Raw genomic sequence first — 54,755 nt, 5'->3', positions numbered from 1 at the left:
GATGTAACGGATGTAACGGATGTAACGGATGTAACGGATGTAACGGATGTAACGGATGTAACGGATGTAACGGATGTAACGGATGTCGGGAAGAGGGAAGACCCAGCAGGAGAGAGGGAAGAGGAGAAAAAGAAGAGGCAAGGAAAAGTTTTTCTTGCCTCTTCCGATATTCATTAGTCATTGTTAATCATAATAGATGATGAATCAAGGACAGGCAAATTAAGGATTAAGAAAAATGCTTGCTAGGGTTTGGAGTGCATCGATCGTTGGAATTGACGCGGTAAAGGTGGGTGTTGAGGCTGATGTGTCGGGGGGGCTACCGAAAATTGTGGTTGTGGGATTGCCAGATTCTGCGGTGCAAGAAGCTAAGGAAAGGGTTAGGGCTACGCTGAAAAATTCGGGCTATGCTTTTCCGATGCGGAGTATTGTGATTAATTTGACTCCGGCGGATTTGCGAAAGGAGGGGCCGAGTTTTGATTTGCCGATCGCCATTGGCATTTTAGCAGCATCGGAACAAGTCAGCGCTGAACTTTTGGGAGATCATTTGTTTTTAGGGGAACTCTCTTTAGATGGGAGTTTGCGGGCTGTGGCTGGGGTTTTGCCGATCGCCGCTGCTGCTCAAAAAATGGGTATTTCGGGCTTGGTTGTACCGGCTGGTAACGCGCAGGAAGCGGCTTTGGTGCACGGAATATCTGTTTATGGTTTTGAGAATATTTTTGCAGTTACTGATTTTTTAAACAATCCTAATGTGTATTCGCCTGTAGAAGTAAACGGTCGAGAACAGTTAGCAAAAACGCGGTTTCCGGGTTTAGATTTAAAGGATGTAAAGGGGCAAATTCACGCGCGGCGGGCTTTGGAAATTGCGGCGGCGGGGGGACACAATTTAATTTTTGTGGGGCCGCCTGGAAGCGGTAAAACTATGTTAGCGAGGCGTTTGCCGGGTATTTTGCCGCCGCTGACTTTTGAAGAAGCTTTGGATGTGACTCAAATTCATTCGGTGGCTGGGTTGTTGAAGGATAAGGGAAGCTTGGTGGGCGATCGACCTTTTCGCAGTCCTCACCATTCAGCATCGGGGCCGTCTTTGGTAGGTGGCGGCAGTTTTCCGCGTCCGGGTGAAATTTCTTTAGCACATCGTGGCATTCTTTTTTTGGATGAATTAACGGAGTTTAAAAGAGATGTTTTGGAGTTTTTGCGACAACCGCTGGAAGATGGTTATGTGACGATTTCTCGGACTAGACAATCGGTGATGTTTCCGGCTCAATTCACTTTAGTTGCAAGTACGAATCCTTGCGCTTGCGGTTATTACGGCGATTCAATCCAACAGTGTACTTGTTCGCCGCAAAAGAGGGAGCAATATTGGGCAAAACTTTCGGGGCCTTTGATGGATCGGATTGATTTGCAAGTGGCGGTGAATCGTTTGAAACCGGAGGAGATTACGCGACAGCCGACGGGGGAGGAGTCGGAACCGGTGCGGGTGAGGGTTCAGCGGGCACGGGATCTCGCAACTAACCGTTTTAAGTCGGAAACTAGCTTGAGGTGCAATGCGGAAATGCAAAGCAGTCACATTAACAGATGGTGTCAGTTGGATGATGCTTCTCGGAATTTATTGGAGATGGCGATTCGGAAGTTGGGGCTTTCGGCGCGGGCTAGCGATCGAATTTTGAAGGTTGCTAGAACTATTGCTGATTTGTCGGGGGATGAAAGCTTGAAAACAAATCATGTGGGGGAGGCGGTGCAGTATCGGACGATCGATCGGATGCAGTAAGTCAGCAACGGCTCAAAAGACACAATACCCCGATCCCCGACTTCTTAAAGAATTTGGGGCTCTAACAGTTGATTCGGCGATTTAAATCGCTTCTAAACATACGAAGTCCCAGCAGAGAGGGACTAAGGGATTAAGGGGGTATTTAAGCTCGATTCATGTTGTCCAATTATTTAATTCAGCCACTGAAATGCCCCGATGTTCCCCTGTTTATTGTCTGATTTTGTGCTGCATGGTGCCAGGGTATCACTTGTGACAGTTGCGTAAGTTCTGTTAGTGTTAGATTGGGGGAAGCGACAGCAAACCAAGGCAGCAGTTAAAGTGGCGATCGCGGAAGCTTTAGACCAACTGCCCGAAAGCTAATCAACTGAAGTGTATCAGTGCAAATATCAAGAGGTTTATCAGCACGTCTACGAATCTTATTCTGAGGCCACACGCAGTATTTATACCACCGCAGTTTGAAGCTGGTGTCAATGCCACCCACCCACAGCTTTTGTCAAAAATTCCTCATAATTTCATCAAAAATTCATCAAGTTTTTACCCACTTTTTGTCATTTTTACTGTAATTTATGATACCGATCGCCCAAGTTACCCGAATCTCCACAACGGCCGAATTTTTAATATTTAATTTCTCGCTCTCCCTCTCCCTCGCTCTCCCTCTCTCTTCCCCTCTCTTCCTCTTTCCCTGGCCCCATCTCGCTGTTTCACCCTAAAATTTAAAATTTTTGAGTAACAAATCATGGCACGATCGCAGCGCGTTTTGATACCATGCAATCAAGCGCAAGACAATCAGGGAATGCACTGGAGGTGTGTAAATGGAGCTTTTGGCAGAACAAAAACGGTGCTTAGATTGCTTGGTAAGCTCGATCGAGCAATTGGGAGGTCGAGTAGACATTCCCAAGCTGGAGCAGATAGCTGAGCTAATCATTCAAACGATGAGAGGGCCTTGGCGCTACTTTCACACGTCGGAACACATTTTTGAGGTCGGGGGGTCAGTCGATCCGATCGAGGTGCTGGCTGCCCTGTTTCACGACCTCGTGTACGTGCAAGTCGATCACGGCGTGAGTTTCAATATTAGCAGCGCCCTTTGCCCTTTTGTCAAAGAGGTGCGATCTCAGTTAGTTATTAGAGATGAAACCGAACTGCCCGACGATGCCATGTATCAGCTAGTTATTAGAGATGAAACCGAACTGCCCGACGATGCCATGTATCAGCTAGTGGCCTCAGTATTTGGGTTTATTTCCGGCAAGACTCTCTCTCCGTTTGGCGGCCAAAACGAATTTTTGAGTGCCGTTATTGCTGCCAAATCTTTGGAGCCTTTTTTGCCAGCTAGTACGATCGCTGAGATAACAGCTTGCATCGAAGCTACTATCCCTTTTCGTCCCGTTTCGCCCAGCGGTTTGAGCGCGATCGAACTTTTGCACGAGCGTTTGGTAAGTGCGAACCGCGATTTTAACTTGGCATGGAGCCATGCAGAAATTGTAGAAATTGTCAAGCGTGCTGTCAGGTTAGCAAATAGAGATGTCGAGAATTTTGCCTCTCGAAATCCCTCTAATTTCTTAGACAATACCTGGAATTTGATGCCAGAAACCAACCACGAATTGAGCAATGTTAATTCCTATACTGTTGCCGGATATCGCAGATCTCTGCAAAAAATGGAAGGATTTTTAAACTTCCTCAAACCAGAACTGGTTTTTCAGCAGTTTATGCAAGAGCCGGACGATGAAACCTACGCTAACCTGATTGCCCGAACTCGCAAAAATATCGAAGTTGCTAAACTTTATCTGGGGGTCAAGCTAATTACCATCGCCATTTTAGAAGCTCTTTCCTACCGTTTGGGACGCGATATTCCGCTTTCAACGATGATGGGAGAATTGCGCGCACCAGGATTTAAAACCTCGGTTTTGGAGGATTACTTGCCCAACAAACAGATCGCCTACCCATTAGAAACTCAGTTGGAAAAAGAGGTTTTAAATTTGTTAGCAATAGGACGAAATCAAGAATCTCCCTATGATATTAAAAACTCTCCCGTAGCTACGTTTATTATCAAATCTATCGGCTTTTCTGAAACCGAAAACTTTTTGAAGAAAGCTCAAGAGTTTTTTGCCGGTCATATTTCCTCGGAAGAGTTTCTCTCTTACTGCGCTCCCGATGTCATCGAGACCATCTCCTCCGGCGTGATGAAACTCTTTGACAGCAGGAAGAAGGCTTTAGGGAAAGTTAAATTAGTTCACCAAACTGTTTCTTAGGATAGGTTGGCACAATCTTAAAACGTTTTCCATCGCAGAAACCAGGTTTCTTGAGTTCAGCCACAATGTCCGGTTAGTCTGAGATGTTGCACCATTCTCGCTTAACAGGCTTTCGGGCCTCTTCCACAAAGAATGAGTTTTCTTGTGGCGAGTAGGGGTTGGGCAGGAGATCCCGCCCATAGCAGGCTTATTGACAATGGTGCAAGATCTCAGTTTAAACCATAAAAAAAAGTCCTCTTTAAAGGACTTCAGCTATGAGTCAGGGGTTTGAACCCCTGGCGGACTAGACTAATTCGACATCCAACTTCTATTGCGGTGAACCAGCCGCACCCTCTGCGCCGGAGTTGCTATCAGGTACAGCCGTATCCGTAGGATTAGAATCGCTCTGGCTTTCCCTATTAGTTTCGCCGCTCGTACCTGCTCCAGGAGCGCCCTCATCTTGAGTTGAAGATGGAGTAGCGGAACTCTCAGGTGCTATAGTTGGCGGAGTGGAAGCTGGCTCATTCTGCGGAGTCGGAATCGTAGTATTAGTATTATTTGACGACGAAGATGGAGACGGCGCTGCTTCCTGAGCGGGTGCATCTTGCTGCTGTGAATTTGGAATTGTAATATTGATATTGGGAGCCGGACTTGCTTGAGGAGCCGGATTTGCCTGTTGAGCTGGACTTGGTTGAGGAGCCGGAGTTGCGTTTTGAGCTGGACTTGGTTGAACCGGAACCGGAACAATCTTTTGAATGATCGTTTTTTCTCTCTCTATAGTCCTCGTCGGAGCTGGTGCTGCTGAAGGCTGATTCGCTTTCGGTACAACAATCACAGGAGCAGCAGTAGGAGTAGGAGCCTCCTCTGCCCGATTGAAGTAATATACACTGCCCAGAACTAAGCCTGTCAAAGAAGCAAGAAGAATCCCTAACAGTAACCCGCGACCAGCATTCTGATTATCACGGACTTCTTGGACTCCAACTTGGCGGTGGTTTTCGGCAATTTCACCCTGTACATAACCTTGGTGATGAGCTGCTTCTTTAGAAGCCTTCGCCGTTGTACTCGGAACATTTGTAGTGGTTCGCGTTGTACTGACGTGACCGTTAGTTGCATCGGTGTGAACTTCTTGATGAATTTCACGGCTAGAGCTATTTTCTTCGTTAGGATTCATAATTATCTTCGCCACAACTCTTCAAAAAATATTTGTCTGTAGGAGATGCTCTGGTTTGAAAACTTGAGCTAAGCTGTTGAGCATTTAAATCACTTATTTCGATTTACTGTCAAGATTCAAGTGTAAGCGTTGGGTGTTTGGCTAATGCCCAGTTTAAATGCTTAACAGCTTTCTGCTTAGGGAGTTTCGAGAACTTTTGGTTTTTCCTTCATTTGTATCCAATCTAACTGGTTAAGGTATTAACCAGGCTCTACCCCCAGAGTGATTGCCCCAGTCCCCAAAGGAATAGAATTAGCCGGACTTCAACAAAGAATATCGGCTAAATAAGTTATTTATAATGCTTGCTGTGCAAGCATATAGCAATCTTTAATGAGTCGTAAATTTTTGAGCCCACCCCAACCCTCTCCGAACCCGCTCTGAGGGAGTAAGAAATTCACAAATGATGCGAGGATTGCTATATAGCAATCTTTAATGAGTCGTAAATTTTTGAGCCCACCCCAACCCTCGCCTTATCAAGGGGAGGGATTCAGTTGACAGTTGACAGTTGACAGTTGACAGATGACAGATGAGTGCGACCTCTACCTAGAAAGAAGAAAATTGAAGTAATGAATCGTCTTCTTTTAATTTCTCGCCTTTAACAATACTCCGGACAGTTTTTGAGGCCGAGGCTGAAACCCTCATTCTACCGTTAGCATTTGACCTCACTGAGAAGGCTGAAACCCGCATTCTGCCGTTAGTGATTGAAAACTGTCCGGACTATTGCTTTAAGGGAGAGGCTTTAAACCAATTTTTTCTGGTAATAAATTCACAAATGATTTAGGATGGCTATAGATGATTCATGGCACTCTTAAAAGTGGCAACTTTACGGCAGGAGTGGGAAGGCAATACATCAGAGAAATGGGGGGAAAAGAGATGGGAGTAGTAACAGTTACTAGCCATCTATTTATAAAGAAAGTTTGTGCTTGAAATTTGTTTAAGTCCGGTTAAATAACCACAATTAAGTTTTTAGTAATCAAGGAAAGTTTTTTCTCATCCATCAAGAGAGGATGGTCGTACTCACTACCAACAAGCTTGATTACGGGATATTAACCGGACAGGAACATTACTAACAACTGAGTTTCTGTTATTCTGTTCTTTCAATGATAATGGTCATGTGAGCTACTAATGCACCTATCGCTCCTACTGCTGCAATGACTGGAAACAATGCCGCACCGATGACTCCACCGACTACTCCCACTGTCAGAGGAACTTCTACCAAAATCCGTCCCTCTTCATTTTTGATAATGATGCGGCGGATATTTCCTTCGTGAATCAGTTCTTTTACTTTAGCAACCAAATCGTCGCCGTTAATTTTCACCTCCTCGACGCTAACTTTTTGCTGAGTATAAGCAGGGGTTTCTAAAGGAGTCGTTTCAAAGTTGACCTCAGTAACTTTTTGGGCAGAAACTTTTTCAGATACAGGTATTGATTCGAGTTCTCTTGTCCCGACTGGTTCTTGTGCGCGATCTGTAGGTGTGTCCATTTTTTGTTCTCCTTTTAGGTAAAAGTATTTTTGTATATAATTATTTAGAAAGATAACACGCCACTTTTTTTGAATCAATCATTCTTTTGGGTGATATTGCTGCTGCTGTCGTGATTTTCTGAAGGTATGATGAAAATTCTCTCACTCTCTCGCTTCTGGGCTGATCCCATCTGTCCCTGTCTCCTTGTGCCGTTTAGTTAACTGTCTGCTTCTGGTTCTCGCACCGCCCCACCCTTGAAAAACTTCCAATCCAGACAACGAAAGGATGAGAGCGACTTTCACACTCTCAGAGACTCAGACTCAACAGGTGTAAAGGTTGAAATACTGACATTGTACTGAAAGTACGATCGCCCCGCCGTGTATACAGTTACCACCTCTAGTTCGGAAAACCGCACATGGAAACCGTCGCTTACTTTCCTCAAATGTCATTTCAATTTAGCTCAGTGCGATCGCCCAACCACACCCGACCCCCCGAGGTTCCTCAAATCAACATCTTAGAGTTTCTAATGAGAATTGCCTAAAATCAAGGGGGAGGAGAAGTAATAATGATCGAAAGATTATCGCAACCAAACCAACTTCCTCAAATTGAAGTGGAGGTTGGAGAAAAGTCGGGTAAAATACAATTATTTTCTTCTGCTTCCTCTTGATTCTCCGTCTCGGATTTTCCAGCGACAGAATTTAAATATCAAGTTGGCAGCCCGACGGTACTTTTCTGCAAATTTTTAAGGAACATCAAGCGGATGTGTGGAATGTGAGTTTTAGTGGCGATCGCACAACTTTAGCATCTGCAGGGAAAAATTTCGTCGGTGAAGCTTTGGAGTGTCGATGCGGCTAAAGTATAAGCTGCCGAACTTGACAAATTGCTCGCCGTCGGCTGTCCCTGGCTGGAAGACTACCTACATTACAATCCTCGGGTTGAGTGCGATCGGCATTTGTGTAAAAAAGCTGACAATTGAGATTTCTTGGCAATTGCCGGAAACCTGTTTTGCCTGAATTTTAAAATCGGGCGATCGGCTGCCGAGTTGTCGCTATTCTTGTCTTATTGTAATATAATTTTACGCAAGGGGTAATACGAAATGTACTGCCACAGGTCGCAGATGTCTATCCATCTGAACCAAATTAATGTCATCAAACATTAAAAATAGTTATGACTGTTATATTCGGATTAGTGAAATCTTGGATATATAAAATTCAATACATAGTCAGGTTTCAAAGGGGTGTCTGCTGTTAAATCAATCTAACCTGCAATATCGTTTCGGGGGACACCAGCACGATTTAAGGCAAAAAATAATCCTGCTGAATTAACTGGATTCGAGGGAGCAGAGAAAAGTTGATGACTAAGCTATAAAAAGAGTTGAAAAGGCAGTCTAAATAGCAGGCAAGACTCTAGCAGCCAACCGCAACTGCCAATTACAAAAGGAGGGAGCAGTGTATGAAACTGACGGGTTGAGTCCCCTAAAATCGCCGCTTGGTTTGCGATCGACTCTACAGGAATTAACCCTGTACGACTTTCTCCTAGAATCTGAGTGTCTGGGGGACGAAGTTGCTAAAATTTTTCAAGCAAACCCTTTAGTTCCCGGCATCATCATCACTCAGCAAGGAAAGTTTATAGGGATGATTTCGCGGCGGCGTTATTTTGAACACATGAGCCGCCCCTACAGCTTGGAGTTATTTTCTCAACAGCCTTTGTTCATACTCTACCGCTTTACTAAAACTGATATGTTGGTTCTCGATCGCGAAACCTCAATTATGACGGCAGTGCGGCAGTCTTTGGAGCGATCGCCGGAACTAATCCACGAACCAATTGTAGTACAAGTAGAACCGGAAACTTACAAACTTTTAGACGTACACCAACTGCTGCTTTCTCAGTTGCAAATTCACGAGTTATCAACCGTGGCGATGCGAGAGTCACAAGCGCAATTGAGACATCAAGCCCAACAGCTCGAACTTGCCATACTGGAACTTCAGCGCACTCAAACTCAACTAATTCAAACAGAGAAAATGTCTTCTTTGGGGCAGTTAGTAGCAGGAGTAGCTCACGAAATCAACAATCCGATCGGCTTTATTTACAGCAATTTGCACCACGCTAAAGAGTACACGCAAGGTTTAATGCGGATGCTCGACATCTATAGGCAGCAGTGTCCCGAATTTATACCGGAAATTGCAGCGGAAGCCGAAAAAATCGAACTCGATTATTTGCTAGAAGACTTGCCGAAAGTGTTAAATTCCATGCAGCAAGGTGCAGAAAGAGTGCGCGACATCGTTTTGTCGCTGCGGAATTTTTGCAGATTAGACGAAGCTCAAATGAAGCAGGTCAACATTCACGACGGTATCAACAACACGATTATGCTTTTGCAAAGCCAGCTTAAAGGGAAACCGGGGCAGGAGGCGATCGAAATTTACAAAGAATACAGCGACTTGCCGCTGGTGCAGTGCTATCCCGGACAGCTCAATCAGGTATTTATGAATATTTTAGTTAATGCAATTTACGCTCTGGTGGAGTCTAATAAATACGAAAATGTAGATAAAAAAAACTCTAAAAAGTCGCACTTAGGCAACCAAAAGCAGTCTTGTACAACGGCTCAATCATCATTTTCTAAGTCTACTCGCCTGATTCCTACTATTCAGATTCGCACTGAGTTAATTGAGAAAAAAAAGGTAATAATTAAAATTTTTGACAACGGCCCTGGGATGACAGAAGATGTTCGGAAGCGGTTGTTTGACCCTTTCTTTACTACTAAGCCGGTCGGCCAAGGAACCGGTTTGGGACTCTCGATTAGCTATGAAATTGTTGTCAACCAACACGGCGGCGAATTGAAGTGCTTTTCGGAACCGGGAAAAGGAGCAGAATTTGCGATCGAGATTCCACTTCAACAGTCTCCCCCAGCACAGATTTTGCCTCGCTTTGCGTGATACAACAGAAGGAAGAAGGAAGAAGGAAGTTCGGCAACTGATTATTTAACGGATGTAACGGATGTAACGGATGTCAGGCAGAAGGCAGTTCGGCAACTGATTATTTAACGGATGTAACGGATGTAACGGATGTAACGGATGTCAGGAAGAAGGAAGAAGGCAGAAGGAAGAAGGCAGAAGCAATAAAAGTTAGGGACTCGGCCGTTGAAACCGCTTTTTGTCAAACTTTCGTTCCTCTCGCTTGAGACTAAAGAATAAAGCCCGTCGGCTAATGCGAACCTTTGCAAACCCACTTCCACAAAGGATGACTCGGCCCCTGTTGGCGAATGCGGCGAACTTGTTGTTCCAAACCCTGTTTTTCCCGCAGGGGTAATCCTCGCACCATATTGCGACTTTGCCAAGTTAGCACAGCTAAAGTCATTCCCAAGCACAAGCCCAAACCGAGAGTCGGCCAGCGATGAAAAGATAAACCGTAGCGCACCGCCGCCCAAGTGAAGTGTTCTAACCACAAAGCGATTTCGCGGCGCAAACCCCAAATGCTCAAAGAACCGACGCTAATCCACAGCAATATCACAGTTAACCAGCGGCCGTAAACTGTTAGTTTGTGAAGTCTTTTGAGTTCAATTTGAAAAATTTCGTCATTTGTCATTTGTTATTTGTCATTTGTCATTTGTCATTTGTCATTTGTCATTTGTCATTGGTTATTGGTTATTGGTTATTGGTTAGTCAACAGTTAACCATCAACAGTTAACCGTCAACAGTCAATTAAACTTCCTCTGACTGGTTGATTCCTTCTGCGGGGACGGGGATGGAGTGGCCGGTGCGACTGCGCCACCAAGCTAGTAGCGTACTGGCAACGAAAATACTCGAATACGCACCCGCAATAAAGCCGACAATCAATGCTAAAGCAAAGTATTTGAGGGTTTCGCCGCCAAACAAAAAGATTGAAAACAACGTCAGCAGCGTGGTAAACGTCGTGTTAATTGACCTTCCCAGCGTCTGCATGACAGCATCATCGACAATTTGATCGATCGACTGTCCCGGATTTAGCTTGATTACTTCCCGGACGCGATCGTAAATTACTACTGTATCGTTAACAGAAAAACCGATAATTGTCAAGAGAGCGACCACAAATAAACTGTCAACTTCCACTCCTTGAACTAAACCCAAAATTGAGAAAATGCCAAGCGTAACCAACACGTCGTGGAAGAGAGCCACAAAAGCAAAAAAGGCGTAATCCAACTGAAATCGGAACGTTAGATAAGTAGTAATTCCCGCAAAAGAAACCAACAAAGCCAGCAAACCAGAAGTAAACAACTGTTTGCCGAGGGTAGGCCCAACCGTATCTATTTGAATAGATTGAGGAGCAAAAGCGCCTATTTTCTCGCTCAATGCTGTTTGCAACTTAGTCCGCTGTTCGACATCCAAAGTTTTTGTTCGCAGCGACAAACCGCGCTGTTCTTTGCCGATAACTTGAATGCTGCTGCCAGCTAAACCTTGGGTGTCCATGATTTCGCGGACAGCAGCAAGATCGATTGGTTTACAATTTTCCGGTTTCGTGCAGTCGAGTTCAAATTGCAGGCGAGTGCCGCCGATAAAATCTAAACTGGGGCGCAGCGGTGCGCGGATGTCGGGACGAGTCCAAGAAATCGCCATCGACACTATACCTGCGAGGATTATAGCGGCGGAAATACTCCACCAGAGCGATCGCTGTTTGATAACACTGAATTTCATAATTTGAAGGAAGAAGGAAGTTCGGCAACGGATTGTGTAACGGATGTAACGGAATGTAAAAAGGAAGGAAGAAGTTAACAGTCAACTGTCAACTGTCAACTGTCAACTGTCAACTGTTAACTGTTAACTGTTAGCAGTTTTCGACAAATTAGGACAAAACAACTGAGGTTTCCGCAATGCTGGAAAGCTCAATACTACGAACAGCAGAGTGCGGCTGCAAGTGAGCGCAGTAAACATACTCACTAATACGCCCAATGCCAGAGTTACAGCAAACCCTTTAACTAAACCAGCACCCAACCAGAACAAAGCAGCACAAGCAATAACTGTTGTGACGTTTCCGTCTAAAATGCTGGAAAAAGCGCGGTAAAAACCCGATTCTACCGATCGATAAAGCGATTTCCCCGCCCGCAACTCTTCCCGCGTGCGCTCAAAAATCAGCACGTTAGCATCCACAGCCATACCGATGCTGAGCACAAAACCAGCAATTCCCGGCAGCGTTAAAGTTACTCCCAATAGCACGAAGGCTGCCCAAGTTAACAAAGCATAAATTAACAGAGCAATATTGGCAATTACGCCGGGGAGTCGATAGTAACCAACCATGAAAATCAAGACCAAAATTAAGCCGCCGATACCTGCGTTAATACTGCTTTGAATGCTGTCTTTACCCAAGCTAGCGCCGACAGTGCGGTTTTCTACAATTTCGACTGGCACCGGCAAAGCGCCGCCCCGCAATTGCACTGCCAAATCGTTGGCTTCTTGGGTTGTAAAGTTGCCTTGAATTACGGCACTCCCACCACTAATTCCTGTTTGGGCAAATTCAACGCCGACGACTGGGGAACTGATCATTCTTTCGTCTAGGAAAATACCGATACTGCGTCCGGTGCCGGCTAAATTTTTAGTGAGTTGGGCAAATAGTTCGCCTCCTTGGGTATCGAAAACAAGAGCAACGTTCCAGTTGTTCCCAGAGGCCAAGGGTTGAGGTTGAGCGTCTTTGAGGTTTTCGCCACCGAGTCCGCTGCTTTTGAAGAGTTTGGCGATCGCCTCATTGCTTCTTTTCAAAGCAGCCTGATTTTCTTTAATAGCCGCCTCATTCGGGGTAGCTCTCAATTCTGTTTGTTTGAGCAGCAATTCCTGCTGCAACTGCCTCTCAATGCCTAATTGTGCTTCTGTTCCTGGCAGTTGTTCCAGAAATTCTAGCTTGGCGGTGCCGCCCAAGACTCGTTCTGCTTGCTGCGGGTCATTTACTCCGGGCAACTGCACGAGAATTTGGTCTTCTCCTACTGTTTGGACTAATGCTTCGGAAACACCCAAACCGTTGACGCGGTTTTCGACTATCCGCCGCACTGCTTCTAACATTCCCGGCTCAATTTTGGGAATTGTGGGGGTAGTTTTTACCTGAATCGTGAGTTGCGACCCTCCTTGCAAGTCTAATCCCAGCCGCGTCGGAATTGTTACTATTACAGTAATAGCGGCGATGATTAAAACAAAAATTAGGGCTAATATTGAACGTTGTTTTTGCATACTTATAGTAGTTGACAGTTGATAGTTGACAGTTGACAGTTGGTGAGACTGTGGATTCCTGCACGGTTGGGGTAGTTGGCAGTTTACCTGTGACAGTAATTAGTTGGCAGTGGTAATTGGTAATTGGTAATTGGTAATTGGTAATTGGTAATTGGTAATGGCAGCTATCAACTGTCAACTGTCAACTAACAACTGACAACTGACAACTGACAACTGACAACTGACTATTTATACTCGCAAAGCTACCATTTTTTGGACTGCCTCGACAATTTGGTTGGGCTGGACAATTGTCAGTCTTTCCAAATTACCGTTGTAAGGTGTGGGAATATCTTGTGAAGACAGGCGCAAAACCGGTGCGTCGAGTTCGTCAAAAAATCGATCGCTAATCGAAGCAATTAATTCGGCACCGATGCCTCCTGTTTTCATGCACTCCTCTACAATAATTACTTTGTGGGTTTTGCGAATTGATTCGCCGATCGTCTCCATATCGAGGGGTTTGAGAGAAATTAGGTCGATTACTTCGGGATCGTAACCTTCTTTTAGCAGTGCGGGCAGGGCTTGCAGGACGTGGTGCCGCATTCTGGAATATGTCAAGATGGTGACATCTTTGCCTGATCGCACAATTTCCGCTTTGTCTAAGGGCACTAAATATTCTGTTTCTGGCAAGTTTTCTTTGAGGTTGTACAGAAGGACGTGCTCGAAGAACAGAACGGGGTTATCGTCGCGAATGGCTGATTTTAAGAGTCCTTTGGCGTTGTAGGGAGTCGAACAGGCGACTATTTTCAAACCCGGTACTGCTTGGAAATATGCTTCTAACCGCTGGGAGTGTTCGGCGCCGAGTTGCCGGCCCACGCCGCCGGGGCCGCGAATCACCATCGGCATTTTGAAGTTGCCGCCGGAGGTGTAGCGCAGCATTCCGGCGTTGTTGGATATTTGGTTGAAGGCCAGCAGCAAAAAGCCCATGTTCATGCCTTCGATGATCGGCCGCAATCCCGTCATTGCCGCGCCTACTGCCATACCTGTAAAGCTATTTTCGGCGATCGGGGTGTCGAGCACTCTAAGTTCGCCGTATTTGTTGTAGAGGTCTTTGGTGACTTTATAGGAACCACCGTATTGGCCTACGTCTTCGCCGAGTACGAATACAGAGGAGTCGCGGGCCATTTCTTCGTCTAACGCCTCGCGGAGGGCGTTGAACAATAGGGTTTCTGCCATAGGACGTGAAGCAATGATTGCAGGAGGGTCAGATTAGAATCTTAACCTTTTGGGGTGCGGATGAGGATGCGATCGTACATTTGGCACTTGAACCGTGCATAATTGGCCAGACTAATATCATAACTATTTAATTTTGTCAAGCTCCTGCATTATTTATATTTCAGCAAAATGTTTTTGCAACAAATCGTGAATAAATCGATAGCGCCGATCGCCCGTTTTTTGCAGCAACAGTCGATCGCCCGCAGCATCCAGAAAACGCTGGTAATCCCAAGGAATATAGCCGCTAGACCACAGCACGAGGCGCAACATAAAACTTTCAATCCCCGGAATTCCCGGCAACAAAGCACTAATTACCGCAGCCGCAGCACCCGCAATCAATCCCCAAATCGACCCGGAGACTAGGGTGAAAATTAATCCCAAAATCACCCAAATCAGCCCGCCAACCAGCTTAACTCCAAACTGATACTTGCGCTGTTCTTCGTCTGTTTGCAGCCAGCTAGATGGTATGCGATCGAGGTAAAATTCTTGAATTCCTTGCTGTTCCATCCTTCTCGCCAACCATCCCAGCCAGTGGCGAATTTGTTCCGGCCGCAGTTCCCTACCTCTGGGATACTGCTTGACTTGCCCGGTCATTTGGTGGCGAATATAAGCAGTTAACAGATATTTGCGCTGTTCTTCTGCAGAAGTTATGCGCTTCCAAGCTTCAATTAAAATATCGTCGTAAGCCAAAGCCATCATGCTCAAAAGCAAGGGAGCTTTTGCCAATTTCAACAACTCCGGCTCGTGTTCAATGCTGTACCAAAGTTCGCGGCTTCTGGCTTCTAGCAGATAATTTTGAATTTGAGTTTCTGTTAAAGGTTTCAATAAAACTGCTGCTTGCAGGCGAAATCTAGTGGGGCAGTTTTTGTAAGCTTCAAAACTGCTGCAAGCTACTAAATGTTTGGGTTTAAATTCGCTTTCCACAAACTGATTGATTGCTTGAATGCAGCTATTTTGGCGGTGGGTTTCTACTTCGTCTAAGCCGTCGAGGAGAGGCAGCAATTGTTGTTCGGCAAGCCATTTTTTGCCCACTGCAGGAGAGATGCCGTATTTGAACTGAAGTTGAGCAATTAACCAATCGGCGATCGCCCCGGATTCTGCTTTCCATGATCCGAGTTCAAACAGCACTGGTACTGGCAAGCTAGCATCTTTTTGGGCGCGGGAAACTAACACGCGAGCTAATTCTAGCAGCGTCGTAGTTTTGCCTGCACCCGTGGCTCCCAAAATTACCAATTTGCCGCCGGCGCGATCGAACACTTTAGCAATGCTTGCTTTGGGAGGAAGCCGAAAACTCGGACGGTTGCCCGCTTTCACTTCCACATCCCAACAGCGGTTAACACCAACAGGCGACGAGTCTTGAGCAAGGTTAGCCAGCACAGCAGCGTGCAAAGACTGCGCGAGGCCGGCTTGGACTTCCTGCTTCACCTCCTCCAACAATCGATCGCGAGGCGGTTGTAATCTCAGAGGAATCAATTTTGACATTTTATGTACATCGCGCTGAACGCTTACTTTCGCAAATTTGCGCGCAAATAACCCAGAGCAAGATTACCATCAGTATAGGCGTCCAGTATATATTGACTCAAATTATTGCGGCAATTATGGATCTGAAATTTTATCTACAAATCCTGACCCTGTGGCCCGCACTAGGTATTTCCACTATAAATTAACTGGCGATCGCCCCAACTCCGAAACAAAAATTATTAGTATAGATAGAGAGAGAGTTTTTTATGTCATTTACCAACATTCAAATCATCACAGTCAGCTTAGCAGGACTAGCAACAGCAGTGGGAGTGGCTGTTGCAACTATACAGTCGGGTGCGATGAAACAATCCCATCTTCCCCTTGCAGAATCACCGGCCTCCACCAGAAACCAGATTGCAGGGCCCACGAACAACCCTGAATCTCGGCAACCAAAACCTCTGCAAGCACAAACCCAAGCTGCGGAATCTCCGAAATCCCAACCCCAACCTGCAAAAACCCCCGCACTTCAACCCTCGCTAGTTGCAGGAGTCCCTCCGCAAAAAGTTGAGCCCGTAGTTGTTACACCGCCAAATTCGGGTTGTAAAATCACCCAGGCTGTAGTCAGCGATCCGAATCCACCGCTAAATGTGCGATCGATCCCGCAAGTAAGGGGCAGCAACATAGTAGGAAAACTTAAAAATAATACCTTTGTTTCAGTCGCCGAAGAACAAAACGGTTGGCTGCGAATTACCGATCCGCCCGGTTGGATTGCCAAAAACCGCACCGAAAGCAGTTGTTCTAACGTCAACCAGCAGATTAATTTTCTGCCAGGAGGAGATGAGGCGATCGTCAAAGGTCGAATTATCGGCGGCGGCAGCCACTCTTACCGGATTCGCGCCCGAAAAGGTCAAACAATGACTGTTAGGAATCGGAAAGATGTTTTCCCGCAAATTATAACTCCTCGTGGCAAACTTTTAGCAGGAAATCCTTATGAAGGCAATGAAACAGAGTGGACGGGAAAAGTGCCACTTACTGGCAATTATACATTTGAACTAGACTCAAATTTCCGCGGCTATGAATACGAATTTTATGTGCGAGTGCGATAAATGTGCAGGTTCGTAGTAAGGACTTTAGTCCAGATTCTTAACATTAACTATTATTAATTTTTTTTAATAATAAGTCAGAGACCAAGGAGCTAAGCTTTTTCAAAACTATGCTGCTGATACAGACAATGATGAAATAAACAAAGAAAGTCACCGCAAAATCCACTCCTGAGATGAGCTTGAATAAACTCAGCAATGTACCATGAACTAGATATAGTTCAAAAGAATTTTCGCCTAAAAAGTTTAGAAAAATAGAGCGAATTTTGAATTTCCCTAATAAAATTATTAACCCAATTATCAAAATAGCGAAGGAAATACCTATAATATCGTGAGCAATAATATTAATTATAGGAGAATAAATGTTGGCATTAGCACTGGGGGATTTCATCCATACCCATAAATGTAAACATACAATACCAAAGGATAGATATAAAGTAAAAGTTTCAATATAATGATTGAGGTGGTTTTTTACATGAGCAAAAATACTAGATAATTTTGGCTTGTTCCCTGCGAGTAAATTTTCCAACTTTTCAATAATTATTTTGGAGTTTGCTGCTATCCAACAACCAAACGGAAAACTAAAAGAATTATTAACCCAGGTGTCCGGTACTGGTGAAATACCGACAAGTATTGCCGTTAAAAATAAATAAGATGTTTTAGATTTATTCAATTTATTAAGACTAAAAATTACATAAGTAATGCAATACCAAAAAAGAATATATACTATAAACCACATATTCATATCCAAAGTTGAGGGAGCCAAAAATATATTGAGTAAAGAATTCCCAACACCACTTCTTTTATTTAATATAAAATAATCAAATATTAGAATTTTATAAGTCATGGCTAAGATAAATGGTATGTAAACTCTCATTACTCTTTTGGAAAAAAAGTTATTTAATCCTTTTTTTTCAATAGATAGAAAAATTCCATATCCCGAAAGTACCAAAAAAATAGATACACTGGGAAAACCTAGGTGATGAAGAAGAGATAAATAACCCGGATTGCCCAGAGCAAGAGCTACATGATGAACAATGATGATCAGGATGGCAATTCCTTTCATTTGATTAGTCTGTAAAATTGATAACGGTTGCTCTTTTACACTTTTTCTTAAGCTAATTAAAATTAATATAGACAAAATAGTAAATGTAGTTAATATACTCCTATTTTCTACTGCATTATTAACTACCAAAGCTAGTAGATTTTGATTAAAAAACAAATAATTAAACATAAAATGCTCCTGTGGATTTTTAGATTAAGTAGGTAGGCGGAAATAAACTTTGCCTGCTCGTCACAGAATGTAAAGCTATGATAACTGCAAGCGATTGCTTTCTTTCAGATAGCTGTACAGGAAAAGAAACAGAAACTGCTTATAGTATCTACCCTCACGGCAAAAGCGTTTACTATAATCAAGGAATCTCGGAAAGCGAGATATCAAGAATCGCAAATTTCTGCCAATCTTCCGAATCAAAGTGCCACCATTCTGTTGTTATACCAATAAATCCCTGTTTTTTCATCGCATCCTTAAGCACTTGACGATTTTTCCGAGATTGCGCGCTGCCGCCTTGATAATCTCCGTGAGCTTTTTCGGTAAAATCGTCATAGGGCGTTGGCATTTCTAATTCTTTGCCCGTGCGATCGACTAAAGTTAAATCTACAGCAGCACCGCGATTGTGCCGCGAACCCCTAGCAGGATTAGCAACATAGCGCGGATCGGGCATAACTTTCCACATTTGCTCAGTCACAGAAAAAGGCCTGTAGCAATCGTAAACTTTCAAACCCAATCCAATTTTTTCTAAATCTGTTTGAACTAGCGCTAATTTTTGAGCGACAGAACTTCTCAAAGCGCATTTGGCTTGAGAGTAAAGCTTTCGTTTTAAGAAATTGTTCGCAGTGGCGTAGCGGATATCGAGGCGAATGTTGGGATTTACTTTGCGGATGTCAACAAGGCGCGCCCAACTGGGAAGTTGACTCATGAAAATGCTTTCAGGTACTACTGGGTTTGGTTCTGGTTGGGTAATTTGCACTTGTGGCGGCTCCTGGGCGCGGACAAATATTGTATAATTGAGTGCGGTTGTAGATAGTAATGTTATAGCGAATACAATTAAATATTTGGTAAATCGGTTTAATTTCATAACTCGGTTCAGTGCATATTTAATAGAGTTTTTACATTTTATATTTTGGGGAATTTTCACGCTTTTCGTGTTATTTTCCTGCCCGCCAGACCGACAGGGGTTGAAACCCCCGGCGGAATCTTCGACTGTCAGACTATCCGACAAGCGCGAGAACGATCGCTCTCTTGTAGTTGTTAATTATCCTCAAATTCCCAAGCGCTGATACACTAAATCTAAATGCCTCAATTGATACTGCGGATCGAAGCAATCATCAATTTCTTTGCTTGTCATTTTAGCTGTTACGCGATCGTCCTTAGCAATCAAATTGTAGAAATCGCCCCCTGGCTTGTTCCAAGCTTCGTGAGCGCAAGATTGGACAATTGTGTATGCGTCTTCGCGACTCGTGCCTTTTTCTACTAAGGCTAACATCACCCGCTGGCTGAAGATTACCCCGCCGTAAAGGTTCATGTTGCGCTTCATGTTTTCGGGATAGACTAGCAGGTGTTTTACTAAGTCTGTGGCTTCGACTAACATGAAGTGAGTTACTGTAGAACTGTCGGGCAAAATCATCCGTTCTACGGAACTGTGAGAGATGTCTCTTTCGTGCCAAAGCGCCACGTTTTCTAAGGCTGCGACGGCGTTGGCGCGGACAATTCTTGCCATCCCCGTGAGTCTTTCGGAGCGAATTGGGTTGCGTTTGTGGGGCATGGCGGATGAGCCTTTTTGCCCTTTGGAAAAGAATTCTTCGACTTCGAGCACGTCGGTGCGTTGGAGGTTGCGGATTTCTACTGCAAAACGCTCGATCGATGCGGCTAACAGTGCTAGGGTTTGGACGTATTCGGCGTGTCGATCGCGCGAAATGACTTGAGTCGATGCACAATCGGGTTCGAGTCCGAGGTTTTGACAGGCTATGGCTTCTATTCGCGGATCGATATTAGCATAGGTTCCGACTGCGCCGGAGATTTTGCCGACTGCAATGGACGATCGCAAATTCACCAATCGGGCGCGGTTGCGAAACACTTCGGCCAGCCATCCTGCTAGTTTAAAGCCAAAGGTGATGGGTTCGGCGTGAATTCCGTGCGATCGGCCAACCATCACAGTATTGCGGTGTTGTTGGGCCTGATAGCGAATAGCTTGACTCAAATCTTCGACACGTTCTAACAAAATATCGACACTAGCGACTAATTGCAGCGCCAAAGCAGTATCGAGCACATCGGAACTGGTTAAGCCGAGGTGAATGTAGCGGCCGGCATCGCCCACATATTCGTTGACATTTGTCAAGAAGGCGATCATGTCGTGGCGGACTTCGGCTTCAATTTCGAGGACTCGTTTGGGGTCAAAATTAGCCTTAGCTTTGATTTCTTCGACTGCGGCGGCGGGGATGTAGCCGAGTTCGGCTTGAGCTTCGCAGACAGCGATTTCTACTTGCAGCCAGGTTTTCAGTTTGGCGGTTTCAGTCCAGATGTTGCCCATTTCGGGCAAAGTGTAGCGCTCTATCACGGTGGGAGTTGGGGAATGCGATCGTCCTATTGTACCTCTGCGCGGCATCCGTCTTCAGTCGGGAGGGGGAATTTCGGGCGATCGAACTATCCCTCTTCTGAATTTGAATATTTCGTTTGTTTCGGATATTGCGTTTATGGCACGGTAAGTGTTATCGTGAAGGAAACAACCAAGTATATGCCGGCCAAATACTTGCAAACCCCTTTCAGCAATGGTCGCACAGGTTTTACCCAATCGCAGCCTCAGTCTGCTGAGCAATGAGCAATAAAAAATGGTTGTGTTAAAATCAGGGGTTTAAACCCCTGATTTTAACACAGACTGACTTTCTGCTTTCGATCGAAAAAAATCAAATCAAAAAAGAAATTCATTATGTTGAGCCAAAAAGCATCGCTTGAGTCCGTTTTGGTTCAAGAACAAGAAAAAGAATCAATAGCTGAATTAGAGCGGATTCTTAACCTCGATCCTTCGCAAGCAAAATTAGTGGGAAGCAACGGAGAAGAGATTCTTATTCCTGAATCTGTATATCGTATGTTGTGTCATATCGTTCATATGATGGCATCAGGTCAGCGCATTTCTATAATGCCTCACAATTGCCAGTTGACAACACAAGAAGCTGCTGAGATTTTGAAGGTATCTAGACCCTTTCTAATCAAGTTACTAGAAACAGGAGAAATTCCCCATATCAAAGTTGGTTCACATCGACGAGTGACTTTCCAAGACGTAATAAATTATCAAGAACAGCGGAAAGTAAAGCGTCGCCAAGGGCTGCAAGAACTAACCCAATTTCTTCAGGATGAGGGGTTCTACGAAGATGGGGTGTGCGATCTAGCTAAGTAAGATGGATGTTTCTTCTGTTGTTCTAGATTCCTGCGTCATCTTCCCTATGCCTTTATGCGATACGCTGCTGCGTGCTGCCGAGGCTGAGTTGTACAGCGTTCACTTTTCACAAGAAATTCTAGATGGTGCTACCCGCAATCTTGTAAAAAAAGGCATAATGACAGATGTCAAAGCAAAATATTTTCAGGAACAGATTAAATACTCCTTTCCTGAAGCAATTGTCAAAGTGCCTGCAAGTTTGGTGGAAGCAATGACAAATCATCCGGGCGATCGTCATGTTGTAGCTGCTGCGATTGTCGCAAATGCTCAAATCATCGTTACAGATAACCTCAAACACTTCCCAAAGGAGGCTTTGGAACCTTATGGCATTGAGGCACAGCACCCGGATGTATTTCTAAGTGAGCTTTTCGATAATAACCCTGAGTCAATCGTTGAAGTAATTCGGCAGCAGGCTGAGGCTCTAAAAAACCCTCCTTGTACTGTTGCCGAAATTATTGAAAAATTAGAAAAAAATAATAGGGTACACGAATTTGCTAGTAAAACTCGTTTCTACGAATACTTTGATTTTGTAACAGAAACTGCGAAACAAGCCTTACGGAAGATTGGAGAAGCTGCACCCGAAGGTGGTCGATGTTATGACGGGGAAAGATATCGACTCTGGATGAAAGGGCCAACTCTAACAATTACGGCTAAAGACGGTAGAGGAGAAGTTATTCGAGTTCAGAATGAGGAAATTGAGTGTAATATTTCATCGGAAGATGTCAAAATATTCCAAATATTTGCTCAACGCTTGGAGCAAGAATTAACAATAAATAGAATTGAGGCTCGACAATCAGATTAAGCAGAAGCTCAAGAAAATAGAAGAATGAATAGCCCTTACAGTCTCATCATCCAGTGGTCAGAAGAAGATCGACTTTTTGTTGTCAGTTGACCGGAGTTTACCGATGTCATGCAGCCTTGCACTCACGGACACACTTACGAAGAAGCGGCAAAACACGGACAAGAATTGTTAGAAACATTGATTGAACTCTATCAAGAAGATGGCAAACCTCTACCAGAACCTCAGACTTTGGGGAAACGATTACAGATTGCGTAAAGTTGTTATACAATTTCTGCTACCATTTACCATAAACACCAACTAAAAACCTATGACTTCTCAAGCCTCCAACCCAAATGTCCAAGACCTGCAAAGACAGGTGATTGCCCTGTTACAAGAAGTTAGCACTCTGATGGGTCGCGCTAGCAAAGAACTTAAGTCTGAGGATAGCTCAGAAAACAAGTACCAGATATATCAACAGGAAATTGAAAAGGAGATTGGTACAGTCACAGACCTAAAACTCAGAATGGCCATTGCCGCACCGATGAATGCTGGCAAATCCAAAATTATTAATGCCATTATTGGTCAAGAACTCCTGCCAAGTTCTGCTACAGCGATGACCACACTGCCAACAGAGATTGTATTAAAAGAAAATGCAGCAGAGCCGATTCTAAAATTGAGTCCTGGAATTTGTGAAGCATTTAAGAAAGCATTGGATGCTATCAGGCTGAAAATTGAGCAGCAAGGGATGGAAGAAGTTCTTAAGCATACTGGTGAATATCCGCATTTAGCAAGTTTACTCCAAGAAATTCACAGTGATACAGATTTTGGGATTTCCGAAGAAATCTATGGCAGTAAGAATATTAACAAGATCCTGACAGAGTTGAATCATATTATCCGTCTTTGCAACATTCTGGCAGTATCCCAAGATCAAGATCCTCTCCAGTTGCTCAATGACAATGACATTCCATCTATCGAAACTCCTTTTTTCATAACACAGCAAAATCAACAACTAGAGAAGCTAGGTAATCTTGTAATCGTTGATACGCCTGGGCCAAGTGAAGCCGGAGTCAGCGAAAAACTAGAAATTGTAGTTTCCAAGCAACTTAAGCGTAGCCAACTTGTGCTGCTTGTCCTGAATTTTACTGAATTGAGGGCTGAAGCAGCCGAAAAAATTAAAGCAGAAGTTCAAAAAGTTATCAGAACAAGCAGTCAAGAAAATTTATATGTTTTAGTTAATAAAATCGATGAGCGTCGTCGAGGTGACATAGATACCGAAATGGTAAAACAATTTGTTGCTAATAACCTCAAACTGGGCGACACAGACCACGTATTTGAAGTTTCGGCTAGGCAAGCATTCTGCGCTAAGGATTTTCTCCGTCAATCATCTCTCAGTAGTCAAGATATTAAAGATCCTGAAGCTGCCGAAGCATTAGCTAGAGAATTCTGGCCTGTTAATTGGGAGGATGAACTGAAGGAGGCAACTGTAGATAAATTACAAAAGATAGCGGTAAAACTTTGGGAAGTATCAAAGTTTGAATCTTTTCTGGAAGAAGCAATTAATGTAATTTTGCTACAAGTTGCCCCCCGCTGCATGGAGTTTGCATTGAATCGTTGTCTTATTCATTTAGATGATTTATGTAATAATGCAAAAAATGATCTGATTTACATTAACAGTAATGCTGAAAAGCTCCAGCAAGCAATTAAGGATCTTAACAAAGAGCTTTCTAGTCTAGCTGCTTGCCGTAAGAGTCTAGATGAAGAGGTTGCCAAAACAAAAAAGCAAATAAACGAAACCGTAAATGCCAACCTAGAAAAACTAAAAAAAGATGGAAAAAAAGAACTTGATATACTCTTGAAAGATTATGTTTGGGACTCTGCTATAACATCTTTTTCTACTGCCTTTAACGACTTTTTAAATAGAGATAAAAATGAGTTTAAAAATAAGGATGAATTTGAATTTAATAATAAGCAAGATGCCAAGTTATTTGCTGAAAAAATAGTAGCCTCAGCAAATAAAATTATTGAGCGTCAATTGAATGTCGCGTCTAAAAAGACGGAAGAACAGACAAAAGACAAGATCCAAGAATTATCCAAGTTACTAGATAGTCGAACTAAACCTATTATTGAAGGCGCTCAAGTTCGCTTAAACAAAGAGTTTGATGTTACTTTTAAGCCAGATACACTCAAGTTAGTTGATATTTACATAGAAGTGAATACCCCTGATCTTGAATTCAGAGGATATGGGTTATCTGATTTACTCGCAGCATTTTTAGAAGAAGCATTTGGTAATTTGTTTGTGCAGTTTGCTGCTGGCTTAGTGGCAATGGTAGCTAACAATCCAATACTGAGCACAATTTATGGTTTCGTTAGCACCGTTTTTGGTTGGTTGTTCCGTGTGGACTTAAACAAACATCTATATAAAGAAAGATATACAGTTAACATAATCCTTTTCCAGGCTGAAGTAGTTAAATTATTTAATAATAAAATCGAAGAAATTCAAAAACAATCTAACCGATTGATTGACCAATCTTTTGATGAACCAATTCAAATGTATTTTGAGGCTCTAGACTCTATTTTAGGTGATTATAGGAAGGATTTGGAGCAATCATTAAAAGCTCAAGCTTTACCTTTAGAAACACTGAAAAAATTAAAGCAAGCGCTTGAATCATTTTCAGTAGGTAATGATAAATTACAGGTGGATAAGTTGAAAGAGAAGGCTAATGAACTTCTGAGTCAGACAAAACCATTAATAGCAAGCTGAGATGCGCTTACGTTTTTTACTAATTTAAGATTTCTGGAACAGGAACTTATTCACTAAACTAGCTTTGTTCACAGCAATATCAGTCAAATATGGAATAAGTGCAAAACCGATACACTCTGCCAATCGAGGCGGCACGGCATTTCCAATTTGCCACATTGCCTTTTTCATAGAACCTTCAAAAATAAATGAATCCGGGAAACTTTGCAATCTAGCCATTTCGCGAGCTGAAATAACGCGGTTGAGATAAGGATGAATATGAGTGCCACCATGATTTTCTTTAACAGTCATACTCGGTTTTCCCGGATACTGTCGCTTGAAAGCATCGGCGTAGCTTTCATACAAAGAACCGCCTGGTGGAACTTTAGCAAGTCTTTCCATGTACTCAACAGAATGACGAGTCCATTCGTGGTTGATTTCTGGTATGGGACTATACTCTGGTAAATCATCAATTGCTGACTCAATCGCTTTGTATTGTTCCGGCAAAAATTGCGGCTTCGGATAGGGATTTTGCATCCCAAATCTATTGGCAATAAAAATTGCTCGCGGCCGGATTTGCGGGACTGCATAGGTTGCGGATTCCAGAACAGCAACGGACATATTGGGATAGCCAATTTCCTGAAAAGCCTCGCAAATGGCTTGCTTAACAGCTCCTTTTTGTATAGTCAATATTCCCGGTACGTTTTCCATGACAACATACCAAGGACGTATTTCAGAGACAACGCGGACAAACTCTCTAAATAAGCGATTTCGAGGGTCGTTGGGGTCGCGTTTTCCGGCTACTGAGAAGCCTTGACATGGTGGCCCGCCTGCAACAACATGAACTTCTGGCGAACCAATTTCAGCGAGCAACTGTTGGGGATTTAAGTTTTTTATATCGTCGCACAAGTGATGGCAATCGGGAAAGTTTTTTGTATGAGTTGCCGAGGCGATGGGATTAATTTCAACACTTGCTACTGGTCGGAAACCTGCTTGCAATAAACCTTGGGTCATGCCGCCCGCACCGCAGAAAATATCGACAAATGTATAGTCTGATTTGGGCAGCGACTGAGATTCAATATCAATGAATATCTTGTAGGGGTCGCAGTCATTTGCTTCGAGTTCGCGTTGGATGCGTTCGTAACGCCCTAATTTTGCTTTCTTCTGCTTTTTGGCAGGAATTGGTTCTTCCTCTTTTAAGAACAAAGACAGTTGTATTGCTTCCATTTTATATTTGTTTACTGCGTTCTATCTGATGTTGCCCACTTGGGGCAGGTGTAGGGATCGATCGCGCTTGGAGTCGGAGAGTGCGATCGTCCTATTGTACATCTGCGCGGGGATGCAAGACTCAGAAACCCTGTTTCTGAAAGCAACCAGGTTTTTGTAGTTTGGGCGATCCGCTACAATATGCTAAACTTCGTTAGCTGGCATTCTTCTCTATTCGCCAATAAATGGTTCCAAATGAATAGCCATTAATATTTTGGTTAGACTTCGCCCTTGAGTGCATTTACTCAAAAAGTATTGCGGTTTTCAGGGTTATTCGCTAGAATAGCCAACCTGTCAAGTAAAAACCTCCCACCAACGAGACAGACATTTCCCACATCCGCTTATGACCATTCCCTATACTCCACCTTGGCTGCTGAACAACGGCTTATTAATGACGTTGTACACCGCATTAAGGGCTAGTCGCCGTTGGGAAAAGACGATCGCTTACCCAGAGCCCCCTTACCGAGAACACATCTTTACTGGTGCCTGTGGAGTCCCGATTTTCGGCTGGGTTGCCATCCCCGAAAATCCTCGATATACCATCGTCGGCACTTACGGCATTACTGGCGATTTGGATAATCAATGGTATCTCAAGCTACTAGGCCGTAAAGCCTATGCCCAAGGCTGTGCAGTGGTATTATTTGACTGGCGAGCTCACGGCAAAACTGCCCAACTCTCTCCCACCCTGACTTCTGATGGCCTATACGAAGGCGAAGATTTCGTTCGGATTGCTGCGGCTGCTAAAGAAATGGGATGTCCCGCGCCTTTTTGGTTCACGGGTTATTCCCTGGGCGGACAATTAGCCTTGTGGGCCGTAAAATCAGCTCAGACGATCGCAGATTGGGGGCCGGACTTAGGGCTCGAAGAGTCAGAACTAGCAGGCGCGGCGGTGATTTGCCCCAGCTTGGACTCCAACCGTTCTCTGTCTTATCTAGTTAAAGATGAGTGGGGGAAATTTTTAGAAAAAGCGATCGCGCGACAGTTAAAAAAACTAGCAAAAAATATCGCCGCATCGCATCCGGGGGCGATCGATCCTGCAGCTATTGAACGCGCCAACAGCATTTGGGGCTTTGACCACGAACTGGTAATTGGCCCGTTAGGTTTCTCCTCTGTGGAAGAATACTATGAGGCTAGCAGCGCTCTACACATTTTGCCTCACCTCAAAAAACCCACTTTCATCCTCTATGCAGCGGATGATCCGATGTTTGATCCAATTCTTGTCTCTGAGTTGCAAGCCATTAGCGCGAACAATCCTGCCTTAGAATTAGTGGTGACAGCCTACGGCGGTCATGTTGGGCATATCAGTAGTAAACGTTGTCAGCATCAATTTGGTGATAGCGATCGGTGGTGGGCATGGAATCGGATTTTACAGTGGTTCGATGCCTTGAGTGTTGATGAAGATTATCAAATAAAACCTTAACACTCCTCGGCAATAGTTGGGGGGAGGAAAGGATTAGGTGGTTTAATCCCTCCAGTCCAGAACGTTAAAACTATTTCCCAAAAACACTAGACATCAGGGCAAAAGCTGAATGGCTTAGTGGGACACAATTGTGCATAATTTGCATAGCCAGTTGACTTAACCTCGATGTGAGGACAGCATAAGGATTAGAAACAATTTTAGTTAAAAACTGGTGAATAAATATCGATTAATTTATTCGTTTTTTTGACGATTGTGTGAGCTATTAACTAGGTAAAACTAAAGCTCCAACTCTCAATCTAATCAAACTGCAAATTGCGATAATTACTCTCTCGTAATTCCTTTTTCTTAACCGAAATTTTTATTGATCCACTCGAAACCAGCATTGTAGTGGGGTGGCATCTTCGCGTTAAATTCCCACGTCCTTGATTGATTCTCTCGTCTTCGGCAACAAACAGCACCGCGTCGTACAAGCTCTTATTTTAGTTTAGAGACGGGGCGATCGTATCAAAACCAAAGAAACCGGGTTTTTTGCCGTTGCTATCGGTGGTAACTCACATCCTGCACCACTTCCAATAACCGCCAGGGGTTGAAACCCCTGTCTCATAGCGAAAGAAAGTCCTCTAAAGAGGACTAAAAGCCTTTTCCTATCAGCTTTTCAGTCCGTTTTAACCGACTTTCGCTGTCAGACGGGGGTTTCAACCCCCGGCGGGTTAAAGAGAATGGCGCAAGATGTCAGTTGCAGGGCTGTATTCTCGTCCAAAACCAGGTTTCTGAGTACCCGGGCGTCAATTTTCAGCTTTTAGAGAGATGTAAAAACTCGCCCGATCGCTACACTATGATTAACTAGGAACTCAGCAATTTTGGAGAAGAGGTGAATTGAAATTCGTTTCCGACCCGCAAATAACAGTCAAAATCCGCAAAATGAAAGAGCGGGTGCGGTGGCAAGAACAGTCGATCGTCGATCGGGGAATCGACCAAACTCGGATGGTTTTGGAATCTCCAACCACCGACTCTCCAGAGTTTTCGTTTTTAGTCGCAGGCGACAGCGGCACGGGCAATCACCGCGGCCACAACCCCCAGCGGCAGGTTGCCGAACTGATGCTGGTCGAGGGGAGAACTTGCCGTTTCGTCCTCCACACGGGCGATGTAGTTTATCTCGTAGGTTCCAGCGAATATTACTTGCAAAACTTTATTCGCCCCTACCGAGAATTTATAGTCGGCGGCGAGCATCCTTCTCGGATTGCTTACGATCGCATGGTGTTTAGCTTTCCCTTTTTGCCCGTACCGGGAAACCACGACTATTACGACTTGCCCATAGTCTACGGCATTCTGTCGGCGACAGCCTTACCGCTGCGCCGACTGTTGGGTTCCAAGTTGGATCTCGATGTCGGCTGGCACGGTTCCGATCGCGGAAATGCCTACGCCAAAGCCTTTCTCGACTACCTGCAAGCTCACAAAATGCCGGGAGAACTCGATCGCCACCTAGACGCCCACTACACCGCCAGCACCAGCACAGGCCGCTGCCTCCGCTACCAACCCGGAAGCTTTACGCGCTTACCCAACCGCTACTACACCTTCTGCAGTGGCGGCATCGACTTCTTCGCCCTCGACTCCAACACCTTCAACGAACCATTACCGATCCCGAAAACCAAACAGGGCGACATTCGCCGCCAGAATTTGGAACTCGATCGCCAGAAATTGGAACAAGAAAAATTGGCAATGCTCGAAATGTGCGATCGGCTGAACCCCGAAATTCCTTCTGAAGCCGAACAGCTAGACGACTTGAGCGCCAAATTAGAGCAACTTGACGAAATGCTCATAGATATTGACAAACAACTGTCGTCCCACAAAACAGCCGCCACCGACGTTGAACAGCTCGAATGGCTGAAAAAAAGGCTGATTGACTCTTGGCGCGATTCCGAGGTGCGGGGGCGGGTAATTTACCTGCACCATCCCCCCTACGTGACAGAGGCGACAAAGTGGAATCAAGCTCAAACTTTGGCGGTGCGGTTGCGATTGCGCGAGGTGCTCGACGCGGTGGCCGATGCAGTTGGGGAAGTAGCGCGGGGGCGTCCGCTAGTAGATTTGGTGCTGACTGGCCACGCTCACTGTTTGGAATACCTGCGGACTGGGAATACCGGACACGGCGACTCTGGGATTAATTGGATTGTCTGCGGGGGAAGCGGCCACAGTCTCCGCCGCCAGCGCCCGGAAGGGCCGATGTTGCAGGAACCATCGAGTCCAGAAGCTTATCGATTGGGGCGTGAGGGCGGGCGATCGCAAAAAGGCGATCGCCCGATAGCGGAATCTTTGCTATTTGTCGGCCGCAGCGGCCAAGGTTCCCACAAACGCCGTCCTTATTCGTGTTTGCGGATTGATGTTCTCGACGGGAGCCCCCCCAAGTTCCGCATCCGACCTTTGGTTGTCGAACGATTTGAGGGGAAATGGCACGAGATCTCGATCGAACCTTTTGTAATTTAACGAATGAAGTTGCCCTCATGATCGGGTTTTGCCGCAGCAAACGGCTTAATTCCTCAGCTTGAAACTCTCAAGATTCTCTCTCAAACCCGGAAATCTTCAATAGACTCGCATTGCATTCATTCGATCGCCATAACAGGAAATTATCTGCGTTAATGGGCGTTAATCTGCCTTGCATCTGCGATCGATCTATCAATCAAAGATTAATGCAATACAAGTCTCATCTTTGCACTCAACTTAATTCAGGAAAAAAACTCAATGATTGCTAACTTAACCGCCACCGGCTGGGAAATTATTTACCACCGCGCCCACGCTTTGCTCGCGGCCCAACTTGGCGGACAGTGGAAGCGCTCGAAATCTCCGGTTCGCCTTTACGAAACCATAGCAGCGATTTCGCATCACGACGATTTGGAGAAAGAATGGGAAGAAAATATTTTGACAGAAGCGGGCGCGCCCTTTGATTTTACCTTGCAGACCGAAACTTCACTGCCTAAAATTAAAGCCATGACGCAGAATGCCCTATATCGCGGTAGGTGGGTAGCAATGCTGATTTCTATGCACATGAGCTTTCTCAATGAAGGAAAGCGGGGAGAGTCGAAGGAACTCGACGAGTTTTTGGACGAACAACTGGAAAATCAAAAAAAATGGCGCAAAGAGTTGAAAATTTCCGAGGAAGATGCTAAGGCAGCTTATGCTTTTTTCCAGTGGTGCGATCGGCTATCATTAATTCTTTGCAGCCGCGAGTTACCCGCCGGAGAACGAGCTTTAGAAATTAGTGTCGGCCCGGACGGCAAGCGCTACGATATTGTACAGAACAGCAACGAACTCGTGACTGTAACTCCTTGGCCTTTTGAAGAAGATAAATTTACGGTGAACGTCGAAGCGTGCCTTTTGGATAAAGTCAAGTTCGACAGCAACCAGGAAATCAAGGAAGCGCTGCACAAAGCTCCGCGCGAAGTCTTAGAGTGGACTTTTGTCAAGTCTTAATTAAACCTCTAGCACAAATACTGCACGTTCTAGGTTTGTAGCGAGAACTTAAGTCCCAGCGAGTTTTATGAAAACTGAAGTTCTCACTACAAACCAATTTGATTGTTGCCGATTGACCGGACATAATATTATCAATGAGCAATTACCAATTACCAATTACCAATTACCAATTACCAAACATGAAACGTTCAGCTTGCCTAATTTTTAATCCCGTCGCCGGTAACAGCGACCCCGACCAAGACTTAGCTAGAATTCAGGAACTTTTAGAGCCTTTTATTGACTTAGATATTCGGCTAACAACCCCAGAATTAGACGCAGATCAAATCGCCCGCGAAGCAGTTGCTAGAGGAGTTGAGGCAATTATTGCTTGCGGGGGCGACGGCACATTATCCGCAGTTGCTGGGGCGATTGTCGGCACAAATATTCCTTTAGGAATTATTTCGCGAGGAACTGCTAATGCTTTTGCTAATGCTTTAGACATTCCAAATACAATTGAAACCGCCTGCGCCACTATTTTGGGAGGGTTGACGCGGGTGGTGGATGCGGCGATTTGCAACGGTGAAATGCCGATGGTTTTATTAGCTGGAGTGGGTTTTGAGGCGGAAACTGTCGAATTAGCCGATCGCGAAATGAAGAATCGCTGGGGAATGCTGGCTTACATTTTGTCTGGAATTAAACAGTTAAACAATTTAGAAAGATTTGAAGCGGAAATCGAAACCGAAGATAGAATTATCAGCCTTACTGCTGTGGCGGTGACAGTGGCGAATGCAGCGCCGCCTACTTCCATTTTAGCTCAAGGCCCGGCGGGGATTGTTTTTGATGACGGCTTGCTGGACGTGACGCTGGTGGCACCTGAGAATAAAGCTGGGGCGATCGCAGCTTCTTATCACTTATTGCAAACAGCTTTGAGTGGCAATCCTAGCGATCGCGACGACATCGGTTATTTGCGGGCCAAAAAAATAAAAATTACTACCGATCCGCCTCAGAAAGTAGTTGTAGACGGTGAAATTTTCGGCATGACTCCGATTACTATTGAGTGCATTCCAGGAGGTTTAACTATTTTTGTACCGCGAGTTGAAGAACCGCCAGTCGTGGAAAAACTCACCGGTTTAGCGGACATCGAAATTACAATTAAATCCTTAATTTAAACTTTTTAGCGACACAAATAATCAGAAAGACCGCAGGGGCGGTCTTTTGTTTTTAGGCTTCTAAAATTTGGCGAATCCGACGCTCCAAAAGTTCGAGATCAAGTCCACCTTCATCGCGGCTAATGCGGCGCACGGTGACGTTAACATTGCTCAAATCTGCCAGCAAATCTTGGAGGATTTCTTGTTGCTGCCGAGCTTGAGTTATTTCGCGCGGTTCCTGCACCAAATCGCGAACGATTGTATCTTCAGCGCGGGAAGCAACGATCGGGTCTGCTTCGCCGTCTACGTGTACGAAAGTGCGCCGACCAGGCCCACGTTCATCTTCAATTGGGATTACTGCTGTTACCCGATCGGAGCGTACATATTTACCAAATCCGAGGTGGACTAGCACTGATGATTGTATTTTCATAGATAGCAAGTTTTATTTGTTAGTTATCTATATTCTAACTTTTATAACCATGAAATAACAACTAATGTTAGAGATAATTTTACTACGATATATGTCGGTTGTTTATCTGTTTTATAGTTGTCAAATTGAGTAAAAAATGCTAATATTTAATATAAGAGCTCAACAGTATCATATCCATTTCGGTTGGATCGGAATTATTTAACCACAGAGAGCGCAGAGAACACAGAGAAAGATCGGAGAGATGAATGATTCCTATGTTGACAGGTTTGATATCATTCAATATCTGGGTTAAATCAAATAACTAAATAAAATATGATTCCACAGTCCTCTTGAGAGAACTTTCGCTATGAGACAGGGGTTGAAACCCCTGTCGGACTATCGGAATATGGCAAATCTCGGACTGTCGGTGCGCGACAGTTGGCTAATGCGTTAACATAGAATGAAAGCAATTTGCGATTTTGAGATTCGAGAATGATTCCCACCGATAAACAGGAAAGCCTAAATCATGCTAATTAGTCTCGACTTAGTTATCAGCCTCGTGACGGCCATTCCCTTCGGCATCGTCAAAGACAAGCTTCAGCGCAACGAAGCTGTAATCAAATTATTAAAAAAATTCAACCTCGACCCCGACGCGCCGCCAGCAGATTTTAGCGGAGTTTATGTTTATACTTTAGTAGAATACGGCGCAGGCAAACCCAAACAAATTTTAGAACTGTTTCGCCAAAAAGAAATTGAATCAGCATTTCGCAAAGCTTTCGAGTCCGATAGCCCAGCCATTTTGATTCAAGCAGGCGAATATTATCTGAACGAGTCTGCTTTGGGCAAGGAAATTCGTGATTTAGGCATTGATCCCAGACGGGAATTCATGGCATTTGCAGCCGTGTTTATGGAAGTAGCAAAGCGGACGCGGACGCTGGGAGATGTGATGGTGGAAAATTCGCTCGCCTCTTTGCAAAAACGCCTATGTATGGTAATGGATCGCATCGAACGCCTTCCCACGCTGGAAGGAATTCGCACCGAATTTGCGCGGTTGGAATCTCAAGATTATCCCGCACTTCCGCCCGCCGAATCAACGAAGATTCAAAAGTCTCAAGCTTTTATTTTATCGCAACAAGTTCGAGGTTGGTTTGAGACATTAAGTTATCGGTTTGAGAAATATGAAATTTGGGAAGATAACTATTTTGAATGGATTATCAATGTTCCCGTCAGACGCAATCGGTACGATCGCATTTTAGTGCGCGGAATTGCCGGAGAAGCCGGACTCAAGGACATTTCGGCCTTGCGCGAGTCGGTGGAAAAACAGCGCACCGATGAAGGATGGTTAGTCACCGCCCGCCGCATCAGTCGCGCCGCGCGGGATGAAGTAGAGAAACCAGAAAATAGTAATTTAGCTTGCTATACCTTCGATGAATTGCTCGACCAAGATGCCGATTTTACCGCTTATCTCGATTGGCTAGAAACGGAAATTACGAGCCGGGAAATTAATACAAAATACGTGCCGCTAGCTTGTACGAAAGAAGAAATCGATCCCGATACTCACCGCAAGATAGGCGTGAGTCATTATGACGGGCGAGATGGCTGGATCGAAGGTTATATTGATTTGTGGTTGAATGACCCAGTAAAAGAACATATTTCAGTTTTAGGAGAATTTGGGACGGGGAAAACTTGGTTTGTGATGCACTATGCTTGGATGGCGCTGCAACGCTACCGAGATGCTCAAAAGCGCGGTTTGGAACGTCCGCGTTTGCCGTTAGTAATTCCGCTGCGAGATTACGCGAAAGCCGTTAGTGTGGAGTCGCTATTTTCCGAGTTTTTCTTTCGGAAACACGAGATACCTTTGGCGGGTTATTCGGCATTTGAACAACTGAATCGCATGGGCAAATTTCTGTTGATTTTCGACGGTTTTGATGAAATGGCCGCTAAGTGCGATCGGCAAGAAACCATTAACAACTTCTGGGAACTAGCAAAAACCGTCGTTCCCGGCGCAAAAGTCATCCTCACTTGCCGTACCGAACACTTTCCTGAAGGCAAGGAAGGACGGGCATTGTTCAATGCAGAACTGCAAGCGTCAACAACCATTTTGACAGGTGAAATTCCCCAATTTGAAGTATTAGAATTAGAGAAATTTAACGACGAGCAAATTGGGCAAGCGCTGTCATTTCAAACAGAAGCCGCGACTGTCGAAAAAGTGATGGGAAACCCGCAGTTATTGGATTTAGCGCGCCGCCCGGTGATGACCGAGTTAATTTTGGAAGCATTGCCGGATATTGAAGCTGGAAAACCAGTCGATATGTCGCGGATATATCTGTATGCGGTGCGGCGGAAGATAGAGAGAGATATCAAAGCTGAACGCACTTTTACTTCCTTAGCAGATAAGCTTTACTTTTTGTGCGAACTGTCTTGGGAAATGCTGTCAACCAACCAAATGAGCCTGAATTATCGCGGTTTTCCCGATCGCATCCGCAGCTTGTTTGGTGCCATCGTGCAAGAGGAAAAAGACTTAGACCACTGGCACTACGACATGATGGGTCAAACGATGCTGATTCGCAATGCTGATGGCGATTATACTCCGGCGCACCGTTCGTTATTAGAGTTTTTTGTCGCTTATAAATTTGCAGCGGAATTGGGAGTTTTGGCGGCAGATTTTACCGAATTAGTTGCGCCTGAACAGTCTTGTGTAAACCCGAATACTGAGGCTCAATTATACACTTGGTCTAATTATTGTCAGCTTCAGGCCCAGAAGAGAAATAACAACGAACTTATCGCCCCCTTGCAGGGATTTGTTGCTGAAAATTTAAGTAAACTTCGTCAGAGTTTCGGACAAGCGCCACTGACGAAAGCTGTGATGGATTTGTTATTGCCAATGGTAGGGGCGGTGCCCCCGTGCCCGCCCGCCCCTGGTTTAGGGGCAACCACCGAAAGAGGGGCAACCACGGGGGGATTGCCCCTACTAGAAATTCTGGAAGCAACGCGGGGTCAAACTGAAAGTGAGGTAGGTTATGTGGGAGGGAATGCGGCGACGCTGTTGGTGAAAAAGGACAATGCTGCTTTGGAAGGAAAAGACCTTTCTCATACCATTATTAAAGGTGCTGATTTTACAAAGGCTAGCTTGCGGCGTGTCAATTTGACTGATGCAAATTTAGCAGAGTCTGTTTTTGCTAAAGCCTTTCGTACAGTTAATTCGGTCTCATTTAGTCCAGATGGCAAACAATTTGCTACAGGTGGTAGTGATGGTGTTGTTCGTTTGTGGGATGCAGTCAGTGCCGAAGAACTTTTAACTTGTCGCGGAGGGAAAAATTCAGTGCATTCAGTTGCTTTCAGTTCGGATGGTGAATGGCTTGCCAGTGACAGTGTTGACAATAGTATCAAGCTTTGGGATAGTCATACAGGAGAATGTTTGCGGACTTTCACCGGACATGAAAATTCAGTGCGTTCTGTTGCTTTTAGTCCCGATGGTGAATGGCTTGCCAGTGGCGGTTATGACAAGACTATCAAGCTTTGGAATAGCCATACAGGAGAGTGTTTGCGGACTTTAAAAGCACATAAAAATTCTATAAGCTCAGTTACCTTTAGTCCCGACGGTGAATGGCTTGCCAGTGGCAGTTTTGATAATACTATCAAGCTTTGGGATAAGCATACTGGAGAATGTTTGCGGACTTTCACCGGACATGAAAATTCGCTTCTTTCAGTTGCTTTCAGTCCCGACGGTCAATGGCTTACCAGTGGCGGTTATGACAAAACTATCAAGCTGTGGGGCAGCCATACCGGAGAGTGTTTGCGGACTTTCACCGGACATGAAAATGGGGTGAGTTCAGTTACCTTTAGCCCCGACGGTGAATGGCTTTCCAGTGGCAGTTTTGACAATACTATCAAGCTTTGGGATAGGCATACTGGAGAGTGTTTGCGGACTTTCACCGGACATGAAAATGGGGTGAGTTCAGTTACCTTTAGCCCCGACGGTGAATGGCTTTCCAGTGGCAGTTTTGACAATACTATTAAGCTTTGGGATAGGCATACCGGAGAGTGTTTGCGGACTTTGACCGGATATGAAAATGCGGTTTTTTCAGTCGCATTCAGTCCCGACGGTGACTGGTTTGCGAGTGGTAGTAGTGACAATACTATCAAGCTTTGGGATAGGCATAGCGGAAAGTGTCTAAAGACTTTCAAGGGACATAAAAATAGAGTGAGTTCAGTCGCATTCAGTCCCGATGGTCAATGGCTTGTCAGTGGCGGTTGGGACAACACAGTTAAACTTTGGAATATCCATACTGGAGAGTGTATTAAGACTTTCACAGAACATAAAAGTTGGATTTATTCAGTCGCTTTTAGTTGTGACGGTAAATGGCTAGTTAGTGGTAGTTATGACAATACTATTAAACTCTGGGATAACCATACCGGAGACTGTTTTTTGACTCTCACCGATCATGAAAATAGGGTTCTTTCAGTCGCATTCAGTCCCGGTGGTGAATGGCTAGTCAGTGGCAGTGGTGACAATGCTATCAAGCTTTGGAACAGTCATACTGGAGAGTGTTTGCGGACTTTCACCGGACACAATGATTGGGTGAATTCAGTCACTTTTAGTTTTGATGGTGAATTGATTGCAAGTGGCAGTGATGACTATACTATCAAACTTTGGGATAGCCATACCGGAGAGTGTTTGCGGACTTTCACCGGACATGAAAATTCGGTTTATTCAATCGCCTTCAGTCCCAACAATCAACAGTTTGCAAGTGGCAGTAATGACAACACTATCAAGCTTTGGGATAGCAATACTGGAGAGTGTTTGCGGACTTTAAGCGGACATGAAAACACCGTTCTTTCAGTCGCATTCAGTCCCAGCGGAGAATGGCTTGCCAGTGGTAGTCGTGACAACACGATTAAACTTTGGGATGTCAATACACGGGAGTGCATCAAGACTCTCACAGACGGACTTTATGAGGAGATGAATATCACGGGTGTTACGGGTTTAACGGAAGTTGAAAAAGCCACGCTCAAAGCTTTAGGTGCTGTGGAAAATTGATCGTCGCAAAGGAGGAATTATGCAGTCAGCAATACGGATTACAACCAAAGTTCTTGCAGGAAATAAACTTGAAATTCAAGTGCCGCCTGGATCGGTGGGCGAAGAGGTTGAAGTTTTTGTGATTATACCAGAAAAGCCTCAAGGCGGGCGGCGTAAGGTGTTGGAATTGCTGACAGAAATCCGCAGCCGTCATGTTTCCAGAACTGTTGAAGAAATCGATCGGGAACTTCAAGAAGAAAGAAACTCATGGGACAACTAAACCTACCATCCTCTGCTACAATTTACTTGGATACACAAGTCATTATTTACACCGTTGAAGCTAACCCGAATTACTATTCGCTGCTTCAACCCTTGTGGCTGAAGTTTCAAACAGGTGAAATTGAACTTATGACCAGTGAATTGACTTTACTGGAAACCTTAGTTTTCCCTCTGAAAAATGCTGACACTATCTTAGTCCGTGACTACGAACAACTGTTATTATCCTCAGAGATACAGCTAGTTCCCATCACTCAATCTGTACTAAGAACAGCAGCTAATTTAAGAGCCAATACCAATCTCAAAACCCCTGATGCTATTCATGCTGCGACAGCTATCAGTGAAGGTTGTACGCTGTTTCTCACCAATGACAATGGATTTCGTAATGTTCCCAATCTATCTGTCGTCATCCTGAGTGATGTTTTGGCATCATAATTATAGGCGATCGCAAAACTTATCCGATCGCAAATTCACTCAATTTTCGCATAATCGGCGGGTCAAACCCAAGTACAATGTCTTCTTTAGGAACTCCCAACTCAACCAGTTCGTTAGCAATACCCACCTCCGTACCATCCTGCTGAATCCAGATTTTATTGTCCATAATATCCAGGTGCAAAACCGGGCCATAAACTCGCCGCTGATTGCGCCATCCCACATAGATTAATTGATAATGGTCGCGCTCGATATCAAAGATAGTTTGAGCCTGAATTCGCTCATCCCACACCAGACTAGCGTGTTGGGAGAGCAGATTTTGGATGTGCTGCCGATAAAGGTTTACATCTGCCATTGTGCGATTGACTCCTGTTCTATATCATAAACAATTAAATGAATTTGATTTTGTTGAACTAAAGACTGAATAAACCCCATTGTGAAAAAACTATCATAAACATTGGTGGGTACTGCTAGGTATAAAATGCGGTCAGTTTCTTGTTTTTGTAAAGCGGCTCGATAACTAATGAATTGTCCTAAAGCTGTGTAAAATAGGGATATTTTGGATGGACCAGTAAAGCTTTTGATTTCAACGGCTATTTTCTGTCCATTTTTTTCGGCTGCAACCACCTTTTCGGCACCCAAGTCGATGTAAAGTTCTAAAGTTCCTGCTTGTAAAGTGTATGGATCGTGAGTAATCTGCCATCCATCTTTCTGGAGAGCGTTTTTAACGACTTCGTGAAAGGCATCTTTAGCAGACATAGCTTTACTGACTCGTTGTATTTAGTATCTTGGATAGTTGTTGTATTTTAATTATATACGATTTGCAGTAAATTCCGCTCGAACTTACGCGCGGGTCATCAGAAACCGGGTTTTTTCGATAATACTTCGTTGAGGCCAGCAGATTCGGCCAAAAACCCGGTTTCTAAGATACCCTACTGACTAAATTGTTGAGCGTAATAACGAGCATAGCGATCGCCCTTTTCCAGCAACTCCTCGTGCGTCCCTGATTCCACAATTCTGCCTTTTTCCAAAACTAAAATCCGATCGGCTCTGCGGACAGTAGCCAAGCGGTGTGCGATAATAAACACCGTGCGATCGCGCATCAATCTTTCCAGCGCTTCCTGCACTAAACCTTCAGATTCCGAATCCAGCGCCGATGTCGCTTCATCCAAAATCAAAATTCTGGGAGCGAGCAAAACTGCACGGGCGATCGCAATTCTTTGTTTTTGTCCGCCAGACAAATTTACACCCCTTTCTCCTACCCAAGTTTGATAACCGTCGGGAAACTCAGTAATGAATTGATGGGCGTTAGCAATTTGCGCCGCTTTTTCAACATCTTTTAGCTCATAATAAGATTGACCAAAAGCAATATTTTGAGCAATTGTACCCGAAAATAAAATCGTTTCTTGCGGTACAATTCCGATTTGCCGGCGCAGAGTATTTAAGGTGACATCTTGAATATCAATACCGTCAATTAAAATCTGTCCCGCTTGCGGATCGTAAAATCTGGGTAACAAGTTTACTAAAGTAGTTTTACCCGCACCGGATGCACCAACAAGGGCGATCATTTCTCCCGGAAGTGCCAGTAAACTCATGTTTTGCAAAATTGGAACCCCCCCTTGCCCCCCCTTATCAAGGGGGGGTTGAGGGGGGTAGGCAAAATTAATGTTGCGATATTCGACTTTACCTGTAACGCGGGGAAGTTCGATCGCCCCTGGCTTTTCGACGACTGCGGGTTGAATAGCTAAAAGTTCAAAAATGCGATCGCTAGAAGCTTCTCCCTGCTTGAAATCACCGTAATTTGCAGTTGTAATCGCGATCGGGTCAATTAAAAGTGCCACCCCTGCGATATAACTGATAAATTGAGTACCTGTGAGATTTCCTTGAGAAATTTGCCAACCTCCCAGGAAAAAGAGCAAAATTACGCTCATCGCTTCCAAAAAGCCAACTACAACGAACTGAAGTGCTTTTATGCGTTCCGACAAATACTTAGCACGGCGGTTTTGTTCAGATTCTTCTGCAAAGCGGGCAATTTCGTAATCTTCAGCCACAAATGCTTTGATTAAACGAATGCCGCTGAATACTTCAGTCAGCAAAGCGGATAAATCAGAAATGCGATTTTGACTTTGCCGCGAGTAACTTAGCAGTTTTTCGCCAAACCAACCAATTAAAATAGCCATCAACGGTGCGATAATTAATGCACCTAAAGTTAATTGCCAGTTGAGATAAATCATATATCCCAGGACGGCAATTAGCTGCAAAACACAAGGAATAAACTGATGAAAAAATTTATTTACGACTTCGCCAATGCGGTCAATATCTTCGGTGAGGCGGTAGGATAAATCTCCGGTTTTGGCAGTTTCAAAGTAGCCGAGATTGAGGTTTTGCAGGTGTGCGTAAACTTTTTTACGGATTTCTAAAGCAATAGTCAAAGCTGCTTTTGCCATCAGCGTATCTTGACCGTACTGGGCCGTACCGCGAATCAGAAATATAATGGCGCTGAGTGCAGCAATTTGACCGAATCCTTGTAAATCTCCTTTTCCTATAAATTTTGCTGTTTCGCCAACCAGCCACGCGATTATCGGCCAAAATATGGTAAATACTACGGTACAAGCTAATGCTTTACCGATGGTTTGTTTTTGGGGACGGAGGTAAGGTAAAATTTGCCAGTATGTCGATCGAGTTTTCAAGATATTTTGCCCTCGCAAATTCTGTTTTTAGAGATATCTGAGCCAGAATATAATATCAGCGATCGGGCAAATCGCCACAATCAATCTAGAGCATCTGCATAAGTCGCCTGCACCTTAGCCCCTGCGACAACTGCGCCCCGAAAGGTAGCGGACTCTCCGGGTGCAATAGTAGCTGGTTGAGCGTCAATAAATCCGTTATCAATTAAATTACCCGACTCGTCCAAAACTTCATAATTGACTTTGACATTTTTGATGATTTTGCAGCCTTGATTCAAAACTTTACCGCTGAAAAAGTTGCCGTCATAATTTGCCTGTGCAATTGAAAGTTTTGCCGCAATGTTGGCACCGGCAATGCAAGTTTGAGAAGTTTCCGAATTGGGTTGTTTTTCGCACAACTTGCCTAGGTCTACTATTCTACCATCGGGAGTTTTTAGGTAGCAAAACGGCTCGTCAATTTGAGAGTTTTGGGCCATGATATCTGTAGAGTATGCAATCAAAGGGCAAGCCGATATCGGTGAAATTAGCAAACTTGATAAAGCTACGGTTAAATGTAAAATTTTCATATTTATTCGGGATTTTCTGAGATTAATTATACAAGATAATTCAAGACGATTCACTTAAGACCGATCCCCCCTAACCCAATACGGTTCACTTAAGACAGATCCCCCCTAACCCCCCTTGAAAAAGGGGGGGACAAGAATGCTCTCAAAGTCCCCCTTGCTTTCGGGGGATTTAGGGGGATCTCCGGCGCATAAATAGTGTTAAGTAAACCGTATTGCCCCTAACCCCCTTAAAAAGGGTGGGACAAAAGTCAGCGTCAAAGTCCCCCTTGCTTTCGGGGGATTTAGGGGGATCTAGACTTCGATTAAAACCAGTGTCTGCAATTACTGGATTATCTAATACTCGGATTCCTATTTCTAAGATTCCGAGATCCGGGAACTTTTCGACTCGGACGGCGCTGGTTCAAACTGCTCGCACTGCGAGTATTCAAAGCATCTACAGAACTTGTCAAACCCAAATCTTGTAAAATTTCAAAAGCCGCCCTTTGTCCGGTTTCGCAACCGCCTTCCATATAACCTTGATTTTCCAGCGAAGTGTGTTCTCCGGCAAAATATAAGTTCCCAACTCGTTCGCCTTCAACGCCGTACATTTGCGTCCACTGCCCGACTAAATAGCAGGAATAAGAACCTTTAGAAAAGCGTTCTCCCGGCCAATAAGCTCGTACAGCTTTACCCGATCGCAAATTTCTCACTCCGGGAAAAACTCTTTCAAATTGGTTCAAAAATCTTTGTGCTTGGTCTTCTGGAGTTCCCGCACCGATCGCCAAACCCTGCTTTCCTCCTGTAAAATTAGTAACTAAACCGTTACCAGTAGGAGCAAAAGGCGTAGATTCCCAGCTATTTTGGAATCCTAAATCGGTATAAACAGAAGCAGTCGATTGATAAGTTTCTCGCCAAATGCGGCTGCGGTAGCCGGTAATTAACTTAGAATTGGTACCGTAGCCTAATTGCTCGATCGCCCTGCGCTTCGGTTGTGGCAAAGGTACGTTAATTTTAACATCTCGCAGAGTGCTAAACGGCAAAGTTAACAAAACTCGCTCGTAAGTGCGCTCGAAGGCGCTTTGTCCCGATCGCAAATTTACCCGATAGCGGCCATCCGGCAAAAGAGTAATCGCTTCCAAAACCGTCCCCGCCTCGATCGAACCAGACAATTGACCCGCCAAACGGTTGATAATTTGACTATTACCGCCGTCAATTTGATAGCGCTGGTCGCTGTTGCCGAACAATTCCAAACTGTCAGCTTCAGCACCGATTAAAAACAGCAGATTTAACGCCGACTGTTCTTCGGCATCTCTGCCGTATTCCGTTATGTAAGCAATGCGGAGCAACTGCCGGACAATCGTGCTAGTATCAGCTCCATCGAGATATTGAGCGATCGAAAGATTGTCCAATCTTTCCGCAGATTCCGTAAAATCAAGATAGCTAAATTCATCTCCGACTGCTTCCAAATCAGCACTAATTTTAGTGGATAGCGGCGCAAAATCTGCGATTAATTGTTCGAGAGAAAAGCGTCGCCCATCAAAGAAAAAAGTATCCTTCACCAATCCCTGCTGCACTTGGATGACATCGATCGCCCGCAAACCCAATTCCGTCGCCAGCGAGATTAAAGTAGTATGACCGGTGTCAATAAATTCTCCCCCCAACTCCGCCGAAATCAGCGTTCCAGCCACCTTGGAACCCGTGCGAATCCTCCCCCCCACGCGGTTAGTTGCCTCAATAATATCGGCACGCACGCCCGCTTGACGCAAGCGATAAGCCGCCGTCAAACCCGCAATTCCCGCACCCACAACCAAAATGGGCGATCGTCCACCTTGTTGAGCAAAAGCTCCCTCCCGGGTAAAAGTCGCAGCAGCTACAGCCCCCGCAGCAGCTAAACCCCCGTGCAGCAACTGGCGCCGAGATATGGGAAAATTAGAACTGCGCTCCGTCAGCATCCCCAGCAGTTCATCAGCCGGAATGCCCGTTTCCCGAGACTTTTGGGCAATACTCGCAGCGCGGCGCAGCATTGCCATCAGTGCAGATTTAGCCATAATTGAGCCACCCTCACAAAACTTCGGTGTAAACTGGATTGTCGATCGAATTTGATTATGCACTTTCCAGACTAAAGTACAAAGAGATTTTTTTGAATAATGCTAACCCTCAGAACACTGTTCGACAGCAAATTTTATCTCGAAAGCAACCCCGATGTCGCCGTAGCAGTTGCCAGAGGCACGGTATCGAGCCCCTTCGATCACTACCGAAAAATTGGCAAATTTGAAAATCGCGACCCGAATTCCCTGTTCGACGCCAGCTATTATTTAGAAACCAATACAGATGTAGCGGTATCAGCCAAACTCAATGGCTTTTCAGCAGCCGATCACTTTATTAGATTCGGTCAATTTGAAGTTCGCAACCCCAACCCATTCTTCGATGTTAATTTTTATCTAACAAGCAACCCCGACATTCAGACAGCAGTCCAAACAAATCAATTTACCCCATTTGAACACTACTTCAAAGCCGGTCAATTAGAAAACCGCAAATCCAGCGTTTTCTTCGATCCCAGCTTTTATCTAGAAAAATATCCGCTGGTAGCAACAGCAGTCAATAGCGGCGCAGTTAAAAGTGCGATCGACCACTACATTCAATTCGGTCAACAAGAAGGACTGTTGAGCACTCTCCCCGATCCCGCCGACAACTTGAACGCAGCACAAAACCTAGAAATTCTTGGAGAAATTCAAACTGCGAGCGATTTTGTGGGCGCTTCTGAACCAGCCGACATTTACAGTTTCATCCTCAATACTCCCAGCCTTTTCAGTGTAACTGTTGACGGTTTGAGTGCAGATGTTGATGTAGAATTAATTCAAGATCTTAACGGCAACGGCGCAGTTGGATTAGACGATCTTATTGCTTCGTCTAACAATTTAGGCACGGCTTCAGAAACAATTGTCAGCAATGGAGCTTTGCCTGCGGGGACTTATTTCGTCCGCGTTTCTCAATTTCAAGGCGATACAAATTATGACTTGAGATTGCTGTCCGCTCCCTCAGTAAAACCGCCCCAAACTTAAAATCGAATTAATATATAGCAAGCCTAAATCAGTCAAACAAACACACACTTCTCCTCTCTTCCTTCGCGGTCTAGCGCTTACGCGCGGCTTCGCTGTTCGTAAAAAAACATCTGGTTCACAAATGATTTAGACTTGCTATAAAACTGGCTGCAAAAAGGGCGAGTGGCAATTTGCCCAGGTTTCACTTATTAGTTGCTGGCCCGCCGGGAGAGGGCAAAGATTGAACAGGTGTCGGAGGCCAATTAGAGCGACTTCTGGTGAGAGTAGTAGACACCAAAGCATAGCCCAAAACAGCAGGAAGCACGATCGCACTCAGAAACACGATCGCCGCCGCCCAACTCATCGCATTCGAGATCGGGCCGTAATGAGTGCGGTAAGGGTCAAAGGTTGGTAAATTAGGCATCGGGGCATCCCGCAGCGCGATCGGACGTTTGAAGCGCACCCGCCTGTCGTCGAGCTTTTCGAGCAAAATCCAGCCAACTTCCGCCTCTTCCCGACACAGCTTGTTAAAAATCGCAGGATTGCGGAACAAATCGTTGCTAGCCCGGACAATCTTGTACTCCCAAACCGTCAAATCAACAGGATTGGGATCGGATTTGGGATTGCCCTTGGATCGCGCATTTTCAGGCGCATTAAAATTATCTTCTTGAGATTCGTACCGAGTCAAAACTTCCTCCTCCTCATCGCATTTTTGCCCCGCATCCAATTGCTCGTGGTTCACCAAAAGACCCACAAGCGCAGCCTCCAAGCCGAGACTGCCAATCATCAAACTCCAAATCAGAATTTCAACCATAAAAGTTAAAAATTAAAAACTCAAAAGACTCGCTTTTAACTTTCAATCTTTAATTTTTAAATAGCCTTCTACCACACAATCTGCACCCACTGTGCGCCAAGAAACCCGCTCTAAAGTCAAAGCCTCAGTCATTGCCGAAAACCCCAAATCTCCCACAGGAGTTGGAGCATCTTGACCCCCGACAATTTTAGGAGCAATAAAAGCCATAATTTTTTGAACTGCACCCTCAGTAATTGCCTGAGCCGCCAAAGTGCCACCGCACTCCCACAGTACAGAAAGAAAAGATCGATCGTACAAATAAGCCATAACATTAGTCGGTGTCAGCGGCGAGAGCTCCACAACCTCCACCCCTTTGGCGATCAAAAATTCCTGAAATTCCGGGTTAACCCCAGGCTCAGTCAGCACCAAAGTAGCCGCCACAGAGGTTTCCCACAACCAAGCCGACTTCGGCAAATCCAGAGTGCGGCTCATCACCACCCGCAGGGGATTATTCCTATCAGGCTGGTGGCTCGTCAGTAGGGGATTGTCCAGACGCACCGTATTTCCCCCAACAATCACAGCATCGCAGCCGACGCGCACCCGGTGTACCTCACTCCGAGCCTCCTCGCCTGTCACCCAAGCGCTGTGGCCGCTAGTGGTAGCAATTTTACCGTCCAAAGTCATTGCATATTTCAAAATTCCAAAAGGCCGGCGGTACAAAATTCGGTGTACGAAAGCCTCGTTGAGTTTTTGGCAAGCTTCCCCTTCCACTCCCGCCACCACTTCAATGCCAGCCTCTCGCAACCGGGCTAGCCCAGTTCCAGCTACCAAAGGATTCGGATCGACCATGCCAGCCACTACTTTTGCCACCTTGGCCTTAACTAAAGCTTCCGAACACGGAGGAGTCCGGCCGTAGTGGTTGCAGGGTTCCAGGTTCACGTAGACAGTCGCTCCTTCGGCGAGTTCCCCCGCTTCCCGGAGCGCAAAAACTTCGGCGTGAGGTTGACCGGCACCGGGATGAAACCCTTCGCCGACAATCTTGCCGTCTCGGACAATTACAGAACCGACAAGGGGGTTGGGTGCGGTTTTGCCGAGAGCACGGCGGGCCAATTCTATGCAGCGGCGCATCATGGCTCGATCGAACTCTTGAACTTGGCTGTTGTCCAGTTGTTTGGTAGATTGCTGCTGTCGATTAGCTGAATTGGCGATCGCTTGAGCGTCCGCCGAAAAAGTTTCCATAAGATTTTGCTATGATATCTATCCCTGAGTGTACTGACTTTGATGCTAATTTTGGCTGCGAACCGACGATCAATTGCTGCTGAGGCACACTGTACGTTACCAAGAGTAAGCGGGCAATTTAGGGCGATCGACCCCCGCAGACCCGATCGCATAGCTTTAAGATTAAGAAACAATAGCAGGTGCTTGAGAAAAGAATGAGTCAGGACATGAAGCGGGAATTTGCCAGCCGCGACGAATTAATAGCCTACATAAGCCAACAGTTCCCCGAAGCCGCCGCCCAGGATAGCAACGTACCCGCAACTCTAGGCGGGCGCAAAGCAGCCGAGACAGCGCTGCAACAAATTGACCCCGGCAACTACGCCTCAACCCGCAATTTCCTCAACGGTGCGGTAACGCGCTTGTCGCCCTATTTGCGCTACGGCGTTTTGAGTCTTGCCGAAGTCCGGGATGCCGTGCTGGAGAAGGTGCGGCATCCAGAAGATGCTGTGAAACTTGTCAATGAGTTGGGTTGGCGGGATTATTGGCAGCGACTGTACGCCGAATTGGGCAACGGGATTTGGCAAGACCGGGAACCCTACAAAACTGGTTACACTGCTAAAGATTACAGCGAAACTCTCCCGCAGGATGTCGTCGAGGGATCGACTGGTTTGGTTTGCATCGACAGTTTCAGCCGCGAGTTGCGAGACACTGGTTATTTGCACAATCACCAGCGGATGTGGACTGCCGCTTATCTCGTACACTGGCGCCGCGTGCGTTGGCAAGCCGGAGCTCGCTGGTTTTTACAACATTTGCTAGATGGAGATCCGGCGAGCAACAATCTTTCTTGGCAGTGGGTAGCAAGCACTTTTAGTCACAAACCTTATTTTTTTAATCGGGAAAACTTGGAGCGTTACACTAAGGCGGTTTATTGTCGCGATTGTCCTCTCTACGGGCAATGCGATTTTGAGGGAACTTACGAATATTTGGAAGGGCAGTTGTTTCCTTCGGGAGAAAAGGTCGATCGTAGCGGCGGTTCTAAAAGTTGGCAAGGCCCTAAAAAAGGTAGCAGAAATTAAAAAGTCAGTAGGCAATTGTCAACTGTCAACTGTCAACTGTCAACTGTCAACTGTCAACTGTCAACAATTACTAATTTATGAACAATCCGATTATTTGGCTGCACGGCGACTGTTTGAGTCCTGAAGGCCCCGCTTTTCAAGCGCACCCAGAGGCACCGGCTATCTGGGTTTGGGATGATGCACTCATTGATGAATGGCAGTTGAGTCTTAAACGAATGGTGTTTATTTACGAATGTTTGCTGGAGTTGCCGGTAGTTATTCGGCGGGGCGATGTGGCTGCGGAAGTTATCGCTTTTGCGATCGAATCCGGCGCGAATCAAGTGGTGACGGCGGAAAGTCCCAGTCCTCGGTTTCAGGATATTTGCCGGGAAATTAGGCGATCGCACCCCGTAGAAGTTTTGCCACCCGAACCCTTTGTCCGCTACGATGGTTACATTGATTTAAAGCGTTTTTCCCGCTACTGGCGCGTTGCTGAAAAATATGTTTTCTAATTGGTAACTATAAATTGGTAACTATAAATTGGTAACTAGAAATTGGGAATTGGGAATTGGTGTTAAATCCATTAAATCCTGTACACTGCTCGTTGCCGAACTTCAACTCCCCTTCAAACGCTCCAATAGCCATTGAAATCTCGATTCAGCCAAATCGGGATTTTCGACATTTTCCGGGATAGAACCCTCGTCGTCGGGTTCTTGATATATTAAACCATCACTATCATCGCCGAAGCGTTTGACTGTACCCCGCAGTCTCGACGACAGAAATTTGGTAATCGCCCGATAAAACCGCAGGGAAAAAAGCACGTCTTGCTCGAGTTTTTCAGTTAGCAGCCGCCGGGGAATTGACAGGATGAGGCACTCTTCAATTGCCGTGACGCTAGCAGAAGGAAGCCTCCCGTCTACAAAAGACATTTCGCCCAAAACTTCGCCGGAAATAATTTTTCCAATTTCTTTTTCGCCCAAAGATGATACAGCAACGCTCAAAGTTCCCTCCAGAACTATGTACAGGGCGTCTAAGGGCTTACCTTCGGTGATCAGAGTTGTGCCGGGGAGGACTTGGGTGCGGGTGCTGTTGGCGAGCATCCAATCGATGTCGCGATCGCTCAATTCGCCTAATATGACTAGAACTTTGCTCATAAAGTCAGGTTGAGATGAGATAATTTGTATTTTTTTTACTTGTTTAGTTGCGTGCTGTTGTTAGATGGTCAGACCCTGAGCGAAAGCGAAGGCTAAACTTTACAAATAGAACACTAAATTTTACACAATTTTCATAATATTCAGTAATTTTGACACGATCGAGCCACAAATATTTCTCGGATCGGTGGTATTATTCTACATTAATTGTCATGGACTGTGCAGCAGCCGATCGCGTTGTATTAACTGCACTTGCTGTGGATGGCCCTGCTGCCAAAACTGTTTTGAAAGCTTGTTGTCTCTTGGTTTCGAGCTGGTGCGCCCTCAAAAACCGGGTTTTTCCGGCGTGGCGGAGAGTGCAGCGCCCCCAAGTACAGTATTGTAGAATGCAAGCCAGACGCACGATCGACCCCTCAATTAAACAGGATTAAGGGTGAAATCATCCCTAGGATTGATTTTTAGCCGATCGCTCTGTAAATTAAAATTAGCTTCTAAACCCACCGTCCGTTCTTGCATCTAATCAGCTTGAGAGTTGACTATTCAACGGTAAAATGGCAATCTAGGAACAACACAACTCATATTTGTGTCTTTTTTCAGCAAAGCTCTCGACGGTCGCCCTCAAACACTTACACTTTTAACACACCCTTCAGTGAGGAGTTTCTATGAATAGTCTATTTTCCAAGTCTACTTTTGCGTTAATAAATCTTGCAGCTTTAGCTGTTTGTTGCAGTACCATGTCAGCGAAAGCTGAAACTGGCAACTTGCCCGATGTCGCTACAACTGCAACAATCGCAGCTCAAAATATTGACCAAATTTCTGAGCCTGCGGCAACTTCAGCAGTTAAACCCGACGCAGAAACAACGGCTAGTAATAAAAAAATTGATTCGATCAGTTGGAGCGAACTAGCAGAAGCGGCAGAGCCAGTCGCCTCTGAACCTACTGCCAATTTGCAAGTATCTATTGCTGCACCAGAAAAATCGGAAGCAGCAACATCGGAAATTGCTGAGACAGAAACAGCGCCAAATACCTCCACTGCTGCTGAGACTGAAAATTCGGAAGAAACCGCTAAAATTGCTGATAATGGTGTCAAAGAGCAGTCAACAGTCGAGACTGCAAAAAAGAGCGATCAACCTACCTCAATTGTTGCCGAGAGCAATAATCTTGAAGTAACAGCAACGAAGGAAGAAAAAGAAGTCAAAACAGCACAAGAATTGTTGAGCAATCCTGTCAGCACTTCCGCCTCAGCTTTGACAAACCAACCGAAAGTTGCTGAAAAACCCGCAACTGTCTCGGAACCGACTCAAAAAGTGGCTCAAGGAACTCAAATCCGACCAGGCCGAGCTACTCGTTCTGGGCCCAGCTACATCGGCATTGGTGGCAATCTAGGTTTTGGCGGAGATTCAGCCTTAGGCGACGGTTCATTTGCGATTATTAGCAAAATCGGTTTGACGAACAATTTCTCGGTGAGACCGACTGTTTTGTTCCGCGACAACTTAGCTTTTCTAATTCCCGTTACCTACGATTTTGTATCTCAAGAGACCGTCGAAGTCAGCGAGGATTTTGTGATTACTGCTGCTCCTTATGCAGGTGCTGGCGTGCTAATTTCTACCGGCGATGACGGTAATTTTGGCTTCCTGATTTCGGGGGGTGTAGATGTGCCGCTGTCGAGAAATTTTACAGCAACAGCGGGACTGAATATTGGTTTTGTTGACGGAGCTGAAGTGGGATTGTTAGTCGGTGTCGGCTATACGTTCCCGAATATTGCCCGGTAGTGTTGCTGTTTGAGCAAACGCAGGACAAATAAATAGGCGCGGGGTTGGCTGTAGGAATACAGTCAACCCTTTTTGATGGTAGAAAATCTGCCAATTCGATCGATCTAGGGTACGCCACAACCAGAGAGGGGCAAGATTGATTTTTGTGAAAGATATAATGATGGTTGGATCGATTTTATATCTTGTACCATTTTCAATCAGCTTTTTATGGACGGGCTCTCCTGCCCATCCCACAATTAAATTCACTGTTTGTGGAACAGGCCGGACAGCCTGTTCTTGAAAATGGTGCAAGATATGAGATCGATCGCGCTTGCTCACCAATCACCCCAAAAAAACCGTGACCAAAACAGAAATCTTAGCCGCACTCAAAACTCTGACAACAGAAGAACGCCTAGAAATCATCGAAACAGCTTCGCAGATGATGCGCGAAGAAATCGAAGCAAAAGCCCAGCGCAAAGCCGAGAAAAAGCGGCAACTCAGAGCCGCAGCAGAAGCCGCAGTCCTAGATTATATGCCGGGAGGTGTTTTACATGATTTGTGGTCGCCAGACAGCGAACCATATTTTGAATCCGAGGAAGAATACCTAAGCGCAGGGATCAAAACTAATGCGTAAAGGCGAAATCTGGCTGGTTACACTTGAACCTACTGTTGGGGCTGAAATTGGCAAAACCCGTCCCGTAGTTATTGTCAGCGATGAGACGGTGGGAATTTTGTTGCTGGAAGTTATTGTTCCCATCACTGACTGGAAAGAGCGATATACACCGAGAAATTGGATGGTTCGACTAGAACCCAGTGGCGAAAATGGCTTGAGTAAAGTCTCAGCCGCCGATTGTTTTCAAGTCCGTTCCATTTCCCAACAAAGGTTTGTCCGACAACTCGGAACCCTTTCCGAGACAATTATGGAAGAAATTGCAGAATCACTGACAATTGTTCTGGATCTGGATTGAATAACTAGGCAACAACGTACAAATAGTGTTATTTATAGATAGATTGTATGGCGCGATGGCCTTAAATGATTCCTATACAACTTACACTCAAAAATTTTCTCAGCTATCGCGAAGCTGCTTTAGACTTTCGCGGCCTGCACACCGCTTGCATTTGCGGGCCTAACGGTGCTGGCAAATCCTCCCTTTTAGAGGCGATCGCCTGGTCGCTTTGGGGCTGTTGTCGCAGCGATACAGAAGACGATATCATTCATATCGGCGAAACTGACGTGCGCGTTGATTTCACTTTTTCCACCGGCGGCCAAATCTACCGGGTGATTCGCAACCGCAGGCGCGGACAATCGGGAAGTTTAGAATTTCAAGTTAGCTTGAATGCTGCTGAAACTCAGGATCAACTCTGTTTTCGCACCCTCACCGACAAGGGGCTGAGAAATACTCAGCAGAAAATTCTCGAACATATCAAATTAGATTACGATACTTTTATTAACTCGGCGTATTTGCGGCAGGGGCGTGCTGATGAGTTTATGCTCAAAAAGCCGATCGAACGCAAACAAGTTTTAGCCAACCTGCTCAAACTCGACTCCTACGATACTTTATCCGAACAAGCCAAGGATACGTCCAAACAATTTAAAGCTCAAGTCGAAGTGCTCAAACAGAGTTTGCAAACCGTACAAGAGCAACTGCAACAAAAAGAGGCAATCTGCGACGAACAAATTCAATTGCAGCAAGCAACCGATTTGCTTCAGCAGCAGCAGCAAGCCGACACAACCGAGTTACAGCAACTGCAACTCCAGCACCACAACCGTCAAACTTGGCAAAAACTCCTCGTCGGCCACCAGCAACAGCACTACAATATTTCTCAAGAATGCCGCCGCCTGCAGCAAGAACTCGCTGCAGCAAAACAGCAGCAAAATGATCTACAAGCCCTCCTAGGACAAGAAAAGGAAATAACAGCAGGCATCGCGTATTTCCAGAGCTTGCAAGCCACAGAAGAAACACTGGCTGGCAAATTCAAAGCTAACCAACAAGCCCAAAATCAGCGTCAGCAATTGCAAGAACAGCAGCGGCAAGAACTGAGCTTTTTGCAAAGCAAAATTCAGCAGTTGCAAGCTCAGTTAGAGGTTTTAGAACAGGATGAAAAAGAGGTTCTAGGTGTTCTCAAACAGCAGCCGGAGGTTGACAAAGGACTCGCACAGTTGCAAGCAGTTCGATCGCGCATCAACGAACTCGACCAACTGCAATTGCAAGTTTCGCCCCTGCTACAACAGCAGCAGCAAAAGCAACAAAAGCTCGATCGCGCCCGCGCCGGTTTAACAGCCCGCTTAGAGGAAATCAACCGACAGGTGCAAGTTCAGCAGCAGCAGCGACAGCCGCAATTGCAGCAAGAAATCTCCGCCATCGCCAATCAAATTTTGCAGTTGGAAAACAAGCGAGTTTATCAAGAACGAGTCCGCGAGAAAGGCCAGGAAAGGCACAGTTTTCTGGAAAACCTGCAAGCCAAAAGCCGCGACTATCAAACCAGACTCGCCGAAATAGACCAAAAACTGCAACTGCTACGGAAAAATGAAGGAGAAACCAGCGCAGGCGAAGCTAAAGTCTCGAATTTTGAGGAAAACGAGCAATCGAATTCGCGTTTAATGGTGCGGGATGCAAATTTTGGCAATTGTCCTTTGTGCGATCGACCTTTAGACGAACACTACTGGAATTTGGTAGTCACAAAACACCACTCCCAACAGCAAGAAATTTGGAACCAACTGTGGGTTGTGCGCGAACAGTTGGCCGTTTCCGAGCGCGAAATTCAAGTCCTCAGACATGAATACCGCGAACTAGAACAGGAATTAGCGCCCTATCAAGAATTGCGGGAACGCCGCAGCCATTTGCAAGCACAATTGGACGGCCTGGGCCAAGAGGAAAACAGGCTGCAAAGTATGCGTCAAGATGCGGATGAAATAGAGCGGTTACTCAGTACCGGCGAGTATGCAGCCGATGATTTGGGCGAACTTCAGCAAGTCGAACAGCAACTGCAACAGCTTAATTATAGCGATCGCAGTCACTCCCTCGCCCGCAGCGATGAAAAGCGCTTGCGGTGGGCGGAAATTAAGCAAGCTCAAATCAAAGATGCTCAGCAGAAACTGAATAAAATTAATGCCCGCCGCCCGGATTTGCAAACTCAATTAGCCGCCGTACAACAACAGTTAGAACAGCAAAAAAATAGCTCGGAAATTCAGCAACAAATTCTGTCTTTAGATAGATACATTGCGGAAATTGGCTATAATTTGGAACAGCACGAACACGTCCGCAGCGAAATGCGTAAAACGCAGTTTTGGATCGCCCGCGCCGAAAAATTGCGATCGGCAACTGTGCAGTACCCGCAAGTGCAGCAGCGGGTTAATGAAATTGCTAATTCCATCGCCGTGCGCGATCAAGATTTGCAAGCTGTCAGCGCTCAAACTTCCGCGATGAATCAGCAGTTACAAGAACATCCCGATCCAACTGTTCGCATCAGCGCCGTAGAACAGCAAATAAGCCGCCGCCGCCAGCAGCTAGACCAACATTTGGGAAGTCTCGGACGCCTCCAGCAGCAGCAGCAAAATCTGGAAAATTTGCAAGTTCAGCTAGTAGCTCAAAAAGAGCAAATGCAAGTTGCTAAACGCCAATACCGAGTTTATCAAGAGTTGGGTCAAGCCTTTGGCAAAAACGGCATTCAAGCTTTAATGATTGAAAATGTTTTGCCTCAACTAGAAGCGGAAACTAATCATGTTTTGTCGAGATTGAGCGCGAATCAGTTGCACGTTCAATTTATTACTCAGCGGGCGGCTGCTGCTAAAAAATCAACTAAGTTGATTGATACTTTAGACATTTTAATTGCTGATGCTCGCGGGACTCGCCCCTATGAAACTTACTCTGGCGGTGAAGCTTTTCGGATTAATTTTGCGATTCGGCTGGCGCTGGCGAGATTGTTGTCTCAGCGGGCTGGTACGGCTTTGCAAATGTTGATTATTGATGAGGGATTTGGGACTCAAGATGCGGAAGGGTGCGATCGGCTGATTGCTGCAATTAATGCGATCGCTCCTGATTTCGCCTGTATCCTCACCGTCACCCACATGGCGCAGCTCAAAGAAGTTTTTCAAGCCAGGATTGAAGTAAGCAAAACTGCTCAGGGTTCTTGCATTAACTTGTCGGTTTAGATATGGTTATACCATTTTCAATTTTTGATTTTCGATTCAAGATCGGACGTACGGTTGAAACCGCGTCTTGTCAAACAAAACCCGGATGGTGCGCGGGTTGAAGATAAGACTGTTTATTCCCCGGAGATCCCCCTAAATCCCCCTTAAGAAGGGGGACTTTGACAGCACTCTTGTCCCCCCTTCTTAAGGGGGGTTAGGCAGGGTGGATTAATTGTCAGGGGGGAATGTAGAATAGAAGAGGTAATCAAGTCTGCCCTGTCCGGGTAGACTAT

The 54,755-nt window shown here is 45.2% G+C and carries 43 protein-coding genes and 1 pseudogene; 24 read left to right on the top strand and 20 right to left on the bottom strand.

Translation table 11 applies throughout. From position 1 onward, the window contains the following. Positions 1-235 precede the first annotated feature (235 nt). The gene (locus QUA58_RS22135; RefSeq protein ID WP_333255966.1) at positions 236-1,765 is read left to right on the top strand and encodes a YifB family Mg chelatase-like AAA ATPase; all 1,530 of its coding nucleotides are present in this window, start codon (positions 236-238) and stop codon (positions 1,763-1,765) included. An 812-nt stretch (positions 1,766-2,577) separates the two neighbouring features. Next, on the top strand, positions 2,578-4,011 hold the full coding sequence (locus QUA58_RS22130; protein WP_333255964.1) for a hypothetical protein: 1,434 nt from the start codon (positions 2,578-2,580) through the stop codon (positions 4,009-4,011). Between the two features lie 307 nt (positions 4,012-4,318). Here the strand turns inward: QUA58_RS22130 and QUA58_RS22125 are convergent, their stop codons facing one another. Continuing rightward, positions 4,319-5,161 (bottom strand): hypothetical protein, encoded by an 843-nt coding sequence (locus QUA58_RS22125; RefSeq protein ID WP_333255963.1) that lies wholly within the window; start codon positions 5,159-5,161, stop codon positions 4,319-4,321. Positions 5,162-5,976: 815 nt separating this feature from the next. Between QUA58_RS22125 and QUA58_RS31625 the strand changes: the two are divergent. Beyond that, positions 5,977-6,106, top strand: a pseudogene (locus QUA58_RS31625) (IS701 family transposase); the annotation flags it as partial. A 178-nt stretch (positions 6,107-6,284) separates the two neighbouring features. Here QUA58_RS31625 and QUA58_RS22120 read toward each other — a convergent pair. Further along, on the bottom strand, positions 6,285-6,683 hold the full coding sequence (locus QUA58_RS22120) for a DUF4342 domain-containing protein (RefSeq protein WP_333255961.1): 399 nt from the start codon (positions 6,681-6,683) through the stop codon (positions 6,285-6,287). Positions 6,684-8,111: 1,428 nt separating this feature from the next. On the opposite strand from QUA58_RS22120, the gene QUA58_RS22115 reads away from it, so the two are divergent. Next, complete coding sequence (locus QUA58_RS22115; protein ID WP_333395975.1) at positions 8,112-9,596, top strand: ATP-binding protein; 1,485 nt, start codon at positions 8,112-8,114, stop codon at positions 9,594-9,596. A gap of 268 nt (positions 9,597-9,864) precedes the next feature. Here QUA58_RS22115 and QUA58_RS22110 read toward each other — a convergent pair whose 3' ends face one another. From QUA58_RS22110 to QUA58_RS22090, 5 genes are all read right to left on the bottom strand, one after another. Beyond that, a complete protein-coding gene (locus QUA58_RS22110; protein WP_333395973.1) occupies positions 9,865-10,245 on the bottom strand; it encodes a hypothetical protein in 381 nt (126 codons plus the stop codon). Positions 10,246-10,361: 116 nt separating this feature from the next. Then, complete coding sequence (gene secF / locus QUA58_RS22105; protein WP_333395971.1) at positions 10,362-11,330, bottom strand: protein translocase subunit SecF; 969 nt, start codon at positions 11,328-11,330, stop codon at positions 10,362-10,364. Between the two features lie 123 nt (positions 11,331-11,453). Continuing rightward, positions 11,454-12,851, bottom strand: coding sequence for a protein translocase subunit SecD (gene secD / locus QUA58_RS22100; protein ID WP_333395969.1), 1,398 nt, complete (start codon positions 12,849-12,851; stop codon positions 11,454-11,456). Positions 12,852-13,079: 228 nt separating this feature from the next. After that, positions 13,080-14,063, bottom strand: coding sequence for an alpha-ketoacid dehydrogenase subunit beta (locus tag QUA58_RS22095; protein WP_333395967.1), 984 nt, complete (start codon positions 14,061-14,063; stop codon positions 13,080-13,082). 153 nt (positions 14,064-14,216) lie between these two features. Continuing rightward, positions 14,217-15,584, bottom strand: a complete 1,368-nt coding sequence (locus tag QUA58_RS22090) for an NACHT domain-containing protein (protein ID WP_333255945.1) — start codon at positions 15,582-15,584, stop codon at positions 14,217-14,219. Positions 15,585-15,829: 245 nt separating this feature from the next. Between QUA58_RS22090 and QUA58_RS22085 the strand changes: the two genes are divergently transcribed. Beyond that, on the top strand, positions 15,830-16,669 hold the full coding sequence (locus tag QUA58_RS22085) for an SH3 domain-containing protein (RefSeq protein WP_333395964.1): 840 nt from the start codon (positions 15,830-15,832) through the stop codon (positions 16,667-16,669). 43 nt (positions 16,670-16,712) lie between these two features. Here the strand turns inward: QUA58_RS22085 and QUA58_RS22080 are convergent, their stop codons facing one another. From QUA58_RS22080 to purB, 3 genes are all read right to left on the bottom strand, one after another. Further along, positions 16,713-17,897: an acyltransferase gene (locus tag QUA58_RS22080; protein WP_333395961.1), complete on the bottom strand. Its 1,185-nt coding sequence runs from the start codon at positions 17,895-17,897 to the stop codon at positions 16,713-16,715. Positions 17,898-18,075: 178 nt separating this feature from the next. Next, a complete protein-coding gene (locus QUA58_RS22075; RefSeq protein ID WP_333395958.1) occupies positions 18,076-18,801 on the bottom strand; it encodes a M15 family metallopeptidase in 726 nt (241 codons plus the stop codon). A 183-nt stretch (positions 18,802-18,984) separates the two neighbouring features. Next, on the bottom strand, positions 18,985-20,280 hold the full coding sequence (gene purB, locus QUA58_RS22070) for an adenylosuccinate lyase (protein WP_333395977.1): 1,296 nt from the start codon (positions 20,278-20,280) through the stop codon (positions 18,985-18,987). Between the two features lie 369 nt (positions 20,281-20,649). On the opposite strand from purB, the gene QUA58_RS22065 reads away from it, so the two are divergent. From QUA58_RS22065 to QUA58_RS22050, 4 genes are all read left to right on the top strand, one after another. Next, positions 20,650-21,117, top strand: coding sequence for a helix-turn-helix domain-containing protein (locus QUA58_RS22065; RefSeq protein ID WP_333395957.1), 468 nt, complete (start codon positions 20,650-20,652; stop codon positions 21,115-21,117). A gap of 1 nt (position 21,118) precedes the next feature. Continuing rightward, complete coding sequence (locus QUA58_RS22060; protein ID WP_333395955.1) at positions 21,119-21,958, top strand: PIN domain-containing protein; 840 nt, start codon at positions 21,119-21,121, stop codon at positions 21,956-21,958. A 108-nt stretch (positions 21,959-22,066) separates the two neighbouring features. Continuing rightward, on the top strand, positions 22,067-22,213 hold the full coding sequence (locus QUA58_RS31620; protein WP_445301894.1) for a type II toxin-antitoxin system HicB family antitoxin: 147 nt from the start codon (positions 22,067-22,069) through the stop codon (positions 22,211-22,213). A gap of 52 nt (positions 22,214-22,265) precedes the next feature. Further along, positions 22,266-24,698, top strand: a complete 2,433-nt coding sequence (locus tag QUA58_RS22050) for a dynamin family protein (protein WP_333395952.1) — start codon at positions 22,266-22,268, stop codon at positions 24,696-24,698. 24 nt (positions 24,699-24,722) lie between these two features. Here QUA58_RS22050 and QUA58_RS22045 read toward each other — a convergent pair whose 3' ends face one another. Next, entirely contained in the window at positions 24,723-25,901 is a 1,179-nt protein-coding gene (locus QUA58_RS22045) for a DNA cytosine methyltransferase (protein WP_333395950.1), read from the bottom strand. 382 nt (positions 25,902-26,283) lie between these two features. Here QUA58_RS22045 and QUA58_RS22040 point away from each other — a divergent pair, with 382 nt between their 5' ends. The 4 genes from QUA58_RS22040 to QUA58_RS22025 all read left to right on the top strand — a co-directional run bounded on the left by QUA58_RS22040 (position 26,284) and on the right by QUA58_RS22025 (position 31,973). Continuing rightward, the gene (locus tag QUA58_RS22040) at positions 26,284-27,360 is read left to right on the top strand and encodes an alpha/beta fold hydrolase (protein WP_333395947.1); all 1,077 of its coding nucleotides are present in this window, start codon (positions 26,284-26,286) and stop codon (positions 27,358-27,360) included. An 876-nt stretch (positions 27,361-28,236) separates the two neighbouring features. Further along, on the top strand, positions 28,237-29,841 hold the full coding sequence (locus tag QUA58_RS22035; protein WP_333395945.1) for a metallophosphoesterase: 1,605 nt from the start codon (positions 28,237-28,239) through the stop codon (positions 29,839-29,841). 255 nt (positions 29,842-30,096) lie between these two features. Next, positions 30,097-30,825 (top strand): DUF3891 family protein, encoded by a 729-nt coding sequence (locus tag QUA58_RS22030; protein ID WP_333395944.1) that lies wholly within the window; start codon positions 30,097-30,099, stop codon positions 30,823-30,825. 134 nt (positions 30,826-30,959) lie between these two features. Beyond that, positions 30,960-31,973 carry a YegS/Rv2252/BmrU family lipid kinase gene (locus tag QUA58_RS22025; RefSeq protein ID WP_333395943.1) on the top strand — a complete coding sequence of 338 codons (1,014 nt, stop codon included), beginning with the start codon at positions 30,960-30,962 and terminating at the stop codon, positions 31,971-31,973. Positions 31,974-32,025: 52 nt separating this feature from the next. On the opposite strand, the gene QUA58_RS22020 is transcribed toward QUA58_RS22025, so the two are convergent. Beyond that, the gene (locus QUA58_RS22020) at positions 32,026-32,382 is read right to left on the bottom strand and encodes a hypothetical protein (protein WP_333251909.1); all 357 of its coding nucleotides are present in this window, start codon (positions 32,380-32,382) and stop codon (positions 32,026-32,028) included. A gap of 505 nt (positions 32,383-32,887) precedes the next feature. On the opposite strand from QUA58_RS22020, the gene QUA58_RS22015 reads away from it, so the two are divergent. The 3 genes from QUA58_RS22015 to QUA58_RS22005 are packed head-to-tail and all read left to right on the top strand — an operon-like array spanning position 32,888 to position 38,092. Continuing rightward, a complete protein-coding gene (locus QUA58_RS22015; protein ID WP_333395941.1) occupies positions 32,888-37,402 on the top strand; it encodes a WD40 domain-containing protein in 4,515 nt (1,504 codons plus the stop codon). Between the two features lie 19 nt (positions 37,403-37,421). Next, the gene (locus QUA58_RS22010; RefSeq protein ID WP_333395939.1) at positions 37,422-37,661 is read left to right on the top strand and encodes a hypothetical protein; all 240 of its coding nucleotides are present in this window, start codon (positions 37,422-37,424) and stop codon (positions 37,659-37,661) included. Then, positions 37,649-38,092 carry a type II toxin-antitoxin system VapC family toxin gene (locus tag QUA58_RS22005; RefSeq protein ID WP_333395937.1) on the top strand — a complete coding sequence of 148 codons (444 nt, stop codon included), beginning with the start codon at positions 37,649-37,651 and terminating at the stop codon, positions 38,090-38,092. Before QUA58_RS22010 ends, QUA58_RS22005 begins: the two co-directional genes overlap by 13 nt. A 19-nt stretch (positions 38,093-38,111) precedes the next feature. Here the strand turns inward: QUA58_RS22005 and QUA58_RS22000 are convergent, their stop codons facing one another. The 5 genes from QUA58_RS22000 to QUA58_RS21980 all read right to left on the bottom strand — a co-directional run bounded on the left by QUA58_RS22000 (position 38,112) and on the right by QUA58_RS21980 (position 43,369). Then, on the bottom strand, positions 38,112-38,444 hold the full coding sequence (locus QUA58_RS22000; RefSeq protein ID WP_333395936.1) for a XisI protein: 333 nt from the start codon (positions 38,442-38,444) through the stop codon (positions 38,112-38,114). Continuing rightward, on the bottom strand, positions 38,432-38,848 hold the full coding sequence (locus QUA58_RS21995; RefSeq protein WP_333395934.1) for an element excision factor XisH family protein: 417 nt from the start codon (positions 38,846-38,848) through the stop codon (positions 38,432-38,434). Before QUA58_RS21995 ends, QUA58_RS22000 begins: the two co-directional genes overlap by 13 nt. Positions 38,849-39,021: 173 nt before the next feature. Next, positions 39,022-40,779 (bottom strand): ABC transporter ATP-binding protein, encoded by a 1,758-nt coding sequence (locus QUA58_RS21990; RefSeq protein ID WP_333395931.1) that lies wholly within the window; start codon positions 40,777-40,779, stop codon positions 39,022-39,024. An 80-nt stretch (positions 40,780-40,859) separates the two neighbouring features. Beyond that, positions 40,860-41,342, bottom strand: coding sequence for an FxLYD domain-containing protein (locus QUA58_RS21985; RefSeq protein WP_333395929.1), 483 nt, complete (start codon positions 41,340-41,342; stop codon positions 40,860-40,862). Between the two features lie 329 nt (positions 41,343-41,671). Continuing rightward, a complete protein-coding gene (locus QUA58_RS21980) occupies positions 41,672-43,369 on the bottom strand; it encodes an NAD(P)/FAD-dependent oxidoreductase (protein WP_333251903.1) in 1,698 nt (565 codons plus the stop codon). Between the two features lie 99 nt (positions 43,370-43,468). Between QUA58_RS21980 and QUA58_RS21975 the strand changes: the two genes are divergently transcribed. Beyond that, the gene (locus tag QUA58_RS21975) at positions 43,469-44,383 is read left to right on the top strand and encodes a PPC domain-containing protein (protein WP_333395927.1); all 915 of its coding nucleotides are present in this window, start codon (positions 43,469-43,471) and stop codon (positions 44,381-44,383) included. Positions 44,384-44,564: 181 nt separating this feature from the next. Here the strand turns inward: QUA58_RS21975 and QUA58_RS21970 are convergent, their stop codons facing one another. Next, positions 44,565-45,176 (bottom strand): hypothetical protein, encoded by a 612-nt coding sequence (locus tag QUA58_RS21970; protein ID WP_333251901.1) that lies wholly within the window; start codon positions 45,174-45,176, stop codon positions 44,565-44,567. Between the two features lie 42 nt (positions 45,177-45,218). Next, positions 45,219-46,394 carry a bifunctional diaminohydroxyphosphoribosylaminopyrimidine deaminase/5-amino-6-(5-phosphoribosylamino)uracil reductase RibD gene (ribD, locus tag QUA58_RS21965; protein ID WP_333251900.1) on the bottom strand — a complete coding sequence of 392 codons (1,176 nt, stop codon included), beginning with the start codon at positions 46,392-46,394 and terminating at the stop codon, positions 45,219-45,221. A gap of 194 nt (positions 46,395-46,588) precedes the next feature. On the opposite strand from ribD, the gene QUA58_RS21960 reads away from it, so the two are divergent. Beyond that, the gene (locus tag QUA58_RS21960; RefSeq protein ID WP_333395925.1) at positions 46,589-47,449 is read left to right on the top strand and encodes an FAD-binding domain-containing protein; all 861 of its coding nucleotides are present in this window, start codon (positions 46,589-46,591) and stop codon (positions 47,447-47,449) included. A 77-nt stretch (positions 47,450-47,526) separates the two neighbouring features. Beyond that, positions 47,527-47,940, top strand: coding sequence for a hypothetical protein (locus QUA58_RS21955; RefSeq protein ID WP_333251897.1), 414 nt, complete (start codon positions 47,527-47,529; stop codon positions 47,938-47,940). Positions 47,941-48,042: 102 nt separating this feature from the next. Here the strand turns inward: QUA58_RS21955 and QUA58_RS21950 are convergent, their stop codons facing one another. Next, positions 48,043-48,582: a cyclic nucleotide-binding domain-containing protein gene (locus QUA58_RS21950; RefSeq protein ID WP_333251896.1), complete on the bottom strand. Its 540-nt coding sequence runs from the start codon at positions 48,580-48,582 to the stop codon at positions 48,043-48,045. Between the two features lie 149 nt (positions 48,583-48,731). Between QUA58_RS21950 and QUA58_RS21945 the strand changes: the two genes are divergently transcribed. The 5 genes from QUA58_RS21945 to QUA58_RS21925 all read left to right on the top strand — a co-directional run bounded on the left by QUA58_RS21945 (position 48,732) and on the right by QUA58_RS21925 (position 54,483). Continuing rightward, complete coding sequence (locus QUA58_RS21945) at positions 48,732-49,010, top strand: hypothetical protein (protein ID WP_333395923.1); 279 nt, start codon at positions 48,732-48,734, stop codon at positions 49,008-49,010. A gap of 231 nt (positions 49,011-49,241) precedes the next feature. Beyond that, positions 49,242-50,351, top strand: coding sequence for a hypothetical protein (locus tag QUA58_RS21940; RefSeq protein ID WP_333395920.1), 1,110 nt, complete (start codon positions 49,242-49,244; stop codon positions 50,349-50,351). Positions 50,352-50,688: 337 nt separating this feature from the next. After that, on the top strand, positions 50,689-50,964 hold the full coding sequence (locus QUA58_RS21935; protein WP_333395918.1) for a hypothetical protein: 276 nt from the start codon (positions 50,689-50,691) through the stop codon (positions 50,962-50,964). After that, positions 50,957-51,298 (top strand): type II toxin-antitoxin system PemK/MazF family toxin, encoded by a 342-nt coding sequence (locus QUA58_RS21930; RefSeq protein WP_333395916.1) that lies wholly within the window; start codon positions 50,957-50,959, stop codon positions 51,296-51,298. Before QUA58_RS21935 ends, QUA58_RS21930 begins: the two co-directional genes overlap by 8 nt. A gap of 65 nt (positions 51,299-51,363) precedes the next feature. Next, on the top strand, positions 51,364-54,483 hold the full coding sequence (locus QUA58_RS21925; RefSeq protein ID WP_333395914.1) for an AAA family ATPase: 3,120 nt from the start codon (positions 51,364-51,366) through the stop codon (positions 54,481-54,483). Positions 54,484-54,755: the final 272 nt, after the last annotated feature.

The sequence above is a fragment of the Microcoleus sp. N9_A1 genome, from assembly GCF_036701795.1.
Classification (GTDB): domain Bacteria; phylum Cyanobacteriota; class Cyanobacteriia; order Cyanobacteriales; family Microcoleaceae; genus Microcoleus.
This window is presented reverse-complemented; position numbering and strand designations above follow the sequence as displayed.

What these genes read in the sequence shown, in the direction of transcription:
- QUA58_RS22010 (WP_333395939.1), top strand. Translation starts at nt 37,422, where the DNA reads ATGCAGTCAGCAATACGGATTACAACCAAAGTTCTTGCAGGAAATAAA.
- QUA58_RS21970 (WP_333251901.1), bottom strand. Translation starts at nt 45,176, where the DNA reads ATGGTTGAAATTCTGATTTGGAGTTTGATGATTGGCAGTCTCGGCTTG.
- QUA58_RS21925 (WP_333395914.1), top strand. Translation starts at nt 51,364, where the DNA reads ATGATTCCTATACAACTTACACTCAAAAATTTTCTCAGCTATCGCGAA.
- QUA58_RS22030 (WP_333395944.1), top strand. Translation starts at nt 30,097, where the DNA reads ATGATTGCTAACTTAACCGCCACCGGCTGGGAAATTATTTACCACCGC.
- QUA58_RS31620 (WP_445301894.1), top strand. Translation starts at nt 22,067, where the DNA reads ATGCAGCCTTGCACTCACGGACACACTTACGAAGAAGCGGCAAAACAC.
- QUA58_RS22110 (WP_333395973.1), bottom strand. Translation starts at nt 10,245, where the DNA reads ATGACAAATGACGAAATTTTTCAAATTGAACTCAAAAGACTTCACAAA.
- ribD (WP_333251900.1), bottom strand. Translation starts at nt 46,394, where the DNA reads ATGGAAACTTTTTCGGCGGACGCTCAAGCGATCGCCAATTCAGCTAAT.
- QUA58_RS22095 (WP_333395967.1), bottom strand. Translation starts at nt 14,063, where the DNA reads ATGGCAGAAACCCTATTGTTCAACGCCCTCCGCGAGGCGTTAGACGAA.
- QUA58_RS22015 (WP_333395941.1), top strand. Translation starts at nt 32,888, where the DNA reads ATGCTAATTAGTCTCGACTTAGTTATCAGCCTCGTGACGGCCATTCCC.
- QUA58_RS22135 (WP_333255966.1), top strand. Translation starts at nt 236, where the DNA reads ATGCTTGCTAGGGTTTGGAGTGCATCGATCGTTGGAATTGACGCGGTA.
- QUA58_RS22045 (WP_333395950.1), bottom strand. Translation starts at nt 25,901, where the DNA reads ATGGAAGCAATACAACTGTCTTTGTTCTTAAAAGAGGAAGAACCAATT.
- QUA58_RS21980 (WP_333251903.1), bottom strand. Translation starts at nt 43,369, where the DNA reads ATGGCTAAATCTGCACTGATGGCAATGCTGCGCCGCGCTGCGAGTATT.
- secF (WP_333395971.1), bottom strand. Translation starts at nt 11,330, where the DNA reads ATGAAATTCAGTGTTATCAAACAGCGATCGCTCTGGTGGAGTATTTCC.
- QUA58_RS22085 (WP_333395964.1), top strand. Translation starts at nt 15,830, where the DNA reads ATGTCATTTACCAACATTCAAATCATCACAGTCAGCTTAGCAGGACTA.
- QUA58_RS21995 (WP_333395934.1), bottom strand. Translation starts at nt 38,848, where the DNA reads ATGTCTGCTAAAGATGCCTTTCACGAAGTCGTTAAAAACGCTCTCCAG.
- QUA58_RS22080 (WP_333395961.1), bottom strand. Translation starts at nt 17,897, where the DNA reads ATGTTTAATTATTTGTTTTTTAATCAAAATCTACTAGCTTTGGTAGTT.
- QUA58_RS22090 (WP_333255945.1), bottom strand. Translation starts at nt 15,584, where the DNA reads ATGTCAAAATTGATTCCTCTGAGATTACAACCGCCTCGCGATCGATTG.
- secD (WP_333395969.1), bottom strand. Translation starts at nt 12,851, where the DNA reads ATGCAAAAACAACGTTCAATATTAGCCCTAATTTTTGTTTTAATCATC.
- QUA58_RS22125 (WP_333255963.1), bottom strand. Translation starts at nt 5,161, where the DNA reads ATGAATCCTAACGAAGAAAATAGCTCTAGCCGTGAAATTCATCAAGAA.
- QUA58_RS22075 (WP_333395958.1), bottom strand. Translation starts at nt 18,801, where the DNA reads ATGAAATTAAACCGATTTACCAAATATTTAATTGTATTCGCTATAACA.
- QUA58_RS21955 (WP_333251897.1), top strand. Translation starts at nt 47,527, where the DNA reads ATGAACAATCCGATTATTTGGCTGCACGGCGACTGTTTGAGTCCTGAA.
- QUA58_RS21930 (WP_333395916.1), top strand. Translation starts at nt 50,957, where the DNA reads ATGCGTAAAGGCGAAATCTGGCTGGTTACACTTGAACCTACTGTTGGG.
- QUA58_RS21940 (WP_333395920.1), top strand. Translation starts at nt 49,242, where the DNA reads ATGAATAGTCTATTTTCCAAGTCTACTTTTGCGTTAATAAATCTTGCA.
- QUA58_RS22025 (WP_333395943.1), top strand. Translation starts at nt 30,960, where the DNA reads ATGAGCAATTACCAATTACCAATTACCAATTACCAATTACCAAACATG.
- QUA58_RS21960 (WP_333395925.1), top strand. Translation starts at nt 46,589, where the DNA reads ATGAGTCAGGACATGAAGCGGGAATTTGCCAGCCGCGACGAATTAATA.
- QUA58_RS22060 (WP_333395955.1), top strand. Translation starts at nt 21,119, where the DNA reads ATGGATGTTTCTTCTGTTGTTCTAGATTCCTGCGTCATCTTCCCTATG.
- QUA58_RS22020 (WP_333251909.1), bottom strand. Translation starts at nt 32,382, where the DNA reads ATGAAAATACAATCATCAGTGCTAGTCCACCTCGGATTTGGTAAATAT.
- QUA58_RS21950 (WP_333251896.1), bottom strand. Translation starts at nt 48,582, where the DNA reads ATGAGCAAAGTTCTAGTCATATTAGGCGAATTGAGCGATCGCGACATC.
- QUA58_RS22005 (WP_333395937.1), top strand. Translation starts at nt 37,649, where the DNA reads ATGGGACAACTAAACCTACCATCCTCTGCTACAATTTACTTGGATACA.
- QUA58_RS22120 (WP_333255961.1), bottom strand. Translation starts at nt 6,683, where the DNA reads ATGGACACACCTACAGATCGCGCACAAGAACCAGTCGGGACAAGAGAA.
- QUA58_RS21975 (WP_333395927.1), top strand. Translation starts at nt 43,469, where the DNA reads ATGCTAACCCTCAGAACACTGTTCGACAGCAAATTTTATCTCGAAAGC.
- QUA58_RS22065 (WP_333395957.1), top strand. Translation starts at nt 20,650, where the DNA reads ATGTTGAGCCAAAAAGCATCGCTTGAGTCCGTTTTGGTTCAAGAACAA.
- QUA58_RS22040 (WP_333395947.1), top strand. Translation starts at nt 26,284, where the DNA reads ATGACCATTCCCTATACTCCACCTTGGCTGCTGAACAACGGCTTATTA.
- QUA58_RS22050 (WP_333395952.1), top strand. Translation starts at nt 22,266, where the DNA reads ATGACTTCTCAAGCCTCCAACCCAAATGTCCAAGACCTGCAAAGACAG.
- QUA58_RS22000 (WP_333395936.1), bottom strand. Translation starts at nt 38,444, where the DNA reads ATGGCAGATGTAAACCTTTATCGGCAGCACATCCAAAATCTGCTCTCC.
- QUA58_RS21985 (WP_333395929.1), bottom strand. Translation starts at nt 41,342, where the DNA reads ATGAAAATTTTACATTTAACCGTAGCTTTATCAAGTTTGCTAATTTCA.
- QUA58_RS22130 (WP_333255964.1), top strand. Translation starts at nt 2,578, where the DNA reads ATGGAGCTTTTGGCAGAACAAAAACGGTGCTTAGATTGCTTGGTAAGC.